Annotated in this window: 55 protein-coding genes, 2 tRNA genes and 1 other RNA gene (2 of these 58 running past the window's edge); 34 read left to right on the top strand and 24 right to left on the bottom strand. The window is 67.7% G+C overall.

Annotated elements, in window-relative coordinates; genetic code table 11:
- The 3 genes from KO481_RS34130 to KO481_RS34140 form a co-directional block, all read left to right on the top strand.
- Nucleotides 1-414: the 3' portion of a sodium:solute symporter family protein gene (locus KO481_RS34130; RefSeq protein WP_215922633.1), read on the top strand. The gene continues 1,329 nt to the left of window position 1, outside the view; the window shows 414 of its 1,743 coding nt (coding positions 1,330-1,743); its start codon lies off the left edge, out of view; the stop codon is at nucleotides 412-414.
- Nucleotides 415-426: 12 nt separating this feature from the next.
- Nucleotides 427-660 carry a hypothetical protein gene (locus KO481_RS34135; protein ID WP_215922634.1) on the top strand — a complete coding sequence of 78 codons (234 nt, stop codon included), beginning with the start codon at nucleotides 427-429 and terminating at the stop codon, nucleotides 658-660.
- Between the two features lie 118 nt (nucleotides 661-778).
- Nucleotides 779-1,594 carry a class I SAM-dependent methyltransferase gene (locus KO481_RS34140; protein ID WP_215922635.1) on the top strand — a complete coding sequence of 272 codons (816 nt, stop codon included), beginning with the start codon at nucleotides 779-781 and terminating at the stop codon, nucleotides 1,592-1,594.
- Between the two features lie 100 nt (nucleotides 1,595-1,694).
- Here KO481_RS34140 and KO481_RS43610 read toward each other — a convergent pair whose 3' ends face one another.
- A complete protein-coding gene (locus KO481_RS43610) occupies nucleotides 1,695-2,795 on the bottom strand; it encodes a hypothetical protein (RefSeq protein ID WP_245401923.1) in 1,101 nt (366 codons plus the stop codon).
- Between the two features lie 122 nt (nucleotides 2,796-2,917).
- Between KO481_RS43610 and KO481_RS34150 the strand changes: the two genes are divergently transcribed.
- Together KO481_RS34150 and KO481_RS34155 are read left to right on the top strand one after the other, a co-directional pair.
- Nucleotides 2,918-3,280, top strand: coding sequence for an ArsR/SmtB family transcription factor (locus tag KO481_RS34150; RefSeq protein WP_215922636.1), 363 nt, complete (start codon nucleotides 2,918-2,920; stop codon nucleotides 3,278-3,280).
- Between the two features lie 141 nt (nucleotides 3,281-3,421).
- Nucleotides 3,422-3,586, top strand: a complete 165-nt coding sequence (locus KO481_RS34155) for a hypothetical protein (RefSeq protein ID WP_215922637.1) — start codon at nucleotides 3,422-3,424, stop codon at nucleotides 3,584-3,586.
- A gap of 148 nt (nucleotides 3,587-3,734) precedes the next feature.
- On the opposite strand, the gene KO481_RS34160 is transcribed toward KO481_RS34155, so the two are convergent.
- A complete protein-coding gene (locus KO481_RS34160; RefSeq protein ID WP_215922638.1) occupies nucleotides 3,735-4,637 on the bottom strand; it encodes a LysR family transcriptional regulator in 903 nt (300 codons plus the stop codon).
- A 109-nt stretch (nucleotides 4,638-4,746) separates the two neighbouring features.
- Here KO481_RS34160 and KO481_RS34165 point away from each other — a divergent pair, with 109 nt between their 5' ends.
- From KO481_RS34165 to KO481_RS34185, 5 genes are all read left to right on the top strand, one after another.
- Entirely contained in the window at nucleotides 4,747-5,949 is a 1,203-nt protein-coding gene (locus tag KO481_RS34165; protein ID WP_215922639.1) for a CaiB/BaiF CoA transferase family protein, read from the top strand.
- The gene (locus tag KO481_RS34170) at nucleotides 5,946-6,731 is read left to right on the top strand and encodes an enoyl-CoA hydratase/isomerase family protein (RefSeq protein ID WP_215922640.1); all 786 of its coding nucleotides are present in this window, start codon (nucleotides 5,946-5,948) and stop codon (nucleotides 6,729-6,731) included. Before KO481_RS34165 ends, KO481_RS34170 begins: the two co-directional genes overlap by 4 nt.
- A gap of 15 nt (nucleotides 6,732-6,746) precedes the next feature.
- Nucleotides 6,747-7,907: an acyl-CoA dehydrogenase family protein gene (locus KO481_RS34175; RefSeq protein ID WP_215922641.1), complete on the top strand. Its 1,161-nt coding sequence runs from the start codon at nucleotides 6,747-6,749 to the stop codon at nucleotides 7,905-7,907.
- Between the two features lie 2 nt (nucleotides 7,908-7,909).
- Entirely contained in the window at nucleotides 7,910-8,971 is a 1,062-nt protein-coding gene (locus tag KO481_RS34180; protein ID WP_215922642.1) for an acyl-CoA dehydrogenase family protein, read from the top strand.
- Nucleotides 8,972-9,258: 287 nt separating this feature from the next.
- Complete coding sequence (locus KO481_RS34185; protein ID WP_215922764.1) at nucleotides 9,259-9,909, top strand: arsenate reductase ArsC; 651 nt, start codon at nucleotides 9,259-9,261, stop codon at nucleotides 9,907-9,909.
- A gap of 88 nt (nucleotides 9,910-9,997) precedes the next feature.
- Here KO481_RS34185 and KO481_RS34190 read toward each other — a convergent pair whose 3' ends face one another.
- The 4 genes from KO481_RS34190 to KO481_RS34205 form a co-directional block, all read right to left on the bottom strand.
- Entirely contained in the window at nucleotides 9,998-11,458 is a 1,461-nt protein-coding gene (locus KO481_RS34190) for a PepSY-associated TM helix domain-containing protein (RefSeq protein ID WP_308166878.1), read from the bottom strand.
- 405 nt (nucleotides 11,459-11,863) lie between these two features.
- The gene (locus tag KO481_RS34195) at nucleotides 11,864-12,301 is read right to left on the bottom strand and encodes a hypothetical protein (RefSeq protein WP_245401924.1); all 438 of its coding nucleotides are present in this window, start codon (nucleotides 12,299-12,301) and stop codon (nucleotides 11,864-11,866) included.
- Nucleotides 12,302-12,593: 292 nt separating this feature from the next.
- Nucleotides 12,594-14,252, bottom strand: coding sequence for an acyl-CoA synthetase (locus tag KO481_RS34200; RefSeq protein ID WP_215922643.1), 1,659 nt, complete (start codon nucleotides 14,250-14,252; stop codon nucleotides 12,594-12,596).
- A 202-nt stretch (nucleotides 14,253-14,454) separates the two neighbouring features.
- Entirely contained in the window at nucleotides 14,455-16,107 is a 1,653-nt protein-coding gene (locus tag KO481_RS34205) for an acyl-CoA synthetase (RefSeq protein WP_215922644.1), read from the bottom strand.
- A gap of 164 nt (nucleotides 16,108-16,271) precedes the next feature.
- Between KO481_RS34205 and KO481_RS34210 the strand changes: the two genes are divergently transcribed.
- The 3 genes from KO481_RS34210 (at nucleotide 16,272) to KO481_RS34220 (ending at nucleotide 19,044) form a co-directional block, all read left to right on the top strand.
- The gene (locus tag KO481_RS34210; RefSeq protein WP_308166879.1) at nucleotides 16,272-16,952 is read left to right on the top strand and encodes a RodZ family helix-turn-helix domain-containing protein; all 681 of its coding nucleotides are present in this window, start codon (nucleotides 16,272-16,274) and stop codon (nucleotides 16,950-16,952) included.
- Between the two features lie 302 nt (nucleotides 16,953-17,254).
- Nucleotides 17,255-18,115, top strand: coding sequence for a chorismate transformation FkbO/Hyg5 family protein (locus tag KO481_RS34215; RefSeq protein ID WP_215922645.1), 861 nt, complete (start codon nucleotides 17,255-17,257; stop codon nucleotides 18,113-18,115).
- On the top strand, nucleotides 18,112-19,044 hold the full coding sequence (locus KO481_RS34220) for an AMP-binding protein (RefSeq protein ID WP_215922646.1): 933 nt from the start codon (nucleotides 18,112-18,114) through the stop codon (nucleotides 19,042-19,044). Before KO481_RS34215 ends, KO481_RS34220 begins: the two co-directional genes overlap by 4 nt.
- 28 nt (nucleotides 19,045-19,072) lie before the next feature.
- Here KO481_RS34220 and KO481_RS34225 read toward each other — a convergent pair.
- From KO481_RS34225 to KO481_RS34240, 4 genes are all read right to left on the bottom strand, one after another.
- Nucleotides 19,073-19,143, bottom strand: a tRNA-OTHER gene (locus tag KO481_RS34225).
- An 81-nt stretch (nucleotides 19,144-19,224) separates the two neighbouring features.
- Nucleotides 19,225-19,297 (bottom strand) — tRNA-OTHER (locus KO481_RS34230).
- A 47-nt stretch (nucleotides 19,298-19,344) separates the two neighbouring features.
- Nucleotides 19,345-20,568: an acyl-CoA dehydrogenase family protein gene (locus tag KO481_RS34235; protein WP_215922647.1), complete on the bottom strand. Its 1,224-nt coding sequence runs from the start codon at nucleotides 20,566-20,568 to the stop codon at nucleotides 19,345-19,347.
- A gap of 69 nt (nucleotides 20,569-20,637) precedes the next feature.
- Nucleotides 20,638-22,023 carry an acyl-CoA dehydrogenase family protein gene (locus KO481_RS34240; RefSeq protein ID WP_215922648.1) on the bottom strand — a complete coding sequence of 462 codons (1,386 nt, stop codon included), beginning with the start codon at nucleotides 22,021-22,023 and terminating at the stop codon, nucleotides 20,638-20,640.
- 731 nt (nucleotides 22,024-22,754) lie between these two features.
- Between KO481_RS34240 and KO481_RS34245 the strand changes: the two genes are divergently transcribed.
- Entirely contained in the window at nucleotides 22,755-24,077 is a 1,323-nt protein-coding gene (locus tag KO481_RS34245; RefSeq protein ID WP_215922649.1) for an alpha/beta fold hydrolase, read from the top strand.
- 15 nt (nucleotides 24,078-24,092) lie between these two features.
- On the opposite strand, the gene KO481_RS34250 is transcribed toward KO481_RS34245, so the two are convergent.
- The 3 genes from KO481_RS34250 to KO481_RS34260 all read right to left on the bottom strand — a co-directional run bounded on the left by KO481_RS34250 (nucleotide 24,093) and on the right by KO481_RS34260 (nucleotide 27,367).
- The gene (locus KO481_RS34250) at nucleotides 24,093-25,523 is read right to left on the bottom strand and encodes a glycosyltransferase family 39 protein (RefSeq protein ID WP_215922650.1); all 1,431 of its coding nucleotides are present in this window, start codon (nucleotides 25,521-25,523) and stop codon (nucleotides 24,093-24,095) included.
- 98 nt (nucleotides 25,524-25,621) lie between these two features.
- Nucleotides 25,622-26,488, bottom strand: a complete 867-nt coding sequence (gene hisN, locus KO481_RS34255) for a histidinol-phosphatase (RefSeq protein WP_215922651.1) — start codon at nucleotides 26,486-26,488, stop codon at nucleotides 25,622-25,624.
- Nucleotides 26,489-26,557: 69 nt separating this feature from the next.
- Nucleotides 26,558-27,367 (bottom strand): SDR family oxidoreductase, encoded by an 810-nt coding sequence (locus tag KO481_RS34260; RefSeq protein ID WP_215922652.1) that lies wholly within the window; start codon nucleotides 27,365-27,367, stop codon nucleotides 26,558-26,560.
- A 342-nt stretch (nucleotides 27,368-27,709) separates the two neighbouring features.
- Here KO481_RS34260 and prfB point away from each other — a divergent pair, with 342 nt between their 5' ends.
- The 11 genes from prfB to KO481_RS34315 all read left to right on the top strand — a co-directional run bounded on the left by prfB (nucleotide 27,710) and on the right by KO481_RS34315 (nucleotide 38,849).
- The gene (gene prfB, locus KO481_RS34265; protein ID WP_215922653.1) at nucleotides 27,710-28,825 is read left to right on the top strand and encodes a peptide chain release factor 2; all 1,116 of its coding nucleotides are present in this window, start codon (nucleotides 27,710-27,712) and stop codon (nucleotides 28,823-28,825) included.
- A gap of 134 nt (nucleotides 28,826-28,959) precedes the next feature.
- Nucleotides 28,960-29,817 (top strand): mechanosensitive ion channel family protein, encoded by an 858-nt coding sequence (locus KO481_RS34270; RefSeq protein ID WP_215922654.1) that lies wholly within the window; start codon nucleotides 28,960-28,962, stop codon nucleotides 29,815-29,817.
- Nucleotides 29,804-29,962: an Rv3103c transmembrane domain-containing protein gene (locus KO481_RS34275; RefSeq protein WP_215922655.1), complete on the top strand. Its 159-nt coding sequence runs from the start codon at nucleotides 29,804-29,806 to the stop codon at nucleotides 29,960-29,962. The genes KO481_RS34270 and KO481_RS34275 overlap by 14 nt, the downstream gene beginning before the upstream one ends.
- A 72-nt stretch (nucleotides 29,963-30,034) precedes the next feature.
- Nucleotides 30,035-30,724 carry a cell division ATP-binding protein FtsE gene (gene ftsE, locus KO481_RS34280; protein WP_215922656.1) on the top strand — a complete coding sequence of 230 codons (690 nt, stop codon included), beginning with the start codon at nucleotides 30,035-30,037 and terminating at the stop codon, nucleotides 30,722-30,724.
- Nucleotides 30,724-31,629 carry a permease-like cell division protein FtsX gene (gene ftsX, locus KO481_RS34285; protein ID WP_215922657.1) on the top strand — a complete coding sequence of 302 codons (906 nt, stop codon included), beginning with the start codon at nucleotides 30,724-30,726 and terminating at the stop codon, nucleotides 31,627-31,629. Before ftsE ends, ftsX begins: the two co-directional genes overlap by 1 nt.
- A 341-nt stretch (nucleotides 31,630-31,970) precedes the next feature.
- Complete coding sequence (locus tag KO481_RS34290) at nucleotides 31,971-34,322, top strand: arylsulfatase (RefSeq protein ID WP_215922658.1); 2,352 nt, start codon at nucleotides 31,971-31,973, stop codon at nucleotides 34,320-34,322.
- Between the two features lie 48 nt (nucleotides 34,323-34,370).
- On the top strand, nucleotides 34,371-35,276 hold the full coding sequence (locus tag KO481_RS34295; protein ID WP_215922768.1) for a formylglycine-generating enzyme family protein: 906 nt from the start codon (nucleotides 34,371-34,373) through the stop codon (nucleotides 35,274-35,276).
- Nucleotides 35,277-35,436: 160 nt separating this feature from the next.
- Nucleotides 35,437-35,610 (top strand): hypothetical protein, encoded by a 174-nt coding sequence (locus tag KO481_RS34300; protein WP_215922659.1) that lies wholly within the window; start codon nucleotides 35,437-35,439, stop codon nucleotides 35,608-35,610.
- A gap of 149 nt (nucleotides 35,611-35,759) precedes the next feature.
- Nucleotides 35,760-37,964 (top strand): DNA helicase RecQ, encoded by a 2,205-nt coding sequence (gene recQ / locus KO481_RS34305; RefSeq protein WP_215922660.1) that lies wholly within the window; start codon nucleotides 35,760-35,762, stop codon nucleotides 37,962-37,964.
- A 351-nt stretch (nucleotides 37,965-38,315) separates the two neighbouring features.
- On the top strand, nucleotides 38,316-38,537 hold the full coding sequence (locus KO481_RS34310; RefSeq protein WP_215922661.1) for a WLR motif membrane protein: 222 nt from the start codon (nucleotides 38,316-38,318) through the stop codon (nucleotides 38,535-38,537).
- Between the two features lie 63 nt (nucleotides 38,538-38,600).
- Nucleotides 38,601-38,849, top strand: coding sequence for a WLR motif membrane protein (locus KO481_RS34315; RefSeq protein ID WP_215922662.1), 249 nt, complete (start codon nucleotides 38,601-38,603; stop codon nucleotides 38,847-38,849).
- Nucleotides 38,850-38,858: 9 nt separating this feature from the next.
- Here the strand turns inward: KO481_RS34315 and KO481_RS34320 are convergent, their stop codons facing one another.
- Nucleotides 38,859-40,571: a 3-ketosteroid-delta-1-dehydrogenase gene (locus KO481_RS34320; RefSeq protein ID WP_215922663.1), complete on the bottom strand. Its 1,713-nt coding sequence runs from the start codon at nucleotides 40,569-40,571 to the stop codon at nucleotides 38,859-38,861.
- 214 nt (nucleotides 40,572-40,785) lie between these two features.
- A complete protein-coding gene (locus KO481_RS34325; protein ID WP_215922664.1) occupies nucleotides 40,786-41,214 on the bottom strand; it encodes a MarR family winged helix-turn-helix transcriptional regulator in 429 nt (142 codons plus the stop codon).
- Nucleotides 41,215-41,301: 87 nt separating this feature from the next.
- Between KO481_RS34325 and KO481_RS34330 the strand changes: the two genes are divergently transcribed.
- Entirely contained in the window at nucleotides 41,302-41,943 is a 642-nt protein-coding gene (locus KO481_RS34330) for an MBL fold metallo-hydrolase (RefSeq protein ID WP_215922665.1), read from the top strand.
- Nucleotides 41,944-42,083: 140 nt separating this feature from the next.
- Here KO481_RS34330 and KO481_RS34335 read toward each other — a convergent pair whose 3' ends face one another.
- From KO481_RS34335 to KO481_RS34355, 5 genes are all read right to left on the bottom strand, one after another.
- Complete coding sequence (locus KO481_RS34335) at nucleotides 42,084-42,653, bottom strand: SMI1/KNR4 family protein (protein ID WP_215922666.1); 570 nt, start codon at nucleotides 42,651-42,653, stop codon at nucleotides 42,084-42,086.
- Between the two features lie 282 nt (nucleotides 42,654-42,935).
- The gene (locus tag KO481_RS34340; protein WP_308166880.1) at nucleotides 42,936-44,018 is read right to left on the bottom strand and encodes an NADH:flavin oxidoreductase/NADH oxidase; all 1,083 of its coding nucleotides are present in this window, start codon (nucleotides 44,016-44,018) and stop codon (nucleotides 42,936-42,938) included.
- A 25-nt stretch (nucleotides 44,019-44,043) separates the two neighbouring features.
- Nucleotides 44,044-45,279, bottom strand: a complete 1,236-nt coding sequence (locus KO481_RS34345; RefSeq protein ID WP_215922668.1) for an MFS transporter — start codon at nucleotides 45,277-45,279, stop codon at nucleotides 44,044-44,046.
- A gap of 66 nt (nucleotides 45,280-45,345) precedes the next feature.
- Nucleotides 45,346-45,765, bottom strand: coding sequence for a Rid family hydrolase (locus KO481_RS34350; RefSeq protein ID WP_215922669.1), 420 nt, complete (start codon nucleotides 45,763-45,765; stop codon nucleotides 45,346-45,348).
- Nucleotides 45,766-45,803: 38 nt separating this feature from the next.
- Nucleotides 45,804-46,490, bottom strand: coding sequence for an HD domain-containing protein (locus KO481_RS34355; RefSeq protein ID WP_215922670.1), 687 nt, complete (start codon nucleotides 46,488-46,490; stop codon nucleotides 45,804-45,806).
- Between the two features lie 71 nt (nucleotides 46,491-46,561).
- Between KO481_RS34355 and KO481_RS34360 the strand changes: the two genes are divergently transcribed.
- The 4 genes from KO481_RS34360 (at nucleotide 46,562) to KO481_RS34375 (ending at nucleotide 50,418) form a co-directional block, all read left to right on the top strand.
- Nucleotides 46,562-47,494 carry a GlxA family transcriptional regulator gene (locus KO481_RS34360; protein WP_215922671.1) on the top strand — a complete coding sequence of 311 codons (933 nt, stop codon included), beginning with the start codon at nucleotides 46,562-46,564 and terminating at the stop codon, nucleotides 47,492-47,494.
- Nucleotides 47,495-47,814: 320 nt separating this feature from the next.
- Entirely contained in the window at nucleotides 47,815-48,636 is an 822-nt protein-coding gene (locus KO481_RS34365; RefSeq protein WP_215922672.1) for a class I SAM-dependent methyltransferase, read from the top strand.
- Nucleotides 48,637-49,084: 448 nt separating this feature from the next.
- Entirely contained in the window at nucleotides 49,085-49,558 is a 474-nt protein-coding gene (smpB, locus tag KO481_RS34370; protein WP_215922673.1) for an SsrA-binding protein SmpB, read from the top strand.
- Nucleotides 49,555-50,418 (top strand): EamA family transporter, encoded by an 864-nt coding sequence (locus KO481_RS34375; RefSeq protein WP_215922674.1) that lies wholly within the window; start codon nucleotides 49,555-49,557, stop codon nucleotides 50,416-50,418. The genes smpB and KO481_RS34375 overlap by 4 nt, the downstream gene beginning before the upstream one ends.
- 61 nt (nucleotides 50,419-50,479) lie before the next feature.
- Here the strand turns inward: KO481_RS34375 and KO481_RS34380 are convergent, their stop codons facing one another.
- Together KO481_RS34380 and KO481_RS34385 are read right to left on the bottom strand one after the other, a co-directional pair.
- A complete protein-coding gene (locus tag KO481_RS34380; RefSeq protein ID WP_245401926.1) occupies nucleotides 50,480-50,980 on the bottom strand; it encodes a MarR family transcriptional regulator in 501 nt (166 codons plus the stop codon).
- 137 nt (nucleotides 50,981-51,117) lie between these two features.
- Complete coding sequence (locus KO481_RS34385; RefSeq protein WP_215922675.1) at nucleotides 51,118-51,561, bottom strand: nitroreductase/quinone reductase family protein; 444 nt, start codon at nucleotides 51,559-51,561, stop codon at nucleotides 51,118-51,120.
- A gap of 161 nt (nucleotides 51,562-51,722) precedes the next feature.
- Here KO481_RS34385 and ssrA point away from each other — a divergent pair.
- The 3 genes from ssrA (at nucleotide 51,723) to KO481_RS34400 (ending at nucleotide 54,171) form a co-directional block, all read left to right on the top strand.
- Nucleotides 51,723-52,092, top strand: a transfer-messenger RNA (tmRNA) gene (gene ssrA / locus KO481_RS34390).
- A 330-nt stretch (nucleotides 52,093-52,422) separates the two neighbouring features.
- The gene (locus KO481_RS34395) at nucleotides 52,423-53,676 is read left to right on the top strand and encodes an AAA family ATPase (RefSeq protein WP_308166881.1); all 1,254 of its coding nucleotides are present in this window, start codon (nucleotides 52,423-52,425) and stop codon (nucleotides 53,674-53,676) included.
- Nucleotides 53,677-53,739: 63 nt separating this feature from the next.
- Nucleotides 53,740-54,171, top strand: coding sequence for a hypothetical protein (locus KO481_RS34400; RefSeq protein WP_215922677.1), 432 nt, complete (start codon nucleotides 53,740-53,742; stop codon nucleotides 54,169-54,171).
- 226 nt (nucleotides 54,172-54,397) lie between these two features.
- On the opposite strand, the gene KO481_RS34405 is transcribed toward KO481_RS34400, so the two are convergent.
- A complete protein-coding gene (locus KO481_RS34405) occupies nucleotides 54,398-55,294 on the bottom strand; it encodes a TIGR03560 family F420-dependent LLM class oxidoreductase (RefSeq protein ID WP_215922678.1) in 897 nt (298 codons plus the stop codon).
- Between the two features lie 140 nt (nucleotides 55,295-55,434).
- Between KO481_RS34405 and KO481_RS34410 the strand changes: the two genes are divergently transcribed.
- Complete coding sequence (locus tag KO481_RS34410) at nucleotides 55,435-55,635, top strand: hypothetical protein (RefSeq protein ID WP_215922679.1); 201 nt, start codon at nucleotides 55,435-55,437, stop codon at nucleotides 55,633-55,635.
- Here KO481_RS34410 and KO481_RS34415 read toward each other — a convergent pair.
- A protein-coding gene (locus tag KO481_RS34415; protein WP_215922680.1) for a helix-turn-helix transcriptional regulator crosses the window boundary here: on the bottom strand, nucleotides 55,600-56,085 show its 3' portion. It continues 468 nt past the right edge of the window; the window shows 486 of its 954 coding nt (coding positions 469-954); its start codon lies off the right edge, out of view; it ends in the stop codon at nucleotides 55,600-55,602. The two genes, KO481_RS34410 and KO481_RS34415, sit on opposite strands and share 36 nt — an antisense overlap.

The raw sequence follows: 56,085 nt of genomic DNA on the forward strand, positions 1-56,085 counted from the left end.
CTGCAGACGCTGTTCTCGTTCTTCAACGCGCCGCTGTTCGCCACGTTCATCCTGGGCATGTTCTGGAAGCGGATGTCCGCCACGGCCGGTTGGGTCGGCCTGGTCTTCGGCACGCTGTCGGCGGTCTTCATCTTCATTCTCAGCAAGATCGACGTGATCAACCTGTCCGGTCAGGGCTCGAGCTTCCTGGCCGCCGGTGTGGCATTCGTGGTGGACATCGTGTTGAGCATCATCGTCAGCCTGGTGACCGCGCCCAAACCCGCCGCCGAGCTGGTCGGCCTGGTCTACTCGGAGACGCCCAAGGAACAGCTCACCGACGCCGGCGCCGGCTCTCTGCCCTGGTACCAGCGCCCGGTGCTGCTCGCCGGAATCGCGCTGGCCCTGGTCATCGTGCTGAACATCGTCATCGGATAAGGAAGTGATGTAATGCTTTTCGACATCCGCACTATTGTCGGGGCGCTCATGGGGCTGTACGGAATCGTGCTGATCATCGTCGGGGCGATGAAGCACAGCGCGGCGGATCTGGCCCGCAGCGGTGGGTGGAACGTCAACCTGTGGTCGGGAGTCGCGATGGCGGTTCTCGGGGTGGGGTTCCTGGTGTGGGTTCGGTTGCGGCCCACCCAGATTCCGCCGTCCCAGCCGATCGATTCGGCCGAGTAGACCGCGCCCTCTCGTAGATCCGCACCCGCTCCGGCCGTCCGGAGCGGGTGCGGCTATGTCGGGGGCCGGTGTGCCGGTCGCCGTCGTGGTGGCCGATCCCTGAGTACTGTCTGGAGACGTGAACGACACCGGACTCGTCGGAGTGCAGAAGACCCTCAGCCCCGTCCTGCGGGCCAAGGCGCTGGACAACCGGTTACCGGACCCGATCCTCGGTGACACCTGGGCCGAGCAGGCGATGCGCCGCCTCGACCCGGGGTACGACCGCCGCAGATTCGGCACCAGTCAGCTGGGCCTGGCCGCCGTGGTGCGCGCCAAGGTCCACGACGACTGGGCCCGGAGCTTCCTGGCCGAACACCCCGACGCGGTGGTGCTGCACCTGGGCTGCGGGCTCGACGCTCGGGTGTTCCGGATCGACCCGCCCGCCACCGTCGACTGGTTCGACCTCGACTACCCCGACATAGTCGAACTGCGGCAACAGTTTCTGCCGTCCCGCGAGCACTACACCCTCATCGGCTCCAGCGTCACCGACCTGACCTGGCTGGACCGCATTCCCCGCGGCCGTCCGGTGCTGATGGTCGCCGAGGGACTGGTGCCCTACCTGACCGAGGCCGACCTTCGGCGGCTGCTGACCGGCATCGTCGAGGCCTTCCCCAGCGGGGGGATCCAGTTCGACACGGTCGCGGTCTGGGCGTGGCGCACCTCGAAATGGGATCCGACGTTGCGCCGATACGGCACCCAGTTCCATTGCGGCTTCGACGATCCGGCCGCGCTGGCCCAGTGGCACCCGCGCCTCGAGTTCGTCGACGAGGCCCCGATGAACGACTCGCCGCTGTTGATGGCCAAGGCGCCCGCGAACACGCGCCGTATCTTCCGCCTGCTGAATCTGCTGCCGGGTATGGCACGGTCCACCCGCATCGTGCGGTTCCGCTTCTGATTCCCCGAGGGCCGACACCGCGAATGCGGTCACTGCGCGATGCGATTGCGGCATCGAGGAATCCGCGCCAGGTGCGGGGCGGAGACCGCGTCGACGTCCGTCAGATGATGCCGAATGCGACGAGTATGCCGATGATCAGCAGGACGCCGGCCGTTATCAGGTTGGCGCCCTTGTCGATCCACGCGCCGCGCAGCTGGTAACCGGCCAGGGTGCCGAGCATCGTCAGACCGACGATGGTGCCGATAGTGACCAGGGAGAACACGAGCAGCGTGCCGAGGGCGGCGGCGAGACCCGCGGCGCTGGCGGCCAGGAAGACCGGAAGGATCGTCAGGTCGGGGGAGGCGGCGGCGCCGAAGGGGACCGCGAACGCCAGGAATCGTGCTGTGCGACTGCGGTTGTCGGCGTATTCCGGGGCGTTGGCGATGGCGTCGTTCGCGTGGGAATGCGTGTGGGCACCGGCTCCGGTGCGCCCGGCGTCATGGCCGTGATCGTGGTCGTGGGTATGCCGCGCAGGGGTACTCGTCGCGACTGCGAGCGTGGCCGCCGCGTGCTCCGGCGTGTGGTCGTGGGCGCCATCGTGGCTGTGCCCGTGGGTGTGGACCTGTTCGCCATCGTCGTCGTGCCCATGGTTGTGGGTGTGCCCGTGGTCATGTGAGTGGTCGTGGGTGTGCCCGCCGGCGTGAGCGTGTTCATGATCGTGCGAATGCTGGAGTGCGGTGCTCGTGGCGACCGTAAGCGGTTCAGCCGCAGCCCGAGTCGCGTGGTCGTGAGCCTTCTCGTTGTCGTGGCCATGTCCGTGATGGTGATTGTGCGAATGGCCTCGGCCATGTGCGTGCCCGTGCCCGTGTCCGTGGCTGTGCCCCCCGTTTTCGTCGTGGCTGTGGCCATGACCGCGGCCCAGCAGTTCCAGCACAAGGAAGATCGCTCCGGTGGCCAGCAGTACCCCGCCGACGATCAGGTTCTCGTGGCGCTCGACGGTGGAGCGGAATTGCAGGCCGACGCCGATGATGATCGCGCCCAGCAGCAGCGAGAAGCCGACGTGCGCCAGGCCCGCGAGTCCGGACAGTCGCAGCACCCGGCGCAGCGGATAGCGCTGGGTGCGGGCGATGACCGACAGCGGGACCCAGTGGTCGGGCAGGACGGCATGACCGAAGCCGACGCCGGCCGCGGCGGCGAGCAGAGCGGGTGCGGTGAAACTCATGTTCGGAAATATACTCTCATCTTCACTGATGTGAAGATGAGAACATGAATGGTTGACACACCGGGTTGTGAACCGCCGGGTGTCACACTGGGTGGGCGACTGCGACAGAAGGACGGCGATCGATGACCATCAGCAGGGCAACCGAACGAACCACCTCGGCTGGACATGCCGAGCGGTTGACCGAGGCGCAGGTGGGCGAGGCCGTGCAGATGCTGTCGATGCTCGCCGAGCCCACCCGGCTGCGCCTGCTGTGGGCCCTGCGCGAGGAGGAACTCGGCGTCACCGCGCTGGCCGAGGCCGCCGGCTGCAGCCCCACCGCCGCCAGCCAGCACCTGTCTAAACTGCGCCTGGTCGGCCTCGTGCAGCAGCGCGCCGACGGTCGGGCGCGCCTGTATCGGCTCTCGGGTGGCCACGTCCTGCGGCTGCTCTCCGAGGCCCTGGCTCAGGCCGAGCACACCGTCTCGAACCTGCCGCAGCACGGCTGACCTCCCGCTCGAGCGGCGGAACAGGTCACGCGGGGTCAGTCCGCGAACATCTGCGCGGCCATGCGCCGCGAGTTCTCGACGGCGCCGAAACCGCGCGTGAGCATGACCGCCTGGTAGTCGCCCACGGCCTCGGTCGGCGTCTTGTCGCCCCGGGCGGCGCCGGGCACCCCGCTGCCCGAACAGTTGCGCCGCTATGCGCTGGAGGCGTTGCATAATCCGGACGGGATCCGCCTGCTGGCCTCGAACGGGCTCGAATACGTCCGGGATCCGGCCGCGCCGACCGAATTGTCCTCGGGCGCCGGATAATTCGCCGACTGATGGCCGCGGCCATGGCGCCGACCACGCTGCCGCAGGTCATCGAGGGCGCGTGCGGCGCCGGCGCGGCCGGGCCGGGGATCCGAGGTCGCGGCACCCGTCGAGGCCCGGGACTGACTCGCGATCCGGCGGGGCTGATCTACCTGCCGGGGCGGCGGCGCTCGATGAGGTCCAGCACCCGCCGCACGGCCTCGTCGGGTGTATCGGCGAGATGTATTGCGGCAATGCGCGTTTCGAGGTAGGGCGAGCTGTCTCGGAGGGGGACGAAGCGGATGGCCGGCATGGGCTGCTCGGCGAGCTGTTCGGGGACCAGGCTGATGCAGCTGCCCGAGGCCACGTAACTGATCAGGCCCTGGAGGTCGTCGGCGTGGCCGCGGATGCGGGGCGCGAAACCGGCCTCCTGGCAGGCGAGCGCGAGTTGTTCGGACAGGGCGGGCAGGGTCTGCGCGCCGACGCCGACGAAGCTCTCCCCGGACAGCTCGCGCAGGTGGACCGACTCGCGATGCGCGAGGCGATGCCCGCGCGGCAGCGCCGCGATCAGGCGCTCGGTGACGGCGTGGTGGACCGCGAGCCCGTCGGGATTGCGCAGCGGCGTCCGGACGAACGCCAGGTCCAGAATCCGGGTGCGCACCAGGTCGGCGAGGGTGATCGAGGAGTCCTGCCGCAGATGCAGCCACAGGCCGGGGAGCTCCTCGGCGATCCAACCGAGCACGGTGGGCAGGTATCGATAGCCCAGGCTGTTGATGAATCCGACCCGCAGCTCGCCCTCCAGCCCGGCCGCGATGCGCCGGGCCCGCTCGGTGGCCGCGGCATGCAGGTCGAGCATCTGCTGGGCGTCGCGGGCGAAGGCCTGTCCGGCGGGCGTGAGCCGGATGCCGCGCCCGGTCCGGTCCAGCAGGGTGACGCCGAGCCCCCGCTCGAGCCGCGCGATCGCCTGGCTGAGCGGCGGCTGGCTCATCGACAGCCGGTCCGCGGCCCGGCCGAAATGCTTCTCCTGGGCCAGCACCACGAACTGCTCCAACATGCGCTGCGTGAAGTCCACCGCCGGATTATATGGCAGAGCATATATAAACCCGGACCAAATAATATTGGACGATATCGTGTGTCGGCGGTTTCCTGGAATGGACATACTCGGTTCAAGGAGATGCGCAATGCGACAACAGAATTCGGCCGGACCGCTGGCCGGGGTCCGGGTCATCGAGCTGGGCAGCGTGATCATGGCCCCGTACGCCGCCCAGCAGCTCGGCGACCTGGGGGCGGACGTCATCAAGGTGGAGCCGCCGCAGGGGGATATGACGCGCGAATATCACCCGCAGCGCCATCCGGGGATGGGCGCCTTCGCGCTGAACCTCAACCGCAACAAGCGAAGTGCCGCCATCGATCTGAAGGCTCCGCACGGCCGCGACGCGCTCCTGGCCCTGCTGCGCACCGCGGATGTGCTGATCACCAATGTCCGGCCCCAGGCCCTCGCGCGGCTGCGGCTGAGCTATGCCGATGTCGCCCAGCACAATCCGGATCTCATCTACGCCAGCGCACAGGGATTCCGCGCCGATTCCGCGTGGGGCACGCACGCCGCCTACGACGACATCATCCAGGGCGTCACCGGATTGGTGTCGCTGAACCAGCAGGTGACGGGCCGGCCCTACTTCCTGCCGACCGTCCTGGTGGACAAGGTGTGCGGGCTGCAGATCGCGCAGGCGGTGCTCGCGGCCCTGCATCACCGTGCCCGGGGCGGGTCCGGTCAGCACATCGAGGTGCCGATGGCCGATACGATGCTCGCGTTCAATCTGGTGGAGCATCTGTTCGGGGCGACCCTTCAGGACGAGGGCGAGCCCGGAACATTCGGCTACACAAGGATTCTCACGCCCCAGCGGACCGCGCAGCGCACCGCCGATGGGTGGATGTGCATCCTGCCGGCGACCGACGCGCACTGGAGCGCGTTCTTCGGCTTCGCCGGGCGGGGTGAGCTCGCCGCCGATCCGAGGTTCCGGACCGTGGTCGACCGGGCGGAGCACGTCGACGAACTCACCACGCTCGCAGCGGAACTGACCCCGCTGCACACCACCGCCGAATGGCAGGAATTCTGCGATTCGGTGAGCATTCCGGCCGGACCCGTCCTGGACCTGGAGGCGGCCACGGCCACCGAGTACGCCCGCGCGGGCGGGCTGCTGGTGCAGGCCGAACACCCCACCGAGGGCGCCTACCGGGTGATCGGCCAGCCGGTCCGGTATTCGGCCACTCCGCCGCCGCAGGTCCGGCACTGCCCGACCATCGGGCAGCACACTGAACAGGTCCTGCGCGAGGTCGGATTCGATCCCGCGCTACTACACCAGGAATCGAGGGCCACAGCATGACCGCACACCAGCCGCTGACGGTCGAGTGGCGCGACAACGGCGTCGTCGTGGTGACATTCACCAATCCCGCCAAGCGCAATCCGATGTCCGCCGAGCTCACCGCGCACTGGTCCGAGGCCATGCGCGAGCTACGCGGCGCCGCCGAGCTACGCGCGGTGGTCGTCACCGGGGCGGGACCGGCCTTCTGCTCCGGCGCGGACCTGGGCGAGCTCGGCGGTACCGCGGACGCCGACCTGATGGGCGCCCGCGCCCACCTGTCGGAGTTCTATCGCACCTGGCTCAGCATCCGAAACCTGCCGGTGCCCACCATCGCCGCGGTCAACGGGCATGCGATCGGCGCGGGCCTGGCCCTGGCGCTGGCCTGCGATCTGCGCTACGTCGTGCCCACGGCCCGCCTCGGCGTCCCGTTCGTGCAGCTGGGCCTGCACGCCGGAATGGCCACCACCGCACTGCTTCCCGAGGCCGTGGGCATGCAGCGGGCCCGCGAGCTGCTGTTCACCGGCCGGGTGATCAGCGGCGCGGAGGCGGTTGAGCTCGGCATCGCGCTGCCCGCGGGCGAATCGGTGCTGGACACCGCGCTGGACACCGCCGCGCAGATCGCCGGTGCGGCGCCGATCGCGGTGCGCCTGACCAAGACCGCGCTGGCGGCCGGGCAGCCGAGCGTCGAGCAGGCCCTGGCCTGGGAGGCGCTGGCCCAGCCCGTTACCACCCAGACCGCCGATTTCACCGAGGGCATCACCGCGCGCCGGGAGCACCGCCGGCCGCACTTCCTCGGCCGATGAAGGAGTGAGATGCACATGACGTCAACAGCATTCGACTTTCCCGCGGTCGAACTGCCCGCCTCCGCGCAGACCCTGCGCGCGCAGGTGCGGGAGTTCCTGTCCGCCGAACGCGCCCGCGGCACCGTGCTGGGCCGCGCCGACTCCTGGTTCACCGGTTGGGATCCCGCGTTCACCCGGCGCCTGGCCGAGCGCGGCTGGATCGGTATGGCGCTGCCGAAGCAGTACGGCGGGCACGAGCGCGGCGCCCTGGACAGGTACGTCGTGATCGAGGAGCTGCTGTCCGCCGGCGCGCCGGTCGGGGCGCACTGGGTTGCGGATCGTCAAGCGGGACCGTCGATTTTGCGTCACGGCACCGAGGAACAGCGCCGGTTCTACCTGCCCGCGATCAGCGAGGGCCGCTGCTTCTTCTCGATCGGCATGAGTGAGGAGCACGCCGGATCCGATCTGGCGGCGGTGCGGACCCGGGCCGAGCGCATTCCCGGAGGCTGGCGCCTGACCGGGACCAAGCGCTGGACCGGCGGAGCGCACGTCAACGATTACGCAATCGTGCTGGCGCGCACGGATTCCGATGCCGCGGACCGGCACGCCGGGCTGAGTCAGTTCATCGTCGATCTGCGTGCGCCGGGTGTGCGCATCGAACCGATCCGGCTGCTGTCCGGCGAGCACACCTTCAATTTCTTTCATCTCCAGGACGTCGAGGTCGGCGAGAACGCGCTGCTGGGCAGGGAGGGCGAGGGCTGGCAGCAGGTCACCGGGGAGCTGGCGTGGGAGCGCAGCGGACCCGAGCGCTTCCTGTCCACGGTGGCCTTGCTGATCTCCGCGCTGGGGTGCCTTGCGGATACGGCGGTAACCGCCGAGCAGCAGGCCGGGGTGGGCCGCCTCGTCGGCCGGCTGTCCGCGCTGCGGCAGATGTCGCTCGGGGTGGCCGCGGCGTTGCAGGCCGGGCGGTCGCCCGATGTGCAGGCCGCGCTGGTCAAGGATCTGGGCACCCGGTTCGAGGGCGATCTGGTGAACGCGGTGCGCACGATCGTGCCCGCCGTGCCGGATCCCGGCGCCACGCCCGGAACCTATCCCGAGCTGCTGGCCTTCGCCATCATGCACAGCCCCGCCTACACCCTGCGCGGGGGCACCAACGAGATCCTGCGCGGCATCATCACCCGCGGTATGGAGGACTGATCATGACCGACACCGTGACGCTCACCGAGTTGGCCACCGAGGACATCGTGGCAAATCCAGTCGATTCCGCACCGCGGGTCTGGAAGGCGTTGGCGGGCAAGCTTCCCCCGCTCGACGCCACGACCACCGCCCTGGCCGATTTCGTGCGCGAGGCCGGTCGCTCGGCGGTGCCCGGGCCGATTGCCGAGACGCTGCTGGTCGCCAGGCCCTTGCTCGCAACGGGATTCGTCGTCCCGGACGGGCCGCTGACGTACGCGGCCGGGGGGCTGCGCGTGCGCTACGCCCATCCGGACGCCGACAGCCGCGTCGGCCCCTTCGGCGCGGCCGGCACCGATCGCACGCTGCGGGTGAGCGGGGTGCTGGCGCGTGTTCCGTGGGCGCGCACCGCCGCCGAGGTGGTTGTGCTCACCCGGGCGCCGCTGGGGCCGGTGCTGCTGCGCCTGGATCCGGCCCGTGCGGTGCTGCAGCCCGGGGTCAATATCGCGGGCGAGCCGCGAGATACGCTCGTGCTCAACGATATCGAGATCCCCTCGGATCGCGTGCGACCGATCGACGCGGAGGTCCTGGCCGAGGCGCGCACGCGCGCGGCGCTGGCCCGGGCAGCGCTGATGGCGGGCGCGGCCCAGCGCTGCGTTGAACTCACCGTGCGGCACACCACCACCCGGCACCAGTTCGGCCGCGCCCTGCGCGACTTTCAGGCCGTGAAGCAGGAGGAGGCCAAGCTCATCGAGGAGACCGCGCTGGTGAGCGCGGCCGTCGCGGCGGCGGCCACCGCGCTCGACAACGACGGTGCGGCAGCGCAATTCGCGGCCGCCGTCGCCAAGGCACAGGCCTCCGAATCCGCGGCCGAGATCACCCGCATCGGGCACCAGCTGCACGGCGCGATCGGATTCACCGAACTCACGCCGCTGCGGCTGGCCACCATGCGGCTGTGGTCGTGGCGGGACGAGGACGGCGACGAGACCGAGTGGGCCCGGTATCTGGGCGAGCGTGCGCTGCGTGCGGGCGCGGACGGGTTCTGGTCGCTGATCACCACGCCGGGCGGCGGGGTTACGCTGTCGTGACAGGGGAACCGTCGGGCGGATCGTAATCGGTTGCGTGATATGTCATTCGGTGCGGCGTAGTCGATGTGTCCGGATTGACCCGTTCGATCCGAGATCCGGGAAAAGTTCTCTGCGCTAAGGTCTTTCGAACATCGCAGCGTATCGCGGGTTTCGCGCCCGGTACGCTGCGGTGTCGTCTCCGAGTCCGATGAGATTTCATCTCTAGTTCGGTTGCCGTGAAGGGGCGGTAGTGCAACGCTGCCTATGTGTCCACGCCCGAGCGGACGAACCGGGCCGGGTATGCAGAGATCACCCCGGCATACCGACTCCTCGACATCGTGCACGGCACGGCGCTGGCCCGTGCCGAGCGCCGGCTGTGCCGTGAGTTCACGATCCTGTTCGACGCCAATACGATTCACGAGTTTCTCCACGACGCCTATCGGGAGATCGGCGGCCGCTCATCGGTGCAGCTCTACCTCCCGGTGCTGGCCGAGCGCTTCGCCAGGCAGCGATTACACGCGCGGGCCAAGGTCGAGGGCCGGATCGAGCACGGGATACCGGTGGTGCTGTTCCTGTGCACGTTCAATGCCGGGCGCTCGCAGATGGCGCTGGGATACTTCGAGCACTACGCCCAGGATCGGGCCATGGCGTGGTCGGGCGGCTCGGAGCCGAGCGGTTCGCTGAATCCGGCCGCGGTGGCCGTCATGGCGGAGGTCGGCATCGACATCTCCCACGAGTTTCCCAAGGCCTGGACCGACGAGATCATCCGTGCCGCCGACGTCATCATCACCATGGGCTGCGGCGATGTGTGCCCGATCGCGCCGGGAATCCGGTACGAGGACTGGATCGTGGAGGATCCGGCCGGGCTGACGGTGGAGGAGGTGCGGCCGATCCGCGAGGATATCCGCCGCCGCGTGATCGACCTGCTGATCAGCATGGACGTGCGGTCGCCCGCCTAGGCCACGCAACCGGCAACCGCGGAGCGACCGGCCGCGGCGGCGGGATCCGCGCCCGGCGTCGGCCGCGGATCCCACCGGACGCGGCGGGTCAGGCCGCGGCGCGGCGGCGGGCGAATCCGAGCGCGACGTCCACCGCGAGGAAGCCCAGCAGGCTGACCCCGAGCACCGGTGCGAACCAACCGACCAGTACCGTGACGGCGGTGAGCAGCGCGAGTGCGGGCATCGGGAGACGGCGCAGCGTGCCGCGGCGCGGGGCGGCTCCCACCGCGAATCGGCCGGCGCGGCTGGGGCGGCGGCGCCACCACATCAGATAGCCGCGGCCGATGACGGTGACCAGCGCGAGCATCGTCACCAGCAGCAGCACCTGGTTGGCGAGGCCGAACATCATGCCCATGTGCAGCTGGATGCCCCAGTTGGCGAGCTTCGCCATCAGCGGCCAGTCCGCGAAACGTACGGTGTCGACGACGCCGCCGGTGCGGCCGTCGATCGCGATCGAGTCCTGGGCGAGCTGACCGGAGATGCGACGCTGCTTGACGGCGTAGGCGGTGTCGTCCGTGGCCGGGACGGTGATCTCGACCGCGCCGTCGACCGCGTGCGCGCGTGCGACGGCGAATACTCGGTCCACCTCCGCCGCACGCGTCCGCGGATCCGGATTACCGTGCCGCGGGGCGTTCGAGCCCGGCGCGGGCATGTCCATCCCGGGCATTGCCGAACCCGCCTGTCGCGCAGCGGATGCCGTCAGTGCGGTGTGTGCCGTCGGTGTGGTCCAGCTCAGTGCCGCGCGCACCGTGTCCACGTGCGCCCCGGCATAGGTCGACCACGTCATGCCGGTGGCCGAGAGGAACAGCAGTGGCAGCAGGAGCCACATCCCTACGGTCGCATGCCAATTCATCGTCCGGAGTCGGCCCGTACGGTGACGATCCGGCCAGAGCAGGCGGCGCGCGATGCCAGGAGCACGCCGGGCGCGGCTGACCCACACCGCGACCCCGGCCAGCGCGACGACCCACAGCCATGACGCGGCAGCCTCGCTGTAGAGCCGCCCCGCCTGGCCCAGATGCAGGTTCCGGTGCAACTGATCGATCCAGGTTCGCAACGGCAGCGACCCTGAACTGCCGTACACCACAGTGGTTCCCACCGGACGCGCGGTCACAGGATCCACGAATACCGCGCGCTGCTCGGACTCGCCCAGCGACGGATCAGTGAACAGCACCCGGGTGGTGTCGCCCGCGCGCTGGGCCGGATCGACCGCCGCCAGTGCGAGTTTCGGCTCGGTGGCCACCCCGGCGGCCACCTGATCCGACAGCGGTCGCACCGTCCCGGTCGAATTCACATGCAACAGACTGTGATTCACGACCTGCTCCAGCGTCGGCGCGATGGCATACAGCGCGCCGGTGAGAGCGGCGATCAGAATGAACGGTGCGACGAACACCCCGGCATAGAAGTGCAGTCGCATCGCCAACGCGAACAGGCCGTTTCGCGTCTCGGATCTGTCGGGTGCGGGTGGCGGTGCGGGCTCGGTGGCGGTTTCGGATTGTTCGGTAGTGCTCACGATCGGTATCCCTTGCGATGGTCGGCACCCGTGGGATTGCGCCGCGGTGTGGGTGAATCCTGTTCGCGCGGCTGCGTCCGCCCCTCATGTGCGGACGCAGTCGCGCGCCGACCGGCCTGCGGCGATCCGACCACGGCTCAGCGCCGTAGGCTTCGGTCCGCCCGGTCCCACCTGGATGGGCTTACGGATCGCCCGGCTCCACCGGGCATCGATATGTACCGGGGGAACAAGCCCGTCGATGATGCGCCGCAGCGCTTCACATCCGGCGAGTGTCGCGATACACCGGATAGCTCCGGCAATACAGGATTCACCCGTCGGCACCGTGACCGACGACCGTCCGGCAGAACGGTCACGACCTGCGCACATGCACGAAAGACCTTCGTGCACACGGGTGTAAAGGTGAATTCAGACTCCGGCAGGGGCGGGCGGGCCGCGGGTATGGCAGGGATCGGCGGCGAGAATACGCTGAATGACGCTGTCGCGGTGCGTGATACGCAACGACGGCGGGCCGGGAATCGCAGGCGCCCGCAAGAGTAGCGGTAGCATCCGCGCCATGGCCGCGGCCAGAATCCCGTACGCGGCCTCGGCGCCCCGAATGACAACGGCGGCGGCGAGAGCGGCAACCGTATGCGCGGCCAGCATCGCCGGAGTCCACATCGAGGCGTGACCGGGCATCGCGGCCATGTCGACCGACATGACGGCGTGGCCGAGCAGTTGCCCGCCGATGAGAGCGGAGATCAGACCGACCCTCGTCGTACGCAGGGGCCCCACGCCGGTTACCAGCGCTCCCACCACCGCGCAGGCAGCCACCAGCAGTAGCAGGGTGTGGGATCGCAGTGGCATATTGCCCGCCGCCCAACCGTGCGCCGCGATCGCCAGCGCCCCGGATACCGATCCCGTCGATGCGCCACGCAGCTGTGCGGTTGCGGTAGCCCTCGAATCGGCAGTCCGAGGCGACCTCGCGGCGCCTCGTGATCCGGACGCGCGCTGTGTCCCGGCGAAGCCGGCTGCGCCCGCCCTGCGGCACGGTCGTGCCGACGCGCTCACGCGGGGCGCGTTGCCGGGGACGATGATCACCCGCCGATGATAACCGAGCGGATGCCACGAATTTTCGAGCGTGGCATCCGCTCGGGACTCACTCGGTGGGGACGTCCATCTCCACCAGTGGTTTACGCAACAACTTCCCGGTGGCGTTGCGCGGCAGCTTGTCGAGGAAGATCACCTCGCGCGGCACCTTGTACCGGGCCAGGTTGGCCTTGACGTAGTCCTTGATCTCCTGCACGTCGCGCGCCGAGTCGGGACCGGGAACGACGATGGCGCGCAGGCGCTTTCCGAATTCGCGATCGGCCACGCCGACCACCGCGGCCTCGAGCACGTCCGCGCGCTGGGCGATCAGATGCTCGACCTCCTGGGGAAAGACGTTCTCGCCGCCGGAGACGATCATGTCGTCGTCGCGGCCGTCGATGAACAGCAGGCCGTGCTCGTCGAAGTGGCCGACATCACCGCTGGACATCATGCCGTCCACGGTTTCCTTGGTGCGGCCGTCGGTGTAGCCCTTGAACGAATGCGCGCTCTCGATGAAGATCGTGCCGGTCACGTTCGGCCGGGTGATCCGCGTGCGGTTCCCGTCGTACAGGGCCAGCCGGATGCCGACCGGCGGCCGACCCGCGGTGTTGGGTGCGATGCGCAGGTCCTGCGGCGTGGCCACGGTGATCAGCGCGCATTCGGTGGAGCCGTACACGTTGTAGAGCACGTCGCCGAAGTAGTCGAGGCTGCGGGTGACGACGTCCGGCGGGATCGCCGAGCCCGCCGCGAAAATCATCTCGAGCGACGACATGTCGTACTTGGCAAGGGTTTCCGCGGGCAGATCCAGCATGCGCTGCAGCATCGTGGGCACCACGACGAGCGAGCGCGCCCCGTATCGGGCGATATTGGCCAGCGTGGCCTCGGGATCGAAACGCCGCTGCTGGAAGATCATCCGGTTGCCCAGCGCCAGTCCGAGGGTGAACTGTGAGAGTCCGGTGGCGTGGAACACCGGCGCGGCGACCACCATGGAACCGTTGCGCGGCAATGGAATCCGATCCAGGAACTGCGCGGAGATGAACGGGCTCACCTTCTCCCGCGGCGCCCCCTTCGGCGTTCCGGTGGTTCCGCTGGTGAGAATGACCGTGCCGCCGGGCTTTTCGGGCGCGGGCACGGCGGCGGGCGACTGCCCCGCCATCAGCGAATCCAGCGTCGGAATCGCCGGGTCCACGCCGTCCTTCTCGTCCACCCAGGTCAGGATGCGGGGGATCTCGGCCGGGATCGCGCTCATCAGCTCGACGAATTCGCTGTCGTGCAGGATCGCCTTGGCGCCCTCCCGCGCGGCCACGTCGGCCAGCTGTGGTTTGGCGAAGCCGGTGTTCATCAGCACTGCGCGCACGCCGAGCTTGCCGGTCGCGGCCAGGCTCAGCACCATGCCGCGATGGTCGCGGGCCAGCACCGCGATCACGTCGCCCTGGCCCAGTCCGCGGGCGGCCAGGCCGCGGGCGAGCCGGTTGGACTGCTCGTTGATCTCGCCGAACGTCATCTCACCGCGCTCGTCGAGGATGGCGGCGGAGTCGGCGCTGGTCTTGGCCGCGTGCATGATCACACCGGCGAACGGGCCGTATTTGCCCACGTTGAGCGCCGAGCTCAGGGCATGGTCCGGGCGCAGCGGATTGAACAGTCCGCGCTTGACCATCGCGTTGACGCTCAGGGCGAGGTCCTGTGCCTTGCGGACCGCAGTGCTGGCCGACGGAAGGGCAGCTGACATGGGTTACAACCTTCCGCGATCGCCTGACCAGGGCCGGGCGGATCGCAACATCGAGATCCAGTGCGGGTGCTAACACTAGCAAGCATGCCTACTCGGAAGTAGCCCGAGTCTCTGTAACCGACGGTACCTGCAAGATTGCCGGGCCCACTCTGTGATCTTGTACCACCTCAGCGCATATCGGGCCTGTGATTGTGCACGATGTCTACTCGGGGAGCTTGTATTCCATCAGTTCGCGGCGCAGTAGCTTGCCGGTCGCGTTGCGGGGCAGGTCGTCGAGGAAGATCACCTCGCGTGGCACCTTGTAGCGGGCCAGATTGCCCTTGACGTACGCCTTGATCTCCTCGGCGTCGGGATTGGCGCCCGGCTCGGCGACGATGAACGCCCGCAGCCGCTTGCCGTATTCCACGTCGTCCACCCCGACGACCGCCGCGTCGAAGATGTCGGGCCGGGCGAGCAGCAGATTCTCCACCTCCAGCGGGAAGACGTTCTCCCCGCCGGAGACGATCATGTCGTCGTCGCGGCCGTCGATGAACAGCAGGCCGTGCTCGTCGAAATGCCCGACGTCGCCGGAGGACATGTAGCCGTCGATGATCTGCTTGTGCCGCCCGTCGGTATAGCCCTCGAAGGGCGCGCCGGACCGGATGAAGATGCGGCCGGTGACATTCCGGTCGTGGATGCGGCGGCCCTCGTCGTCGAACAGTACGACCTCGCAGGTCACCGGGGCCCGGCCCGCGGTGCCGGGTGCCAGCGCCAGATCCTGCGGCTGGGCCACCGTCGCGACCGCGCATTCGGTCGATCCGTAGAGGTTGTAGAGGGTGTGGCCGAAGGCCTCGGTGGCGCGGACGGTGAGCTCGGGCGACAGCGCTGAACCGGCGAGCACGATCGACTTCAGCGAGCTCAGATCGTATTGCGCGCGGATCGCCGGATCCAGTTCGACCATGCGGTGCAGCATCGTCGGCACTGCCACCAGCAACTGCACCCGGTGCTCGGCGATCTTGCGGAGGGTGTCCTCGGCGTTGAACCGGCGCGTCGTGATGACGGTATTGCCCAGCGCGACGGCGATCAGCCAGGTGGCCTGGCCCGTGCTGTGGAAGATCGGCGAGACGATCATCATCGTGCCCTGGCGCGGGAACGGGATCCGGTCGGCGACCTGCACGGTCGCCATCGGCGATATCCGGCCGCGCGGGGCGCCCTTGGGTAGGCCCGTGGTGCCGCTGGTCAGGATCACGAATCCGCCGACCCGCTCGGGCAACGGCAGCTCGGTGACCGGGTTGGTCGCGATCAGCTCCTCGATTGTCGTTGCGCCCGAGGGCACTTCGTGGCCCTCGTCGACCCAGGTCAGCACCCGGGGCAGGTCGCTCGGCAGGGCGTCGAGCAGCCCGATGAACTCGCTGTCGTGCAGCACCGCGCGGACGTTCTCGCGCTCACAGACCTGGGCGAACTGCGGTTTGGCGAAACCGGTGTTCATCAGGGCCAACCGCGCGCCCGCCTTGCCGGCCGCGGCCATCGCCAGCAGCAGCCCGTGGTGGTCGCGAGCCAGGATGGCGATCACCGTGCCGGGGGTGATGCCCATGTTCTGCAGACCGCGGGCCAGTGCCGTGGACTGCTCGTCGAGTTCGCGATAGGTCAGCGAGACGCGCTCGTCGACCACGGCGACCCTGTCGGGCCAGACCCGCGCCGCGTGCCGGACCGCGGTGGCCTGCGACCCCAGTACCGCGCCCTCCTTGGCCGTGCGCAGCGTCTCCTGCAGATTGCGCGGATCGATCAGCCCGCGCTCGCGCAGCACATTGACCCCGCGAATCGTCTCGACGGTGTGGATTACCTTGCGCTGTACCTGCTCCAGAACCGAGACCACCTCGACCACCTCCACGAGATCAACAGACCGGTGGTCTGGACGGTAGCAGGGAAAATCTGACGCCGGATACGGAAATCCGGCCAATTCGCCGGACGTCGTGCCGCTCGGCGGACCCGCCGGGCGCGGCCGGATTCACCGGGTGCGGCCGCGGGTACTGCCCTAGGGTGATCAACACGCGTATTGCCGCCTTGACCGCTTTGCTGCTGCTGGTTGCGGGATGCTCCACGGCCACGAACCAGCAGCAGCGCCCCGACCCCGCCACCACGCCCGTGCCGTCGTCGTCCGCGATGCCGACGACGGCGGCGGGCAGCGCTCCGGCGCGCGGGGCGAGCTATGCCGACGTGCTCGCCTGGGTGCAGGCGGGGCGCGCGGCCGATGCCGAGCAATTCCGCACCGCCAAGGCGCCGGACGGCACCGCCACCACGCTGCACAAGGATGTCGCGTTCAACAGCCCGACCGGAAAGATCAAGTGCATCACCGACTTCGACGACTCCGTGCCTGGGTTGTCCTGCCTGGTCGAGCTGAAGAATCCGCCGAGCAAGCCCGCGGGCAACGACGAGGGCGAATTCATCGCGGGCTGGATCTATTACACGGGCACGCAGGCCACCGTCGGCTCGCTGCACGGTGACCCGGGGCCGTTCGTGCGCGGCTACGGCAATCAGCTTGCGTACGGATCCCGGGTCAGCGCAGGCGATTACATCTGCCGCATGGACACCGCCGGGCTGTTCTGCGTGAACCGATCGACGCGATCGGCTGTCGCACTGAGCGATGCGGGTGTCGTGCCCTTCGGCTGTCTCCGAAGGCAGACGCCCACACAGGATATCGGGGAGCTTTACGGATGCTGACGCCGCGGAAGCATGTTACATCGAATGGTGTCATGTTACGCTGACCGGCGTCATATCGCGAGGATCTTCCCCGCCGATCAGCCACCGGCATCCGATCCTGCGCGGTGGTTCGACCTGCGCGAAATATAGGAAGTCTCATGCGTAACCGGCAGTTCGGTGGCAGTGTGCGAGGTCTGTGGTCCGATCTGGTTCCGGGAGTGGTGTATTCGGAATCGGCGAGCGCGGAACCCGGAAATATCTTGGGGCGCATCAGTTTTGCAACCGGACCGGCTGCCCCCGATATGGTCGATGGTGCGCCGCACATGACCGCACATGTCGCGACCTGGATCGACCATGTGGCCGAAGAGATTTGGCGAACCACGCTACCGGTGCGCAGCGGTGTGGTCGGTGACGCGGTCTTCGCCGAGGACGGCGAGTATCTCTTCTACGCCGCACGCCTGGGGCCGGAGCCGGTGTATCGGGCGCCGGTGCGCGAGCTGTACGAATCCGCGCTGCGGTTCGCCTGGGAACACGGCTACACCGACCTGGTCCGGATGTGGAACTTCGTCGGCGGCATCGGCGGCGCCAATGCGCAGGGCATCGGGATCTATCCGGACTTCTGTGCCGGGCGGGCCGAGGCGCTCGCCGTGTGGGGGGAGCAGTTCCCGGGCGTGCCCGCCGCGGACGGGATCGGCACGCTCACTGCGGGAGTCGATCTCTGCTATCTCGCCACCAAACCGGGCCGGACCATTCAGGTGGATACTCCACCACAACCACCGGCCCGCGAAAACCGTTGGCGCCGTGAGCCGCAGCGGCGCAGCAGCGCGCGCGCCACCTACCTCAGGGAGCACGGCGCGGGCAGCCTGTTCGTCTCGGGTACCGCCGGCCTGGTCGGCGAGAACGCCGTGCACGCGGACGACATCGCGCGCCAGACCGTGCAGACCCTGCGCGACATCGATACGCTCGTCGGTGACTACAACCTGAGCCGGTACGGGCTGGACGGCGACGGGTACGCCCTGCGGAACATGGATCAGGTCAAGGTCTATGTGCGCGACAGCAGGCACGTTCCCGTTGTCCGCGACATCTGTTCGCTGGTGTTTCCGGCCGATTCCGAGGTCGTGTACTTCAATGTCGATGTCTCCCGGGCGGATCTACTGGTGGAGATCGAAGGGGTATGCCGGTGATCGGCGTACCCGCCGATGCGCCCGCCGCACCGTCGGAACCCGCGGGCACCGGCAACCTGGCCGGATGGCTGGAGGATCTGGCGCGCGGTTCCGGCTGGCTCGAGCGGACCGCATATATCCAAGGTGCACACCGCTTCACGTACGGTGAGCTCTACGATCAGGTCTGCCGGAGAGCGGAAGCGCTACGGAGGCTGGGTGTTTCGCGTGGGTCCCGGGTGCTGCTGGCGCTGCCCGACGGAATCGACTTCGTGACGACATTTCTCGCCGTTCTGCGCATCGGTGGGGTGGCGATTCCGGTCGACGAACAGGACTCCGACGGCGAACTGCGCGATGCCGAGCGGGCCGCCGAGGCAACGCTGGTGGTCGCCGGAGTCGCGGTTCGCGAGGCGTTCGAGGGCCACACCGTGACGTTGCGGGATCTGGGGGATCCGGGTGAGCGAATCGACGGGGACGCGGGCCCGGAACCGATGGCGGCGGACGACCCGGCCTTCGCGGTGGTAACGGCCGGCGCCGCCGGGTCGCGGCGACTGCGTTTCCATTCACACGGCGCCGCGGCGCGGGTCGATCGGGCGACCGAGGACATCCTGGCGGTGAGCGAGGGGGAGGTCTGCTACAGCGCCGCGCCCATGCATCTCGAGTACGGCCTGGGCAATGCGGTGCTGCTGCCGCTGCGGCGCGGCGCCGCGGCGGTGCTCACGCCGCAGCGCCCGGACGAGGGGCTCGCCCTGTCGATCGTGCTCCTGCATCGGGTCGGCGTGTTCTGTGCCGAGCCGGTTTTCTACGCCCGCATGCTGACCCACCCCCATGCCGGTCGGCTGAGCCGGCTGCGCCTGGCGCTGGTCGTCGGCGAGAAGCTGCCGCTGTCGCTGGCCGAGCGGCTGCGCCGCATGCTCGGGCGGCGCCTGGTGGACCTGTTCGAGATCGGCTGACCGACCGACGCTTCCGAGACGTTGTGGGCCGTGAAGGCAGGAATCGAACCCGCGTCCTCCCACTCGATCTGGGAGCTCTACCAGCTGAGCTACTCCACGGCAGAAAAACTATATCTCGTGTCGCACAACGGTTTTCCAGGTTTCGCCGATCCCCTCGGAGTCGGCCGCGGAACTACGGGGCCGAGGAGGCAGGAATCGAACCCGCGGCCGCCCAATTGAATCGTGGGTGCTCTACCGGCTGAGCTACTCCCCGGCCGCGGATACGATATCCTACCTCGCCCAATGCCTTCCGTGCGTGGACTACTTCAGCTTGTCGCTGGTCAGCCCCAGCACCCGGCGGGCGACGATGAGCTGCTGGATCTGCTGGGTGCCCTCGAAGATGTCCAGGATTTTGGAGTCGCGGCCCCACTTCTCCAGCAGGGTGCGCTGGGAGTAGCCCACCGCACCGGCCAGCTCGACCGCCTTCAGCGTCACGTCGGTGCCCATGCGGCCCGCCTTGGCCTTGGACATCGACGCCTCGAGGGAGTTGGGCTTCTTGTTGTCGGCCATCCAGCCCGCACGCAGCGACAGCAGGTAGGCGGCCTCCCAATCGGCCTCCAGGCGAAGGAATTCCGCGGCGGCGGCGGACTGGTTGTTGGCCGGGACGTCGTAGGAGATCTCCACACCGGCCTCGACGAGGATGGTGCGCAGCTCCTCGAGGGCGGCGCGGCCGACGCCGACGGCCATCGCGGCGACCAGCGGGCGGGTGTTGTCGAAGGTCTGCATGACCCCGGCAAAGCCCTTCTCCACGTTGACCTCGGGGCTGCCAAGGATGTTGTCCTTGGGAATCCGGCAGTCCTCGAGCCGCAGCTCGGCGGTGTCGGAGGCCTTGATGCCGAGCTTGTGCTCGAGCCGGGTGACGGTGAGGCCCTTGGCATCCCGCGGCACCACGAACGACTTGATGGCCGCGCGGCCCTTGCTCTTGTCGACCGTGGCCCACACCACGATGTGGGTAGCGCGCGAGCCCGCGGTGACGAAGATCTTGGTGCCGTTGAGCACCCACTCGTCGCCGTCCAGGACCGCGGTGGTGGTGACCGCGGCCGAATCGGAGCCGAAGGACGGCTCGGTGATGGCCATCGCGGCCCACACCTTGCCGAACCGCTCGAGCTGCTCGTCGGTGGCCACCGCCGCGATCGCGGCGTTGCCGAGGCCCTGGTAGGGGATCGAGAGCATCAGGCCCACGTCGCCCCAGGAGGTCTCGAGGGCATTCAGCAGCGCGGACATGTTGCCGCCGTTGGAATTTCCGAGGAGCTCGGTCGCGTGGACGTCGCCCTCGGCCTTGCGGCCGCCGGTGGCCCCGGAGATGTCCTGGGTGCCGGAATCGGCCAGGCCCTCCACCATGGCGGCCATGGTGTCCAGCTCGACCGGGTAGTCGTGTTCGGCGAGATCGTATTTGCGCGAGGCCGGGCGGAAGATCTCCGCGGCGACCTGGTGGGCCTGGTTCGCGCTGGCCCGCAGCTTCTTGGGAAGTTCGAGATTGATCATGGCATTGGCTCCGTCAAAGGTCTTGGGGCATCGAGGTCTTGGGTCTTCGGGAGTGGGGCGGGCCCCACGTCAGACCAGCACCACACCCTCGGCGACTCCGATGGCCCGCAGGTCGCGGTACCAGCGTTCGACCGGGTGTTCCTTGGTGAAGCCGTGGCCGCCGAGCAGCTGCACGCCGTCCAGGCCGATCTGCATGCCCTTGTCGGTGGCCAGCTTCTTGGCCAGCGCGGCCTCGCGGGCGAACGACAGGCCCTGCTCGGCGCGCGAGGCACCGCGCAGCGTCACCAGCCGCGTGCCGTCGAGCTCGATCGCCATATTGGCGACCATGAACGCGACCGCCTGCCGGTGCGAGATCGGCTCGCCGAACGCCTCGCGCTCGTTCACGTACGGAATCACGTAGTCCAGCACGGCCTGGCCGGTGCCCACCGCGAGGGAGGCCCAGCCCAGCCGGCCCAGGCGCACCGCGTCGGCGTAATCCTCGGCGCGCTGTGCCGAATCGCCGTCGCCGAGAAGGGCTTCGGTGGGCACGGCGACATTGTCCAGGAGCAGCCGGCCCAGGCCTGCCGCGCGCAGGCCCATGCTCGGATCGGCCTCGATTACCACGCCGGGGGTGTCGGATTCGACGACGAACAGCGCCGGGCGACCGTCGAGTTCGGCGCCCACGATGAACAATTCGGCGTCGCCCGCGGCCGGGACCAGGCTCTTGACGCCGTTGAGGCGGTAGCCGCTGGGGGAGCGGGTGGCCTTGGTCTGCAGCGCGAACGGGTCGAACAGCGCGCGGGGCTCGCTGATGACGACGCTGGACTGCGGCACGTTCTCGCCGGTGAACGCGCCCAGATACGTCTTCTGCTGCGCGTCGGTGCCCCACTGCGACAGTGCGACCGCGACGCCCGAGGGCGCCAGGATCGGCAGCGCCAGGCCCATGTCGCCGTGCGCCAGCGCCTCGGCCACAAGGGAATTGGTGACCGCGCCGCGCTCGGAGGCCGCACCCTCGAGCTCCTCGGGCACGTTGATCAGCGTGATGCCCAGCTCGGCGGCGCGCTCGAGCAGATCGCGCGGGGCCTTGGCGGTGCCGTCGGCGTCGTGCGCGGCCGGGCGCAGGATCTCCGCGGCGAAATCGCGCACCGTCTCGACGATCATCTGCTGCTCGTCGGAGGGGGTGAGATCGAAGTAGTCCTTGCGGCGAGACTCGTTGGACGGCAGGCGCTGGGGCTTGCCGCCGCCGGAAACCTTGGCGAACGCGCGAGTCGCGGCGCCCAGGGTGCGGAAACCGGTCTTGGTGCTCTCGTACGTGATGCGGTCGATGGGGCCCCGCAGGTTGTACTTCTCGGCCAGTTCCGAGCCCGTGATGGTCGACATGACCCGCATGGCCGCGCCCATCCAGTCGCGCTTGACCGGGTTCAGGCCGACGGCCGAATCCGGACGTCGCCTCGTTGCGGTGTCTCGAGTGCTCATAGTCACCAGTCTTCTCGGTGGGGTGGGGGTGATCGGGTCGTTCCCAGCATCTTACTTTCGAGTAAGTCTATCTTACTCCAGAGTAAGAATGTCGTCGAGCCGCAGTTGATTCGTCGCGATCTGCGACGGAGGGGGAGGAACGCAGCGGCGAGCCTGGGTCCGCCCGAACTGGCGGTGCGCCCTGGGGTGGCTGCATATCTGTCGGTGGCGGGGCGGTGCGGCCCCGGCGACAGCGCGATGTGCGGCACGGGGAAGGGGGGCGCGCGGCGGTCGGCTACCCGCTGCCCGACGGCGATGATCTTTCGCCACAGCACCGCGGCAGCGAACTTCGGGCCGGACGAACCGCTCGGAGGCAAGGTCGTTTACCCATGGATAGGCGTACCTCCGCATTCGCTCCGGCCATGCGCGGTTTTGGACGGTTTCGCCGACGGCGCCCATCAGGTGGGTGAACATCTCGACCGGTACGCCCGCGCAGCGAAGCACGGCCCGGCGGAATTCGCGGCGATCCGATACGGTTTTCGGAGAATGGGCTGCGCGGAGGGCGAATTCGGTTGCTGGTGAGACTTATCCGATGGGTGGCATGGGCCGCGGTGCTCGTCGTTGCGGCGGGGATCCCTGGGGCGGCACGGGATTCGGCGCCCGATCCGCAATGGTTCGCTCATCAACGGCCGCAATGGAAATCGTGCGGTATCGACGATATGGACAGTGCCGGTGGGCAATGCGCCCGCATCATGGTTCCACTCGACTACGCACACCCCCTCGGCAACGCCGTGCCCGTGGCGATTTCGCGGGTTCCGGCGACCGATCCGGCGCACCGGCGCGGCGTGTTGTTCGCGAATCCCGGCGGCCCGGGCGCGAGCGGGCTGGACACGATGGATCTGCTCGGCGATGTGCTGAGCCCGGATGTGCGGGCGCACTACGACCTGATCGGATTCGATCCGCGCGGCGTCGGCGCGTCCGTGCATGCGGGCAGCTGCGGCTGGCCGGTCGGCGAAATGGTGCGGTCGGCCGGATCGACCCTCGAGGGCTTCCTGCAGGATTCGGGGGTCGCGGGGCGCATGGCGGTCGGCTGCCTGCGCGACGATGCCTCCCGGACGCGGCAATTCACCACCCGCAATACGGCCCGGGACATGGATGTCGTGCGAATGGTGCTGGGGGAGCCGCGAATCAGCTACTACGGCGTTTCGTACGGCACCTACCTGGGTGAGGTGTACGCACAGATGTTTCCCACCCACAGCGATCACCTGGTGCTCGACAGCGTCATCGATCCGGACCGGTACTGGGAAGGGACGGTGGAAGATTGGGGCCCGGCCGACGAGGCGGCCCTGGACGACTGGGCGCGATGGGCCGCGACCCAGGACGGCACATACCATTTCGGCGCGACCCCGGCCGCCGTCCGGGCGACGATTCAGAAATTGCTGGCCGACGCCGCCGGTCACTCGATCATCATCGACGAGCTCGAGCTCGACGATCACTGGCTGCCGTTCATCCTGCACAACGAGCTCGACAACGTCCATCTGAACCGGACGCTGGCCGGCATCGTCCGCGAAATCGCAGACGACGCAACGGGTCCACCCGTCCACGCCCGCTCACAACAGCTGAAGGCGATGCTCACCGCACTGCGAGACGGCGAGGATTCCGTGTTGGCCGAGATCACCTGCGGCGACGCGTCCGCGCCGCGGGACCCTGCCTGGTACTGGGAGAAGATCCAGGCGTCCCGTTCGACCCAGCCCGTCTTCGGCGCGCTCGCGGAAAATATTCAACCGTGCGCGTTCTGGCCCGAGCCCGTGGAACCCAAGACGCGCGTGCGCAATTCGGTACCAGCGCTGATCCTGGGGGCCACGGGCGATCCGCGCACGCCGTACGAATACGCGACGCGGCTGCACCGGGACATGTCCGCCTCGCGCCTGGTCACCCTGCAGGACGTCCGCATCCACATGACGTTCCGGCCCGATCTCAGCACCTGCGTCGATGATGCGATCAACAGCTATCTGTCCGGGGGCGGCCTGCCCGACCGGGATATGGTGTGTCGCGCCGACAAAGCGCCGCAATAGATTTCGCGGCGCATCTCAACCCAGGTGCTCGAGATGCGGCCAGAGGAACGACCACGAATAGCCCGGAGCGCACACGAACAGGGGGGCGTGCTGTTCGTGGTTGTGCAGGCCCAGGCCGTTGTCCAGCCGCCCCGCCGGGGTGAGGGTGCTGCATATCCGGTGTAGCTGCGCCACGTTGGTGATGCCGACGGTGAGCACCGGAGCCGAGCCCGGGGGCGGTCCCCACCACCAGTACGAATTGTGGCCGCTGTACGGGGTGGGCAGGTGGTAAGGGCCGCCGAAGCGCTCGATGGCGGCCGCCTCGCCGTAGTTGTCGGTGAGCAGCTGGGCCTGCGGGGCGAATCGTGCCCGGGCGGCGGCGATCTGGCGGACATAGGTGGGCCAGCCGATGGTCTCGACCGCATCGGAATTGATCGCCAGCAGTATGCCGTTGCGCTGCACGGTAGTCGGCACGACGGGCAGGAACAGCACCGCCGAGACCGCGGCGTTCAGCGCGAGCGCGGCCGCCACCGCCGCCCACCAGCGCCGGTGTTCGCCCAGCCAGCGCGCGACCGGAACCGCACCGGCCGCCAACAGGATCGGATACATGCTGCCCAGGTAGTAGGCTTTGGCGGTGGTGACCAGATACACCACGACGAGCAGCGCGTAACTCACCGCGAAAGCCCGGTAGCGGCGTTCGCGCCACAGCCGCCACAGCCCGAATCCCCACAGCGGCACCGACAACGGCCCCATCAGCCCGAACTGCAGCGCCGCGAACTGGGGCCTGGTATTCGAGGTGCCCGAGGAGCCGCCCGCGATCGCCCGGCCCATCGTCAGCTGTGGCCACCCGTTGTGCGCTTGCCACCACAGATTCGGCAGCCAGATCGCCACCGCGATCGCGACGGCCGCGGCAAAGTACCAGGTGGCGAACGCCTTTCGCGGCCCGGTCAGCAGCAGTCCGGCCACCAGCGTGACCACCGGAAAGATCAGCAGCGTCTTGTTCTGCAGCCCGAGGCCGACCAGCGCCCCGACCGCGAGCCACCAGCGATAGTCCGCCCGCTCGCGCACCAGGCGCATGACCACCAGCGTGACGAGCGCGAAGAACGCGAGATCGAACACCTCCGTGTTGAGTGTGTGCCCGGCCCCCATGAGCAGCGCCGCCGAGGCCGTCGTCCCTGCCGCCAGCGCCCGCGCCCCGCGCCCGCCGCCCATCTCGCGCGCCATCAGTCCCGCGCACACGACGACCACCGTCGCCGCGATGATCGCCGGAATCCGCAGCAGCACCAGCGAATCCGGATCGATGGCCGCCATCGCCCGCGCCAGCATCGGCGTCAGCGGCGGCTGGTCCGGATACCCCCAACTCGGGTGCCGCCCCGCCGCCAGGAAATACATCTCGTCCCGGTGATACCCGTACCGATCCGCGAACGCGCCCAGCGTCACCGCGAAAACACCGGCAATCCACCACATCCCACCACCCTTGCATTCCAACCCCGCCTGGCCCAGGGGTTTACGAGGATGCACGCACCGGCGGTCCTGACAACGCGGTGAACATGGGGACTCCGGCGTTACCCCCGCAGGCGGGACAGGACCTGCTCGTGGATCAGGCCATTGGTCGCCACGGCACTGCCGGAGTGCGGGCCGGGGGTGCCGTCCAGGGCGGTGAACGCGCCGCCGGCCTCGCGGACCAGGATGTCCAGCGGGGCCAGGTCCCAGAGCGAGACCTCCGGTTCGGTGGCGATGTCGACCGCGCCCTCGGCCAGCAGGCAGTAGCTGAAGAAGTCGCCGTATCCGCGGGTGCGCCACACCTCGTCGGTGAGCCCGATCAGCTGATCGCGCAGCCCCAGATCGCGCCAGCCGGACAGGCTGGAGATCGCCAGGCTGGCCGAGGCGAGATCGGGCACGGCGGACACCGAAATCGCCTGCGGCTCGGCCGCTTCCACGCTCATCCAGGCACCGGAACCGGCTCCGGCCCACCAGCGCCGGGCCAGCGCGGGCGCGCTGACCACGCCGACGACCGGAACGCCGTCCTGCAGCAGTGCGATCAGCGTCGCCCAGATCGGCACCCCGCGAACAAAGTTCTTGGTGCCGTCGATCGGGTCGATCACCCACTGCCGGCCGGCGAATTCGGGGTGGCCGCCGAACTCCTCGCCCAGCACCGCATCCTCCGGGCAGTACCGCCCCAGCGTCGCGCGCAGCGCCTTCTCGACCGCCAGGTCCGCATCGGAGACCGGTGTCAGGTCCGGCTTGCTGTCGACCTTCAGATCCAGCGCGCCGAAGCGGGCGCGGGTGATCGCGTCGGCCTCGGCGGCCAGGCGCAGGGCCAGATCGAGATCGGTCGCGAGATCCGGGGCCGGATCGTCGGGGCGCACGGCGGGATCCGGATCTGCGGGCGGGCGAAGGTCGGAATTCCACTCGTCGGAGGGGTCGGTCATTGATGTGACAATACCGCCGCCGGAATCCGGACCGATCGGGCGATGCCGGCCCGGCCGCCGTGCGCCATGTCAGCTCTGCGGAATGCTCCAGACCGCGGGCCAGTCCGTGCCGCGCAGCGCCGCGTCCATGCCCCCGTCGCAGAAGATCACCGACCCGACGATGAACGACGCGCGCTCGGACAGCAGGAAGGCCACCAGGTCGGCGACCTCCTCGGGCCGCCCGGCCCGGCCCACCGGGGTGGCGGCCACGAACTGCTTCATCGCCTCCCCGACGCGCGGGTCGTCCTGGCCCTCCCGGGTCATCGGGGTGTCGATCACGCCCGGGGCGATCGCGTTGAGGCGGATGCCCTCGCGGATGTACTCGGCCGATTTCGTGCGTGCGTACCAGGCCAGGGCGGCCTTGGTCGCCGGGTAGGCGTGCACGGAGGCCAGCTCGCCGAGCGAGTGCGCCAGCTCGCGGGCGGCGTCCTCCTGTCCGGCCAGGCACGCCTGCGCCAGCTCGACCGGCCAATTCGGCTGGACCGTCGTTGAATTCGACGCCACCAGGATCACCGCGGCCGACTCGGACGCGCGCAGCAGCGGCCGCACCCCCTCGAGCACGGCGATCGCGCCGAAGTAGTTGACCGAGACGACCAGCTCACCCGGGCGGCCCTGCGCCGGGGCCACGCCGGCGAACGGCAGGAACCCATCGAGCACGCCCTCGCTCAGGCGGGTGATCTCCGCGACGGCGTGCGCTCGCCCCTGCGCGGTGCTCAGATCGGCGGTGACCTCGGCATTGCGCAGGTCGACCCCGATCACCCGGTGCCCGGCCTTGCTCAGCTGCTCGGCGACCGCCGCGCCGATCCCCGACGCGCTGCCCGTCACTGCGATGACACTCACGACTTCGCCTCGCTGGCGCTCGGCTCCGTCGTGCGTGTCGCACGCAGGCTCATTTTCGCCTCGCTGGCGCTCGGCTCCGTCGTGCGTGTCGCACGCAGGCTCATTGGTTCACTCCGCTTCGCTCCGCTCACTGATCCTCCTCGTTCCCGACGAACCAAGCCCACATCATCGAAGACCCGACCGGGCCGCATACGGGAGCGACTCACTGAGTGAGACAGGATTGCCCACGGTGACTGCGTCCGCCGACCGCGCGCCGCGCTCGCCCGTCCGCGCCGGACCGACCTGCGGGCCGGTGGGCCTGGTATTTCATGGCCCGACCGCGGCCCGGTAGATTGGGTTCTCGTGCATCCTGATGTGACCGCTGATCTCGCCGAACTCGACACGACGCTCAAGACCGTGGAGTCGGTGCTCGATGTCGAGGAGCTGCGCCGCCGCATCGATGAGCTCGAGCATCAGGCCGCCGATCCGGACCTGTGGAACGACCAGGAGCATGCACAGCAGGTCACCAGCGAGCTCTCGCATGCCCAGGGCGAACTGCGCCGGGTCACCGATCTGCGCCAGCGCCTGGACGATCTGCCGGTGCTGTACGAGCTCGCCGAGGACGAGGAGGGCGATACCCGCACGGCCGCGATCGCCGACGCGGACGCCGAGCGCGCGGCCCTGCACGCCGATGTGGAGGCGATGGAGGTGCGCACGCTGCTCTCGGGCGAGTACGACAAGCGCGAGGCGCTGGTCAACATTCGTTCCGGGGCGGGCGGCGTGGACGCCGCGGACTGGGCGCAGATGCTGATGCGCATGTACGTGCGCTGGGCCGAGCGGCACAAGTACGGCGTGGAGATCTACGACACCTCCTACGCCGAGGAGGCGGGCATCAAGAGCGCCACCTTCGCGGTCAAGACGCCGTACGCCTACGGCACGCTGTCGGTGGAGATGGGCACGCACCGGCTGGTGCGGATCAGCCCGTTCGACAACCAGGGCCGCCGCCAGACCTCCTTCGCCGAGGTCGAGGTGCTGCCCGTGGTCGAGACCACCGACCACATCGACGTGCCCGAGGGCGATATCCGGGTGGACGTGTACCGCTCCTCGGGTCCCGGTGGCCAGAGCGTCAACACCACCGACTCGGCGGTCCGCATCACCCACATTCCCACCGGCATCGTCGTCACCTGCCAGAACGAGAAATCGCAGCTGCAGAACAAGATCTCGGCGATGCGCGTGCTACAGGCCAAGCTGCTCGAGCGCAAGCGGCAGGAGGAGCGCGCGCAGATGGATGCGCTCAAGACCACCGAGGGCGCGTCCTGGGGCAACCAGATGCGCTCGTACGTGCTGCACCCCTATCAGATGGTCAAGGACCTGCGCACCAACTACGAGGTGAACAATCCGACCGCGGTCCTCGACGGCGATATCGACGCGTTCATCGAGGAGGGCATCCGCTGGCGGATGCGCCAGGACAGCGAATAGGTGCCGATAATCACTCGATCTCCGGTGTTCGTCATGTCGCCAATCACGGCACAATCACGACGTTTCGGGCTGCGCGAACTCCGTAGTAGCCTGTTGGACGTGTGTTCGGGTGGCAGCATGAGAGATTCGGGTAGATGACGATGATTCTGGCCGAGTCGACGGGTGCGCAATTCACGGACTGGGCCCGCGGCAGCGGTCTCGAGATCGTGTTGCTGATCATCGGGATGATGCTGTTCAGCCGTTTCGCGACGTTCGTTCGTGATCGGATCACCCGCAAGATCGACGCCTCGTTCACCAGCAGCGATTCGCTGGTGCGCTCCGAGGCGGCCAAGCATCGGCACGCGCTGGCGCAGGTCGTCACCTGGGTGATCCTGTCCCTGGTGTACTTCCTGGTCGCGCTGGAAGTGTTGAAGCGCTTGGGCTTTCAGCTCAGCGGGCTGGTGGCCCCGGCCGCGGTGCTGGGCGCCGCGCTGGGTTTCGGCGCACAGCGCATCGTGCAGGATCTGCTGGCGGGCTTCTTCCTGATCACCGAGCGGCAGTACGGATTCGGCGATGTGGTGAGCATCGCGATCACCGGCCAGTCGGTGCCCGCCGAGGGCACCGTGGAGGACGTCACACTGCGCATCACCACGCTGCGCAGCGCCGACGGCGAGGTGATCCACGTGGCCAACGGCGGCATCGTGAAGGTCACCAATCTGTCCAAGGACTGGGCGCGCGCGGCCATCGACGTGCCGGTCCCGGTCACCGCGGATATCAACAAGGTCAACGAGATCCTGCGCGACGTGGGTGCCAAGGCCTTCGCCGATCGCAAGCTCAAGGCACTGCTCTTGGACGAGCCGACGGTGATGGGCCTCGAGGACCTCACCATGGATCAGATGAACATCAGGATGGTTGCCCGCACGCTGCCAGGCAAGCAGTTCGAGGTCGGACGCGAGCTGCGAGTGCGGGTGGCGGCGGCGCTGCGCCTGGAGGGCATGAGTGAAACTGCGTAAATCGACCACGATCCTGATCTCGGTCTGGGTGGCGACCTTCGTTTTGTACGTATTCGTCAAGCCCGCTACGCCGGATCACAGCGGCTTCTCGCCGATTGCCAATACCATTCCGAAATCAATGATTTCGTCCACATCCGCCAAGTGACGCCTATGTGACACGGAATTCACAGGTGTGCGGGCGCGGGTGCCCTCGCTTTGCTGGTTACACTGGCTCCCCGTGATCACCCTGCGGAACGTCACCAAGTCATACAAGACCTCGACGCGTCCGGCGCTGGACAATGTTTCGGTCGAGGTCGCAAAGGGCGAGTTCCTGTTCATCATCGGGCCGTCCGGTTCGGGCAAGTCGACGTTCATGCGGCTGCTGCTCAAGGAGGAGCGCCCCACCGACGGAGAGATCCACGTCGCGGACTTCCGGGTGGACCGCCTGGCCGGGCGCAAGGTGCCCAAGCTGCGCCAGCGCATCGGCTGCGTGTTCCAGGACTTCCGGCTGCTGCAGCAGAAGACCGTCGAGCAGAACGTGGCCTTCGCCCTCGAGGTGATCGGCAAGAACCGCAAGTTCATCACCCGCGCGGTGCCCGAGGCGCTGGACCTGGTCGGCCTGTCCGGCAAGGCCGATCGGCTGCCCAGCGAGTTGTCCGGCGGTGAGCAGCAGCGGGTCGCGATCGCGCGGGCCTTCGTGAACCGGCCCCTGGTGCTGCTGGCCGACGAGCCCACCGGCAACCTCGACCCCGATACCAGTCAGGACATCATGACCCTGCTCGAACGCATCAACCGCACCGGCACCACGGTGCTCATGGCCACGCACGACAACCACATCGTCGACACGATGCGCCGGCGCGTGGTGGAGCTGGATCGCGGCCGCCTGGTGCGCGACGAGGCGATCGGCGTGTACGGGGTGGGCCGGTAATGCGCGCGAGCTTCCTGTTCGGCGAGGTCTTCAACGGCCTGCGCCGCAACGTCACCATGACCATCGCGATGATCCTGACCACCGCCGTCTCGCTGACCATGCTCGGCGGCGGTCTGCTGGCGGTGCGGATGGCCGACAAGACCGAGCAGTACTTCCTGGACCGGCTCGAGGTGCGGCTGTATCTGGACGACGCGATCTCCGCGAACGACGTGGACTGTTCGCAGGATCCGTGCAAGACCCTGCTGGCGGATCTGAAGCAGGCCCAGGGCGTGGTGTCCGTGCAGTACCTGAGCCGCGCCGACGCGATTCGCGAGGCCAAGGAGAAGACCTTCAAGGACCAGCCCGAGCTGGCCGCCTACGTCGCGCAGTCGCCGCTGCCCGCCTCGCTGCGGGTGAAGATGACCGCCGCCGACCAGTATCCGCACATCCTGCAGGCGTTCCAGGGACGGCCCGGGGTCGGATTCGTGCGCAACGACAAGGACATCGTCGACCGGCTGGTGAGCCTGTTCGACGGGCTGCGCAACGCGGCGTTCGGCCTGGCGGTGCTGCAGGCGTTCGCGGCGATCCTGCTGATCGCGAATATGGTGCAGATCGCGGCGTTCACCCGGCGCGAGGAGGTCGGCATCATGCGGCTGGTCGGCGCGAGCCGCTGGTACACGCAGTTGCCGTTCCTGCTGGAGGCGGTGGTCGCCGCGGTGGCCGGTTCGGTGCTGGCGGTGCTCGGCCTGCTGACCGCCCGCCCGCTGGTGATCGACCGCGCGCTGGGTTCGCTGTTCGAGTCGAAGGTGTTCCCGCGCATCACCAGCGACGACATCACGATTGTGGCCATGACGATCATCCCCGTCGGCATCGTGTTCGCCGCGGTGACCGCCTACGGCACCCTGCGGTATTACGTGCGCGAGTGAGCAGGCCCGGTTCGAGACTCGCGCCGGCCTGTTTTGCTCTACATCACCGACCGCTCCGGACTCTTGTTCGGGCACTTCTTGATCTGAATCCCGCCCCGTCGGTATTCTCAATGGGTATCCAATGTGTTGATCAGCGGGTATCCGGGACGTCTGGTCGCGGAAAGCATCGGCGCTGCACGTTGATTCGAACACTCATGACATCCCAGCCGTATCGCCGGAGCTGGGAGCGCTGGTCCAGGTATCGACTTTGCTCCGATCCTCGTCTGTACGGGTTCCCGGTGTGAGTCCGAGGCCTGGTCCCTCGACGGCGAGCCGACAGCTTTCCTTCCCGGAGGTGGGCGATGGCCGAGCAGTTTGCAGGACATGTCGCACTCGATATCCGTGATTCGGTCGCCGACTGGCGGCCCTTCGCCGAGCCGACCGCGCCGAAGGGCGCGCCGAATGTGCTGTATCTGGTGTGGGACGATATCGGGATCGCTACCTGGGACTGCTATGGCGGTCTGGTCGATATGCCGAATATGAAGCGCATCGCCGATCGTGGCGTGCGGTTCACGCAGTTCCACACCACCGCGCTGTGTTCCCCCACCCGTGCCTCGCTGTTGACCGGGCGCAATGCGACCTCGGTCGGTATGGCGACCATCGAGGAATTCACCGACGGGTTCCCGAACATGTGCGGCCGGATACCGGCCGAGACCGCATTGTGCTCCGAGGTGCTCAGCGAGCGTGGATGGAACACGTACGCGGTCGGAAAATGGCATATGACACCGCTGGAGGAGGAAAATCTGGCGGCGTCGAAGCGGCATTGGCCGCTGGGGCGCGGGTTCGAACGGTTCTACGGATTCCTGGGCGGCGAGGCCGACCAGTGGTATCCGAACCTGGTGTACGACAACCACCCGATTTCCCCGCCGTACGCACCGGAGGACGGGTACCACCTGTCGAAGGATCTGGCCGACAAGACGATCGAGTTTATTCGTGATGCGAAGGTGATCGCGCCCGATAAACCGTGGTTCATGTACCTGTGCCCGGGTTGTGGGCATGCGCCGCACCACGTGGCGCGGGAATGGGCCGACCAGTATCTCGGCCGGTTCGACATGGGCTACGAGAAGTATCGCGAAATCGTCCTCGAGAACCAGAAGCGCATGGGCCTGGTGCCGGAGAACACCGAGCTGTCGCCCATGAATCCGTACGTGAACGTCACCAGTGCCGACGGCAAACCGTGGCCGGTGCTGGACACCGTGCGTGAATGGGAATCGCTGTCAGAGGACGAGAAGCGGCTGTTTCGGCGGCAGGCCGAGGTGTTCGCCGGATTCCTGACTTACACGGACGCGCAGATCGGCCGGCTGCTGGATTATCTCGAGGAAAGCGGCCAGTTGGATAATACGATCATCGTCGCCTTCTCGGACAACGGCGCCAGCGGCGAGGGGGGTCCGAACGGCTCGGCGAACGAGATGAAATTCTTCAACGGCTATATCGACACGATCGACGACGGTTTGGCGAAGATCGACGAGCTGGGCTCGCCCGCCACCTACAACCACTACAGCATCGGGTGGGCGATGGCGTTCAACACACCCTATAAGCTGTACAAGCGGTATGCCTCCCACGAGGGCGGCATCGCGGATCCGTGCCTGATGTCGTGGCCGGCCGGGATTTCGGCCCGCGGTGAGGTGTGCCACCAGTACCTCAATGTCTGCGATATCACCCCGACCGTCTATGAACTGCTCGGCATCGCGCCCCCGGGCATGGTGAAGGCTGTCCCTCAGCGCCCCTTGGAAGGGGTCAGCTTCCGGGCGCTGCTCGATGACCCGGGCGCGGACGCCGGAAAGCACACGCAGTTCTATTCGATGCTGGGTACGCGCGGGATATGGCATCGCGGGTGGTTCGCCGACGCCATTCACGCGGCATGCCCGTCGGGTTGGGGGCATTTCGACACCGACCGCTGGGAGCTGTTCCACCTCGAGCAGGACCGCAGTCAGGTGCACGACCTCGCCGGTACTCACCCCGGCCTGCTGGAACAGATGAAGGTGCTGTGGTTCTCGGAGGCCGGGAAATACAGTGGGATGCCACTGAACGACCTCGACTTCATCTCGATGATGACGCGCTACCGCCCGACATACGCCGCCGATCGGGACAGCGCTGTCTACTATCCAGGAATCGCCGAGGTGGGACCGGGTGCGGCGCTCGAGATCCGGGGACGTTCGTTCGCTCTGCTCGCCGAGACGACAATCGCCAGCCAGGGCGCGCAGGGGGTGCTGTTCGCCCACGGTGGGCGGCTGGGCGGGCATACTCTGTTCGTCAGGGAGGGCCATCTGCACTACATCTACAACTTCCTCGGCGAGGAGGAACAGGCGATTGTTTCCGATCGCGAGATACCGCTCGGCGATCACATCCTCGGGATCCGGTACGAGCGCCGCGGAACTCGGCCCGACAACTTCACGCCCACGGGTGAGGCCATCCTCTACATCGATGAGAGGCCCGTGGGCTCCCTCGATGACATGCGAACCCAACCCATCGTGTTCTCCGGCGTCGGGGAGGGAGTCCGTGTGGGCCGCGACGGCGGTCAGTCCGTGACCGCGCAGTACCGGTCACCGTTCCCGTTCACCGGGGGAATCGTGCACCAGGTCATCGAGGATGTGAGCGGAAAGCCGTACCAGGATCTGGAAATGGCGGCGGCGGCGGCCTTTTCGCGCGATTGAGGGGACGATCCCGTGGCGACCGCGATCCGCGACAATATCCGGCATGGCATGGTCCGGATACCGGGCGGCGACTTCGCCATGGGATCGGAGGACTTCTTTCCCGAGGAGCAGCCGGTGCACCAGGTGCGGGTCGATTCGTTCTGGATCGACCCGCACCCGGTGACCAACGTCGCCTTCCGGCGATTCGTGAAGGAGTCCGGATACGTCACCGTCGCCGAACGTTGTCCCGCGGCCGAGGACTACCCGGGTGCGGAGCCGGAGAACCTGATTCCGGGCGCGTTGGTATTCCGGCCCACCAAGGCAGCAGTGCCGCTGGACAATTGGCGTCGGTGGTGGCGGTATGTGCCCGGAGCCTGCTGGCGTCACCCGCGTGGACCGGACAGCACTCTGGACGGGCTCGACCGTCATCCGGTCACCCAGGTTGCCTACGAGGATGCTGCGGCGTATGCGGCATGGGCCGGTAGGCGGCTACCGACCGAGGCCGAATGGGAGTACGCGGCCCGTGGTGGACTGGATGCGGCCACCTACGCGTGGGGTGACGATTTCGAACCCACCGGACGGCGTTTGGCCAATGTCTGGGTCGGCGCATTCCCTTGGCAATTCCATCCGGGTCGAGGGCAGGCGTCCGAACCCGGCACGACGGCGGTCGGCGCCTATGCTCCCAATGGCTACGGTCTTTACGACATGACCGGAAATGTGTGGGAGTGGACCGCCGACTATTTCCGTCCCGGGCACCGGACGCGGACATGCTGTGCCCCAAGCAATCCGAGCGCGGATATCTGTGAATCCGCGGTTGCGCAACGGTTTCCGCGCCGTGTCGTCAAGGGCGGCTCGTATCTGTGCGCGGCCAACTATTGCCTGCGTTATCGGCCTGCTGCCCGGCAGCCTCAGACCGAGGACACCGCCACCTGCCACCTCGGTTTCCGCTGCGTTGTTCGCGATATATCCGCCTGAACGGTGGATGGTGTACGCGCTTCGGAACATGTTCGGTATCGATGTAATGAGCCTTTTTGGGAGCCGGTCAGGGTACTAAAGCCCATTGTCTCGGCTCGCGTTCGAGAGGAGAGTAGACAGTTGGTCGGGTTTCGCGCTCGCTCAGCAAAGGATGGTTGAAATGTCTACTAAAGTTTCCTCCGCGCTTGCCGCGCTCGCAATTGTCATTTCCGTACTGGCCCTGGCTCCGGCCGCTTCGGCCGCTCCGGCCGTACCGACAGCATCACCCGTGGGGTCGGCGTTTTTCTGCTTCAATATTCCGTTGGGAGCATTCAGTTTCAGCATCTGTATCTGACGTCGGAGCGCACTTTCCGGACGCGGGGTGGCCTCGCGTTGGGGAGGTTCCGTGATCCGGAGGTGTGGTGACGCGGGTGCGTTCGATGAGTCGGAGTGCGGGTGTCGAGTGGGGGTGGCGGCGTCGGCCGGGCTCCGTAGGATGTCGGGGTGACCTCCGAGACGCTCGAAACGCCCAGCGCCCAATCCGGTGTGGAACCCGATGCGGCGCAACAGGTTTTGCGACGGGTCTTCGGATATGAGAGTTTCCGGGGGCAGCAGCACGACATCGTGAGCCAGGTCATCGGGGGCGGTGATGCGCTGGTGCTAATGCCGACCGGTGGCGGAAAGTCGCTGTGCTACCAAATTCCGGCGCTGGTGCGGCCCGGGGTCGGAATCGTCGTCTCCCCGCTGATCGCGCTCATGCAGGATCAAGTCGACGCACTGAACGCGGTGGGGGTGCGCGCGGCCTTCCTCAACTCCACCCAGTTCCCCGACGAGCGGCGCACCGTGGAGGCCCAGCTGCTGGCCGGCGAGCTCGACCTGCTCTATCTGGCGCCCGAGCGGCTTCGCCTGGAGTCGACCATGCAGCTGCTCGACCGGGCGAAGATCGCGCTGTTCGCCATCGACGAGGCGCACTGCGTCTCGCAGTGGGGGCACGACTTCCGGCCGGAGTACCTGGGGCTGTCGGTGCTGCACGAGCGCTGGCCCACGGTGCCGCGCATCGCGCTGACGGCCACGGCCACCGAGAAGACCGCGGCGGAGATCGCCGAACGCCTCGACCTCGGCGCCGCACGGCATTTCGTCTCCAGCTTCGACCGTCCCAACATCCAGTACCGGATCGAGCCGAAGAACCGCGGCGAGCAGCAGCTGCTCGGTTTCATCAGCACCGAGCACGCCGGAGACGCGGGTATCGTCTACTGCCTCTCGCGTAATTCGGTGGAGAAGACCGCGGAATTCCTCAGCCGCAACGGTGTCGAGGCGGTGCCGTATCACGCCGGGCTCGACGCGCGTACCCGCGCGACCAATCAGTCGCGGTTCCTGCGGGAGGACGGCTTGGTCGTCGTCGCGACCATCGCGTTCGGCATGGGCATCGACAAGCCCGATGTGCGCTTCGTCGCCCATCTCGACCTGCCGAAGTCGGTGGAGGGCTACTACCAGGAGACCGGTCGCGCGGGTCGCGACGGCGCGGCCTCCACCGCGTGGATGGTCTACGGCCTGAACGACGTTGTGCAGCAACGCAAAATGATCGACTCGTCCGAGGGCGACGCCGCCCACCGCCGCCAGCTGCAGCTGCATCTGGACGCGATGCTCGCGCTGTGCGAGACGGTGCAGTGCCGCCGCACCCAGCTGCTGGCCTACTTCGGTCAGCAGGGGCAGCCCTGCGGTAACTGCGACACCTGCCTGAATCCGCCCGAATCGTGGGACGGCACGGTGGCCGCACAGAAGGCGCTCTCGACGGTGCTGCGCCTCAAGCGCGAGCGCGGGCAGAGCTTCGGGGCCGGGCACATCGTCGACATCCTGATCGGCAAGTCGAATCCGAAGGTGGTGCAGCACAAGCACACCGAACTCAAGGTCTTCGGGGTGGGCGCCGAGCTGCGCGACGTGGAGTGGCGCGGAGTGATCCGCCAGCTGCTGGCCCAGGGGCTACTGGCGGTGCACGGCGATTACGGCGTGCTGACCCTCACCGAGGCCAGCGAGGAAGTCCTGTTCAAGGGCCGCACGGTGGCGCTGCGCCGCGAGCCCGAGCGCACCACGGCGGCAAAGGCACCGCGCGCCAAGGCATCTCGCCCGGTGGCGGCCGATCTGGCTCCGGCCGACGCGGGCTTGTTCGAGCGCCTGCGCGCCTGGCGCGCGACGACCGCCAAGGAACAGGGCGTGCCCGCGTACGTCGTCTTCCACGACGCGACCCTGCGCGAGATCGCCTCCCGCAAGCCCTCAACCCTGAGCGAGCTCGGCGGCATCAGCGGTATCGGCGAGAACAAGCTCACCAAATACGGTGCGGGCGTGCTGGATACGCTCGCTGGGGAGCAGGGTGAGTCCGCCGCCGAGGGGAGTCGTGCGCGTACCGGCTCATCGGACGGCGACAGCCCGCGTGCGGCTGATCCCGTCTCGCCGCTCCCCGTCCGGGACGAACCACGCGCGGATGCGGCGCGGCAGTCCGGCGTCACAGGGCAGCGCCCGACCTCGAATCCGCGCGCCGCCGCCTCGCGCGACGCAGGTTCACCCTCGCGCGGTGCCCCAGCCTCGCGCGGTGCGGCCCCGGCGCGGCGGCAATCGAGCCCGGCGCGCACGCCCGCCGCCGAGCCGCACCCGTGGAACGACGAGCCTCCGCCGGATTGGGACTTCGAACCCCCGCCGGACAATATGTACTGACCGTCAGCATGCCGCGAGCACGCATCGTGAAGCAGGGGCGTCCACGTCGCCGGGTGCTTCAGTCGCGGGGGATTGGACTCGACGGGCGAGCGAAGTCAGCGGTGCCGTCACCTGCCGGTGCCGCATCGGCGCCAGGGGAGATGACGTCGACGGTGTTTCGACCGGTGGTGCCACATCAGCGCCGGGGGAGATGAAGTTCGAACCGTGTTTTGACCCGCGGTGCCGCATCAGCACTGGAGGAAGCAGTGGATGGTGCCCTAACGGCCGGTACCGCATCGGCGCGGTAGGGGAATCTGTGTGGCTCGTCGCGAATCCGTTTATCGGGACCGGGTTCGTGGGTAACGTTCTGGCATGACGCTCGGTAACGACGATGTGATCGGCGTGCAGGGTGCCGTCGAGGTGCCGCCCCTGGCCGTGGCGGAGGTCACGGAGGCGCATCCGGGCAGGCACCTCCGCAATTCCCGGCTGTGGCCGCGGCGGGAGACGCTGGGGCGCCCGCGCACGTCGACGCTGGCGTTGTCGGGCGCGTGGATAGCGGTGCTGGCCCTGTATCTCGAGGTGCGCCCCGGCTGATCCGGCACGACTCCCGGCCCCATCATGCCTCCGAATGCACGCCGGATTGGTTAACGTTCGATCATGGTGCATCACAACCATCACCACGATGACGATGCCGGTGGTCAGTCCGGGGGACCGGACCAGGGTGATGCGCCGGACGTCGACACCGAGCCGCCTCACGCCCGCGTCCGGGAGGGAGGCGTCGAGGCCGGATGGTTGCGCCCGCGCGCCTACCGGGCGCTCGGACGCCCCCGTATCTCGACGATCGTGCTGCTGGTCCTGTGGATCGCGGTCCTGGTGCTCTATCTCGAGATGCATCACCCGGGGTGAACCCCGAGGTCAGGCCGGAACGGCCACCCGCGCGGCGTGTTCGGCGATGATCCGGCCGAAGACCAGGCCCTGGCCGATCGTTGCGCCCGCGCCCGGATACGTCGCTCCGAAGACGTTCGCCGCGTTGTTCCCCAGGGCGTACAGCCCGTCGATCACGCTGTCGTCCTCGCGCTGCACCCGGCCGTGCCGATCCGCGCGCAGGCCACCGCAGGTGCCCAGGTCGGACAGGACCACGCGCACCGCGTACAGCGGTCCCGACACCGGTCGCAGGTTCGGATTCGGCGTCACCGTCGGGTCACCGTAGTAACGGTCGTACGCGCTCGCACCGCGGGCGAAGTCGTGATCCACACCGCTGCCGGCGTTTTCGTTGAACCGTGCGACCGTCTGGACGAAGGCGTCCTCGGGCAGTCCGGCCGAGCGCGCCAGCTCCGCGGGCGTCGAGCCCTTATGTGCGATGCCCGCGTCGAACCAGGCCCGCGGGAGGGCCATGCGCGGATACAGCGCGCCGGCGAAGACGTAGCTGTTGCGGTAGCGCTGGTCGAATACCAGCCACATCGTGCCGACCGGATCTCCCGCGCGTTCGCGCGCCTGCAACTGCTGGCCGAAGGACATGTAGTCGGTGGCCTCGTTGATGAACCGGTTGCCGCCCGCATCGACGATGAAGGAGCCGGGCAGTGACCGCTCGGCGAGCAGCACCTGCGGTGCACGCCCCGGCAGCGGCGCGACGGCGGGGAACCACCACGACTGATCCATCAGGGCCACATCCGCACCGAGCTGCTGCCCCGCCTTGATCCCGTCGCCGGTGTTGCCCTCGCTGCCCAGGCTCCACCCCGCCTCGATCTGCCGGGTCTGCAGCGCGTGCCGCATGGCGATGTCGTGGTCGAATCCGCCGGTGGCCAGCACGACGCCGCGACGCGCGGTCACCTCGACGGTGCGTCCGTCCTGTTCCAGCACCGCCCCGGTGACCCGGTCGGCGTCCCCGACGAGCCGCACCAGTGAGGTCCGCGTCCAGACGGGAATTCCGGCGCGCACCACGCCGGCGAAGAGCCCTGCGGCCAGCGCCTGGCCACCGGCCATGTACTCGCGACCGAACAGCTGGCCGCCGATGCCCTGAATCGCGCGCTTGAGAATCGTGCGGATTCCGCGACCGGGCTTGCGCGCCACCAGGTTCATCCACTTGTAGTCCGCGCCGGTCACCGGCATCGGCACCGGCGCGGCCATCAGTCCGGGCCGCAGCCGCGGCCGTTCGGCGCCCAGGACGGCGGCGTCGAACGGACGGCACTCACAGGTCCGCCCGACCGCCGACCCGCCCGGCAGCTCGGGGTGGTAGTCCGAATAGCCACGGGCCCAGAGGAACTTCATCGGCGTGGTGCGCTGCAACATCTCGACCGTGCCCGGGCCGTATTCGAGGAACGCGCGCCACCGCTCGGCGTCGGTCGAATCACCGACCGCCGCCTCGACATAAGTGGCCGCCTGCTCCGGCGAGTCCGGGGAGCCGGACCGGGCCAGCAGCGGGCTCGCGGGAATCCAGAACGCCCCACCCGAGCGCGCCGTCGACCCGCCGACATAGTCGGTCTTCTCGACGATCAGCACGTCGAGCCCGTGTTCCTTGGCGGCCAGTGCCGCCGACATTCCGGTCCCCGATCCGATCACGAGCAGATCGACGGTCGTGCTCCGCGCGACCGGCCCCGCTGCCGGCCCTGTCGTAGATGTGAGTGTCATGCTCGCCAGTCTTCTGGAGCCGCGCGCCCAACGCCGACTCCAGTTCCGCTGGTCGGATGCGGATCTGCGCACCGGAAGATTTCGTTCGAATACTGCGGTTCGGCCGAGCATCCGGGAATTCGGGCGGCACGTGCCAGGCTCAGCAGCGGATATCAGTGCGCCAGGATGGCTGTGAGGTGGCGCTACGCCAGTCTCGAGCATGGCGCTGGCCTGATCACCGTCGCGGTCCGTTCATGTGGGTGGTGAGGCGGGTCAGTAACGGTACGCAGTCCCGCAGCTGCTGCTGCTCGTCCGGGGTGAGCGCGGCGTGAATGGCGCTGTCGAGTGAGGTGGCGCGCTGGATACGTTCGCGCCGCAGGCGGGCACGGCCGGCATCGGTGATGTACAGCAGGTGCTTGCGGCCGTCGTCGGGGTAGGGGCCGGTACGCACCAAGCCGCTGCCGAGCAGTTCCTTGACGGACTTGGCGGCCGACTGATGCGTCACGTTACGCCGGTACGCCAGCTCGGCGGTGGTGTGCGGGCCGTCGCGGTCGAGGTAGCCGAGGATGGCGGCTTCTCCGGGAGGCGTGGTGTCGATGACCCGCACGGCGCGGACCAGAGCACCGATCGCGTGCCGCAGATCGTCGGCGAGTGCGTCGTTCACCACTCCACCCTATCCCCATAGTTCAACTCGGTTGTACAATCGAGTTGTACATATTGGTTGTATTGTTTGGAAACCCTGAGGAGCCTCATGCAGCTCACCAAGTTCGGTCATGCCTGCGTCCGTGTCGAAACCGACGGCCACCGCCTGGTGATCGACCCGGGTGGCCTCACCGATCCGCAGGCGGTGGAAGGCGCCGACGCGGTCCTGGTCACCCACGAACATTTCGATCACTTCTCCGAAGAGACGCTTCGCAAAGCCGCACAACAGAATCCGGCCCTGCGGATCTGGACCAACACCTCCGTAGCCCGCAAGCTGGACGGCCTCGGTGCGCGAGTCACCGCCGTCGGCGAGGGCGAGATATTCACCGCGGCCGGCTTCGAGGTGAAGGTGTACGGCACCTGGCACGCGATCATCCACCCCGACGTCCCACGTGTCGGCAACATCGGGTTCCTGATCGACGACGCCCTGTTCCATCCCGGCGACGCCCTCACCGTCCCGGACGTCGCTGTCGATACCCTGCTGCTGCCCGTACACGGGCCCTGGTCCACCACCGGACAGCTGATCGACTACGTGCGGGAGGTGGCCCCACGCCAGGCCCTCGCCGTCCACGACGGCGCACTGAACGACATCGGCTCCGCGATGGTCGCCGGCTTCCTGGGCGACAACGGCCCCGGCATCGGCGCCCCGTACCGTCGCATACCCTCCGGCGCGGTCGCGACCATCCCGTAATGCCGCTGGGCGGGCGCCGGGCAGGGCCGGGATGCCATCAAAGACTGGCGGGAGTGGTCGCGGATGCGTGGGTCCGCTGACTATCGGATCGCATTCCCGGCTCCGCGGCGGCTAAACAGACCGCCGCGGTCGGTCCGGTGTCAGCCGAAATTCTCCACCGCGAGCGACACCAGCGCGGCGAAGTCGGCGTTGTCCTCGAGCTCGCCGCCCTCGCCCGGCCACCACTCGTACGCGGTCCACTCGCCGTCCTCCCGGGCGCTGTCCGCGTGCAGCAGCCAATTGCCTCCGCTGCCGCCGTCGTCGATGGAGATCAGCAGGCACCGCCTCATGACCGCGAGCTGGTCGGCGAAGTGGTCCAGGTCCGCCCAGGCCTCCAGCAGTTCGGGATCGACGTCGGCCATCCAGCCGATCTCCTCGACCCCGAGCAGATCGAGATGGCCGATGGTGCTCCAGCCGTTGCTGGTCAGCAGAAAGTTCCGGTACGACGGTGGCAGCCGGACCCCGAGCCGCTGCTCGGCCGCCGCGATCGCCTCCTCGCTCGCCGGCTCGAAACCCAGCCATCCGGCCTCCCGCTGGGCGGGGCTCAGCAGGTACTGTGCACGGTCCTCCAGCTCCGCCTCGCGGAGATAGTCCGAGTCCAGGAACTGCGCGCTGTAGTCGCCGAGAAACGCGCGCCACTCGGCAGGGGACGATGAGGCCGTCAGGGCCATGCCGGAAGTCCTTCTGTCAGGCGATGTTTCGCTGACATCCTCGCATGGCCCCCGGCCACCCGCAGGACGTGGGCGTCAGGCCGGAACCGCTGCCCGCTACCAGCCGAGCCCGCGACGCCGCTCCCGGTTCCGCTGTTCAGGACGCTCGTGATCGGTTCTGTCGTCGCCCAGGTGTACCGTCCGCCGGTATGGGTATGTGGCGTTTCTATCGCCGGCGTCCGCATCGGTGCCTGCTGCGCGGTTCTGGTCACAGTCGTGAGATCGTCGAGATCGAGTCCTGACTCACGACCGGTACGCGCCCCGCAGGTACTGCACGGGATAGGGTGCGTCCTGCACCGCCACTCCCAGTTCGTGGGCCGCGCGCACAGGCCAGGCCGGCTCACGCAGTGCCGCTCGGCCGAGGAAAACTGCGTCGGCGGCACCCTCGGCCAGGATCTCCTCAGCCTGCCGCGGTTCAGTGATCAAGCCGACCGCCGCAGTGCGCACTCCTGTTTTGGTCCGTACAGTGCGTGCGAACGGCACCTGGTAGCCAGGGCTCAGGGGGATCCGCTGCCGGGGATCGTTGCCCGCGGAACTCAGGTCGACGAGGTCCACTCCACGCTCGGCCAGCAAGGCCGACAGCTCGATCGTCTCCTCGAGCGTCCACCCCCCGTCGACCCAGTCGGTCGCGGACAGCCTGACGAACAAAGGCGTGCGGTCGGGTATGGCCGTCCGGACCGCGTCGACCACCTCGATGAGGAAACGCACCCGGTTCCGAAACGAGTCGCCGTAGGAGTCCGTCCGCCGGTTGGACAACGGGGAGAGGAACTCATGGAGCAGGTACCCGTGTGCCGAATGCACTTCAACGACGCCGAAACCCGCTGCCACCGCACGAGAAGCGGCATCAGCGAAGGCACGGACGGTTGCGTTGATGTCGGCGGTTGTCATGGCGATCGGGGTGGTCAGTTCCTGGTACGGCAACGGGGACGGCGCGAGCGGTGACCACCCGCCCGCGTCCGGGCGCACCGAAATCCCGCCTCGCCAAGGTTGAGTGGTCGCGGCCTTGCGTCCCGCATGTGCCAGTTGGATAGCCGGGACGGCTCCCTGCGATTTGACGAAACCGGTAATGCCTTCCCACGCGGCCGCTTGGTCTTCGTTCCACATCCCCGTGTCCTGGAGTGTGATACGTCCTTCCGGCGTGACCGCGGTGGCCTCGGTCATCACGAGCCCGAATCCGCCCGTGGCCCGGGCACCCAGGTGCACGAGATGCCAGGCGGTGGGTACGCCGTCCTGAGCGTCGACCGAATATTGGCACATGGGAGCGAGCCAGACGCGGTTGCGCGCCGACACTCCACGTAGGGTGATCGGCTCGAAAATACTTGTCACGGCGAATCTCGTCATCCTTGGGTGGTTAGGGGTTCGTGCAAGGTGCGCAGCGGATGTCCTGGTGGTGCGCGGCGCTGGTCAGGCCCACGGGGCGTCTCGTACCGCTGATGCGCAGGAGGGTGATCAGTGTCGCGCCCGCGAACGCGATCACGAACAACGAGTAGTCCCGGGTCGTGGCCGGCAGGCCACCGCCGTGCACGACGAGGATCCCGGCGACGATGACGGGCAGGCTCATGCCCAGGTAGCAGAGCACGTAGATCGAGGAGAGAACGCCTGAGCGCTCGTGTTCCGCGACCAGTGGCACGACGGTGCGCATCCCGCCCTGGGATCCCGCACCGAAACCGATCCCGGAGACGAAGGTGCCGGCGAAAAATCCTGTGACCGAAGACGCCTCGACAGCCAGCAAGGTCCCCAGCGAGCCGAGTACAAGTAGCGCGGTCCCTACGAACATCACAGTCCTGGGTGGTGTGCGCGCGAATGCGACGGTGGTGACGGACGAGACCACGGTCAGCACGAACAGCCCGAGACCGCCGATCACCACGGAGCCCGAGCCCGACAACTGCCGAGCCAGTGCCGGGGCGAGTGAGCCGTAGAAGCCACCGAGTGACCACACCGCGAACAACACCGGTGCCACTGCGAGGAGAGCACGACGCAGGTGCGGGGGCACCGCGAGTTCGGGTACGAGAGCGGCACGCAGTCCGGGCCTGCGGCCGGTGGTTTCCGGCAGCAGCGCCACGCCGAGGGCCTGCACGGCGAAGACCCCGATGAACACGACGTAGACGAGCCGGGTGGGTGCCGGCAGATACTGGACGATCAAGCCGGAGAACAAGGCGCCGATTCCGGACCCCAGCCCCGGGGCGGCGGCGTTGGCGCGTGTGCCGCGTTCGCGGTCGATGTCCAGCATCGCCGCGCCGAGCGTGCCCAACGCGCCACCGGTTGCGACTCCCTGCAGGATCCGCCCGGCGAACAGGGCTGCGATGTCGCCGGCTGCGCTGAACACGATCATGGCGGTGATCTGCAACGCCAGCGCGCCCAGCAGCACCGGCTTGCGACCGAGGTGGTCGGATGCCTTGCCGAGCAGGAGCAGTGCGGCCAGGACGGCGATCGCGTACGTGCCGAACACGGCAGTAGTTGTTATCGGGGAGAAATGCCATTGCTCGGCGTACGTGGCGTAGAGCGGCGTCGGTGCGCTGGAGGAGGCCAGGAACGAGACGATGATCGAGGCCGGCAACAGGAGGCCTGGGCGCCGGGCAGTCTTCATGATGAATTCCCAATAGGTGGTAACCCGTTCCTGGGCCCGGGAGCCGGGCCCAGGAACGGTGGTCTGTCAGGATGCGTCGGGATAGGCGGCGGTAGCGCGGATTTCGACGAGCAGCCCGCGGCTGGCCAGTCCGCTGACGCCGATCAGTGACCAGGTCGGGTAGGGAGGGTTGATCAGCCGCGCCTTGGCCTTGGAGAAGCCGGGCAGGTGCTGGTGGATGTCGACGTGGTAGCTGGTCACATCGACGAGCGCGGAGAGGTCGAGGCCTTCGAGCCGGAGGATTTCCTCGATGCGCCGGATGGCGATCTCGGTTTGTTCCTCGATGTCGTCGGGGATGGTGCCATCGGCGCGGCGGCCGATCGTGCCGGCAATGAACAGATGCCCGTGCGAGCGAACCGCGGCGGAGTAGCCGAAGTTCGCGAAAGCGCTGACAGTTTTTCCGAAGACTTCGGAGTCCTGGGGGATCTCGACGGTGTGGATGGCCATTTTCAGTGTTTCCCTTTCGTTGTGATCGAATCGTGGGTTCAGTTGCCCCAGCGGGACGAACGGCAGGAGTGCTCCATCCGGGTGCGGCCGAAGGCCTCGCGTTCACGGAGGAACTCGCCGGGGATCGTGTAGCGGGGCGCGTTCTTCGGGTTTTTCGCGGCTTGCGCGATGATCGCGTCGGTGAGCGAACGGATCATGTCCAGCCGCGGGTACACGGCGTGCACGGCATCGGCTTGCTCGTCGGTGAGCGCGTCGATGTGGTCGGTTACCACCGGGCCGCCGAAGTCGAGGCCGACGCCTCCGCGGACGAGCACGCACAGTGTGCCGCGGCGCTCCGCGATGCCAGGCGAGGTGTGCAACGCGATCGCCTGCCACACCTGATCGGCGTCCGATGTGGACACCCCGCGTTCGACGAGGAATTCGGCGGCGCGATCGGCGCCTTCGATCTCGAACCGCTGGCTGTGCGGGCCGTCCGGCGCCACACCGAGGTCGTGCATCGCGCACGCGGAGAACAACAGGTCGTCGTCGTAGTCGCTGCCCGCGGACAGGCCGAGGCGGCCGGCCATCAGCCGGGCGAACAGGTAACTGCGGACGCTGTGGTTGAACACCGACGGCGTCTCCACCGAGCGGATCAGATCCACCACGGCCTCGGCGAGCGGTGTACCGGGCAGCGTGATCAGGTCGGCCGACCCCGCGGTGGTCGCCTCATGGGTAGCTTCGGTCATGTCCCCAGCGTGCCTGAAACCATCCTGACCTCGTGATAGGCAAAATTGCCCTACTTCGTTAGGATGTTGCCATGACGGCTCATCGGATCGCGATCCTGGCCCTGGACGGGGTCATGCCCCTTGATCTGGCGATCCCCGCGCAGATCTTCTCCACCCGTCCGGAGACCCCGTACGAGATGACCGTGTGCACCGCCGCCTCGAGGGTGCACACCACCGGGGGCTTCACGGTGCTCACCGAGGGAGACCTGGAGCAGGTGCGCGCCGCCGACACCGTGATCGTGCCGGGGTCCGAGCCACCTCGCCGACCACCGGAACCCGTACTCGCCGCACTGGCCGAGGCGCACGAGCGGGGCAAGCGGATGGTGTCGATCTGCACGGGCGCCTTCGCGCTGGCCGCGGCCGGCGTGCTGGACGGTCTGCACGCCACCACCCACTGGCAGTACATCGATGACTTCGAACGCGATTTCCCCGCTGTGTCGGTGGATCGCGACGTGCTCTATGTCGACGAGGGAGACGTCCTCACCTCGGCCGGAGTGTGCTGCGGCATCGACCTGTGTCTGCACATCGTGCGCCGCGACCTCGGCGCGGTAGTAGCCAACCGGATCGCCCGCGGCCTGGTCGCCGCCCCGCACCGCGAAGGCGGACAAGCTCAGTACGTGCCGGCCCCCGTCGCGGTAGCCGGCGACGCGTCGCTGTCCGACACTCGCGAATGGGCTCTGCAACGCCTCGGCGAGCCGGTCACACTACGCCAACTCGCCCGGCACGCAGGCCTCTCACAGCGCACACTCATGCGCCGGTTCACCGAGGAGACCGGCACGACCCCATTGCAGTGGTTGCTCCACGCCCGTCTTGGCCGGGCACGAGAACTACTGGAGACCACCGATCACCCAGTGGACCGCGTCGCACATGACTGCGGGCTCGGCACAGCCGCCAACCTGCGACTGCACTTCCGGCGCGTACTGGACACCACCCCCACCGCCTACCGGCGCACCTTCAGGAGCTGAAGCCGGCACGCCAGACGCACGTTCGCCACAGGCGTCGTGGTCGATGATCTGCACTTTCTGTGATGGAACCACCGCAGCGGGGTCGAGATCAGCAACCACTTCAAATACATCGCAACCACCAACTCTGAGCCACCCTTTCCTCGACGCCCGCAACCGGAACCAGCCGAATCCTGATCCAGGCAAACCCCATGCCACGCTCTGCGGGCGCTCACCTTGAATCAGACTGATCAAGTCGAGTGTTCGAGCGGCTCAGCAGATTCGAGTCCGCACTCGGCAAAATTCAGTGGCAGCCGCCCCGGCCCGGCCGCCACGATGGCTACATGACGCCGCAACCAGGCACCGCCATCGAGACGTTCATCGACGCTAACCGGCAGAACTGGAACGACCGAACTCAACTGCACGCGCAGTCGGCGTTCTACGATCTCGACGGCTTCCTCGCCGGCGCCAACAGCATCGGAGAGCACGAACAAGCCGAAGTCGGGCCGGTGCACGGAAAGAGACTGCTGCACATGCAATGCCACTTCGGCATGGACACCCTCAGCTTGGCACGACTGGGCGCAACGGTGACCGGCGTCGACATCGCCGACGAAGCCATCACCCTCGCGCAATCGCTTGCCCGCCAACTGGATCTGCCAGCCCGGTTCCTACGCGCCAACATCTACGACCTGCCAGAGGTTCTCGACGAATCCTTCGACATCGTCTACGCGACCTACGGAGTGCTGTGCTGGATCCCCGACATCACCCAATGGGCCCAGATCGCAGCACGACACCTCGACTCCGGCGGCGTGTTCTACCTCGCAGACGGACATCCACTCACCGGCATTCTCCGCGACGACCGGCCCGACCTCGACACCGGAATCAGCTACTTCCACCGCCGGGAACCGTTCCGATTCGAACAGCACGGCTCCTACACCGGAGACACCGACACCTTGAACCACCCCGTCTGCTACGAATGGCAGCACTCCCTCGGCGAGATCATCACCGCAGTCCTCGCCGCCGGGCTGCGCATCGACTTCGTGCACGAATTCAACTGGGCGACATACCAGCGGCTACCACAGATGCGGCAGGCATCCGACGGCCGCTGGCACCTACCAGGAGACCCTCTCCCGCTTACCTTCTCGATCCGGGCAACCAAACCCTGAACCGAGGGCGGGCCACCGTGTCACGGATGTCCGTGCGAGCTCGGCGTGATGATTCGGCCCCAAGAACATGACAGGGCGGACGGACAGCTCACGATTCGGGGGTCCGTCTGGCAGAGAGCTCGAGAAGCCCATCGGCGCGTGTGGCGGGCACGGAAGATCTCGCAACACCGCGTTGTTGATCTGGCGGGCGGCCACCGGCGGGTGGGTCCGTAAGCTGGATTGGATGTTGTGGTGCCCATCATGGCGCGCACGGGGTTAAACAGCTTGCTGCCGACCAGGGCAGACGTGTTAGAAGGGTGTACATGAACGAAATCGGTCGTGGGGCGACGGGACCGGGCATCGGGACCGGGCTGGGCGACGTCCCCGGTACGGGACCGGTACGGGACCATGCCCGCCAGATGGGGATTGCCAGTGCCTCTGACCAGGCGTCTATCGCTGGCGGTGAAGCATGAAGGAGAAGGGGCGCAAGGTTATCGCCACCAATCGGCGTGCGCGGCACAACTATGCGATCCTCGACACCTACGAGGCCGGGGTGGCGCTGGTGGGTACCGAGGTGAAGAGCCTGCGTGAGGGCAAGGCCTCCCTGGTCGACGCGTACGCCACCATCGACGACGGCGAGGTGTGGCTGCGCGGGCTGCACATCCCCGAGTACGGGCACGGTACCTGGACCAACCATTCGCCGCGCCGCACCCGCAAGCTGCTGCTGCACCGCCGCGAGATCGACAAGCTCACCGGCAAGATCAAGGAGAGCAGCCAGACGCTGGTGCCGCTGTCGATGTACTTCGCCGACGGCAAGGTCAAGGTCGAGCTCGCGCTGGCCAAGGGCAAGCAGGATTACGACAAGCGTCAGGATCTGGCCCGGCGCACCGCGGAGCGCGAGGTGACACGCGAACTCGGCCGGCGGGTGAAGGGCATGAAGTGACCGGGGTTCTGCTGGCACTGCTGGCGGCTCTCGGTTACGGGGTGAGCGATTTCGTCGGAGGGGTCGCCGCGCGCCGCGTGTCGGCGTTGCGAGTGGTGATCGTGTCCTATCCGCTGTCGGTGGTGATTCTGCTGATCGTCGCGCCGGTGGTCGGCGGGCACGTCGACGCGGCGTCGATGGCGTGGGGCGCGGCCTCGGGGGTGGCCAGCGGACTGGCGGTGTGGTGGTTCTACGCGGCGCTGGCCGCGGGGCCGATGGCCGTCGTCTCGCCACTGACCGCGGTGCTGGTGGCCGGAATTCCGGTGCTGGTCGGGCTCGCGACGGGCGAGCGTTCGAGTCCGCCGGCCTATGTCGGCATCGTGTGTGCGCTGGTCGCGGTGGTGCTGGTCAGCAGGGAGTCGCCCGATGCGGTGACCGAGGAGATCACCGGCGGGCGGAAGCTGCGTTTCGACCGCCGGGTCGCGCTGCTGACGGTGGGCTCGGGCGTGGCCTTCGCCTTCACCTTCGTGGCCCTGCACAAGACCGCCGCCCCCGACGGACTGTGGCCGCTGGTGCTCTCACGTGTCGCGGCGACCGCGGTGGTCTGGGTGGCCGCGCTGGTCACCGGGCATTTCGAGGCGCCGCGCGGCGAGCCGCTGCGGCTGGCGTGCTACGTCAGCGTCCTGGACGTGATCGCGAACGTGTCGATGCTGTACGCCTTCCATGGCTCGCTGCTGTCGCTGGTCAGCGTGATCGGCTCGCTCTACCCCGCGGCGACGGTGCTGCTGGCGATGCTGCTGCTGGGCGAGCGGGTCGGCCCGCTGCAGAAGATCGGGATGGCGATGGCCCTCGGCTCGGTCGCGTTGATCGCGACCGCGTGAATTGTTCCCTCGGGTAAATCGTTCCCCTGTGTTAATTGTTCCACTGAACGGTTTTCGCTGATCAGTCCGCCGCCAGCTCCTGTGCGGACTCGTCGCCCGCGGTGGCGGTGCGGCGCAGGAAGTCGGCGATGATCTCGAGTTCGGCTTCCGAATAGTCCTCGCACACCACCTCCATGCGGTGGTTCATGCCCGAGAAGAGTTCGAACAGCGCGGCGTTGCGCTCGCGCACCGAGCGCAGCGTGACCGCGCGGCGATCGGCGGAGTCCGGGTCGCGCTCGCGCACGACCCAGCCGCCTTTCTGCAGTCGATCCAGGATTCCGGTCAGGGTGGCGGGATGAATTCCGGCGCGGCGGGCCAGCGCGGTGGGCGCGATCGGGCCGTACCGGTTGATCAGATGCAGGCACGTCCAGTCGATATCGCGCAGCTCGACCCGGCCGCCAAAGCGTCGATTGAGCAGCGAGAGCTGAATGCTCACCTCGCCCAGGGCATCCCGGACCGCCACGGTCAGCTGCCGGCGGCGGCGCGTCGCGGCTTGATCGGGGGGCGGAGAGGGGGTGGTCATGCCCGCGCCTCGCCCGGCTCCGGAGTGACCGCCCATGGCACTGTGCCGACGGTTCGGTCGCTGCGCTCCCTCATGTGCCCGCATCCTCTCGAATCGTATGAAACTCATACGGTATCGCGAGGCGGCCCGGCGCCTGCTCAGGCGGGCTCGACCCGGAAGACCGCGATCCTGCTCGCGGCGGCCGCGACGCCGTCCGGGGTGGCGGTCTCGGCCAGGCCGGTGGTGACGAACCGGTTCCCGACGCTGGCCGGACTCGCGGCAACCAGCGCGTGCAGGACCGGCCGCCGCTCGTCCACCGGCAATTCGACCAGGCGCGCGGTCGAGGATTTGCGCCCGCGCGTGAGGGTGACGGTGTCGGCGGCGCGCACATTGGCGACCCAGGCAGCCTTGGGGAAGGCCTGGAATATGTATCTGCCGCCGTCGATCTCGTTCACCGCGATCGGGAAGGTGAGCACCCGGCCGGTGCGCCTGCCGGTGACGGTCAGCAACTGCATCGGCCCGAAGGCGATGCCGAGCCGCTGCAGCCCGGCGATCAGCTTGTTGGCGGTGTTGGTCATGCGGCGGTATTTGTTCGCGTCCATACGACCGATGCTACTCCATAAGATATGAAACTCATATAGTATGAGATACGCATCTTGTGTCACGCGGACGCGAAAGGCGTTGGGGGGTCGGAATGATCAACTCGCGCGGAGTGTTACTATGAACAGCCCGGTCACCAGCCGGGCAACTGGATTGAAAGTACGGGGCTGAACGGTTTCGACTGCGTACGTCGATTCAGGGGAAGCGTGTCGGTGCAGGCAAGAGACCACCGTAAGCGTCGCTGCAACCCTATAAGCGCCGATTCCAATCAGCGCGACTACGCTCTCGCTGCCTAAGCAGTAGAGCGTGTCTGTCAGCCCGGGTTCGCCTTCGGCCCGGTCACTGGCATCAGCTAGAGGGCTTACCGTCCGCCTCGGTCGCGGAGGTGGACGGGACATCGAACAGCGACTGGGATCGTCATCTCGGCAGGTTCGCATGACCGGGAGATCCGAGCAGAGGCGAGGCGAACTGCACACGGAGAAGCCCTGGAGAAGCGGCGGAGGACCCGGGTTCGATTCCCGGCAGCTCCACTGAGAAGGCCCGGTCCATCAGGACCGGGCCTTCGTCGTGTCCGGGGCTGTGGTCGCCGGTGTCGCTTACGTTTTGTGGGGGTACAGTTATATTAACTGCACCCCTACAAACCGGGAGGTTGTGTGCGGAAGCCGGCGGACGTGTTCGATCGGGACTACGAGTGGTCGGCGTTGCAGCGGTTCGTGGCCGATGAGCAGCCCGGTGCGACGCTCGGGGTCGTCTCGGGGCGGCGTCGGCAGGGAAAGACGTTCCTGTTGGAGGCCGTCTGCGAGGCGGCTGGCGGGTTCTACTTCGGGGCAACGGAGGCGACCGATCCCGAGTCGTTGCGGCGGGTGAGTGCCGCGCTGACCGACCATCTGCGCCCTGCAAGCCCGTTTCATTTCCATGGGTGGGCCGAGGTGATCGACACGTTGCTCAGCCTCGGGAACGATCGGCCGATCCCGGTCGTCATCGACGAATTTCCCTATCTGGCGAAGGCGAATCCGGAGCTTCCATCGATCATCCAGGAGGCGCTGCGACCCATGCGGGAACAGCGAACGCGTTCGCGAACTCGCTTGCTGCTCTGTGGGTCCGCGTTGTCATTCATGGGGAGGATCCTGTCCGGAAATGCCCCGTTGCGCGGCCGCGCTGGACTCGAGTTACTCGTTCGGCCGCTCGACTATCGGTTGGCGGCCGAGTTCTGGGGCATCACGGACTCGCGTCTTGCGCTCCAGGTTCATTCGATCGTGGGTGGTACGCCGGCGTATCGCCGGGAGTTTGCGCGTGGCGATACGCCCAGCGGCCCTGACGATTTCGACTCCTGGGTGATACGTACGGTATTGAATCCCGAGACGCCTCTGTTCAGGGAGCCGCGGTATCTTCTGGCTGAGGAGCCCGAATTACGAGACACGGCACTGTATTTGTCGGTTCTGGCCGCCGTGGCGGACGGGAACGCGACTCGCGGCGGCATTGCGGGCTATCTGGAACGTAAGGCCACCGACATCGCGCATCCCCTGACGGTACTCGAGGACGTCGGGCTGTTGCATCGCGATGCGGATGCGTTCCGGGACAACAGATCCACTTACCGCATCTCCGAGCCGCTGGTCCAGTTCCACCACGCGATCATGCGTCCGGTCTGGGACCAGCTGCAGCGCCCGGGTAGCGCCGATCGGGTGTGGCGAGTCAGTCGCCGTCGGTTCGTCAGCAATGTCCTCGGACCACATTTCGAACAGATATGCCGGGATTGGGCGCTGTATCACGCCGATCCGGAATTCTTCGACGACCTGCCCGCCAAGGTTGGGCATGGGGTGGTCCACGACACGAGCACCCGGACGAGTCATGAGATCGATCTCGCCGTGATCGGCGTGGCAGACGGTGGTAAGCCGCCGCTGTTGGCCATCGGCGAGGCGAAGTGGAACGTCACGATGGGTGAGGGGCACCTCGAGCGCCTCCGCACCATTCGAGACATCATCGCCCGCAACGGCCGGTACGACACCAGCCGCACCAAATTGTTGTGTTTCAGCGGTGCGGGATTCAATGCTAAGGCGATGGCGGCGGCGGAGTCGGAACAGGCTTCCCTCGTAGACCTTTCGATACTCTACGGGTGATTGTCCGCGACCTCGAGCCCTCCGGTTCGCTGTATGTGACGGCTATAGATTCGTGAGATCGACGTGAGCCATCAGCAGGCTCGTTGTAAAAGAGCCCCTCGGCCGTGCCCGCATCCGCAGAGTGACTCGGTACTTACACGTCTGATCGGTTGCGAGCTGGCGTCGGTGGTCTTCGTCAGGGACTACGTCCAACTCACCTTCGACGGCCCCGTCCTGTCCTGTTACGTGTGGCCGACGATCAACACCAGCGGCGGAGGCTTGCGCTTCCAGGACGCCGGGTATCGAGATGCACTGTGCGGCTTCATTGGTCAGCCTGTGGTGTCGACGAAAGAAGCTGTCGGCAGTGGCCTGCTGCTCCGGTTCGAGGCGGGCTCGCTGTCGATCCATCCGGCATCCGACGAACTCGAGGGCCCGGAAATCGCGATGCTCAGCGGGTTCTCCGACATGTGGGCCATCTGGCGACCTGGGGAGGACACCTTTGCCGATCTCGATTGAGAACGCACGCACATGCCGCTGAGCGGGCCGATCCGCAGTCGCGCGACAGCAGCCTGCCGCGGGGTGCCTTGCCGCTATCGGGCCCAACTCGTCGAACGGGTGCCGACCGGTTGGACCCGGATCTGCGGCCCGGCCGCCGTCAGGGTGTTCGCGTTGTGGAGCGTTAGGCGATGCCGTCGGCTTGAACCGCTTGCTGTCGACGGCAAGCCCCGGGAGCGACTGGGGGCTATGGGCAGTCGCCGGCGGGGTGTAGGTGCTCGACTTGTCGGGCCAATTCGTTGATGGTGTCGAGGTTCTCGGTCGTCCAGGGGGCGGCGGTTTTCATGACGATGAGGTGGTCGATGCCGAGTTGGTTGAATGCTTCCGCGCGTGTGTACAGGTCGGACAGGGTGTCGGTGGGGTGGATGTGGATGTTGACTGTCTTCTCGATCGCGGCCGAGGGCCGCCCGAGGGTGGCGCAGTGTTCGGCGAGTGTTCGTAGCTTGCGGGTGATTGTCCGGCCGTTGTCGGGTGCGTCGTAGAGGTTGCATGCCTGCGCGTATTGGGCGACCAGTCGCAGCGTTCTGTGTTCGCCGGAGCCCGCGATGAGGATCGGTGGGTGTGGCGTGCTGATTGCGTTGGGTGAGTTGATCGGTCGTTCGGCGTGGAAGTGGTCGCCCGCGAACGCGGTGTCCTGGCCTTCCCACATCCGCAGTGCCAGTTGGAGGGTTTCTTCGAGTCGTTCGAATCGTTCGGTGGTCGACGGCAGGAACAGACCCATCATGGTCGCTTCGGGCTGGTGGTAGCCTGCGCCGATTCCGAGCCATGCTCGGCCGCCGGACAGGACGTCGACTGTTGTGACTGCTTTGAGCAGCAAAGTCGGCGTGCGGAATGTTGCCGCGGTCACCATGGTGCCGAGGCGGACTCGGCCGGTTATGGCGGCGAGGTAGCCGAGGGTGGTGTAAGCCTCCAGCATCTCCTGTGTGGGTTGGGTGCCGGGGGCCAGTTGGAGCAGGTGGTCGCATACCCAAACAGTGTCGATGTGTCCCTCGTCGGCGCGGCGAACCACACGCTCGAGCTCGTCGGCGATGGTCGCGGCCGCACCAGGCCACGAAAAGTTGGTGATACTCACGCTGATTCGCATGCGGGGCTCCATTCGGAAGATGAAAGGCGGCGGCAGGCTGCCACCGTTTCGTGGGTTATTGCCCCCGGCGGCGGACACGATGTTGATTTAGTCATACTGTCTGTATGACTAAATCAGCATCGCCAGATACTGTCAAGGCCATGAGCCCACGCCAGTACAACCTGGGAAAATGCACCGCCCAGGTCGAGCAGAGTCGCCGACAGGTTCTCGATGCCGCCCGGGCGCTGCTGGGTGAGGGCGATAGCTACACCGGATTCACGGTGGATGCGGTCGCCAAGCGCGCGGCGGATCGGCCGGTGCCACTGTCACGCTCGGCCGAAGCGCTCGGCCAGATTCCGTAGGTGCGCAATCAGTTCCGGGGGTTCCCGGATCCGGAAGTCGGCGTCGGTCGCGCCGAGAACCATTGTGGGCCAGTCCAGTGAGTCGGAGGTCATCGAGATTCGGCAGTGCTCGGGATCGATGTCTTCGATGGTGCACCAGTGGCCGACTCGTTCCCGAGCGGTGTCGGCGGGGGTGTCGACGATCGCCTCGACCCGGTACAGGCCGGGCAGGTTATCCATGGCGGAGCGGACGAATTCGCCGGCGTCCTGTGCGGGGAGTTCGCGGGGGAGGAAACGGGAACCGTCACCGGCGAGGTCGGCGACGCGATCGACCCGGAAACTGCGCCAGTCGTGCCGGGTCAGATCGTAGGCGACGAAGTACCAGCGACGCCCCAGCGAGACGAGCCGGTGGGGTTCGACGTGCCGATCGCTGCGGCGGTCGTCGGCGGCCGAATACGTGAAGCGCAGGCG

The sequence above is a fragment of the Nocardia albiluteola genome, from assembly GCF_018860155.1.
In the GTDB taxonomy this organism is placed as follows: Bacteria; Actinomycetota; Actinomycetes; order Mycobacteriales; family Mycobacteriaceae; genus Nocardia; species Nocardia albiluteola.

What these genes read in the sequence shown, in the direction of transcription:
- KO481_RS34405 (WP_215922678.1), bottom strand. Translation starts at nt 55,294, where the DNA reads ATGCGAATCAGCGTGAGTATCACCAACTTTTCGTGGCCTGGTGCGGCC.
- KO481_RS34245 (WP_215922649.1), top strand. Translation starts at nt 22,755, where the DNA reads ATGGTTCCACTCGACTACGCACACCCCCTCGGCAACGCCGTGCCCGTG.
- KO481_RS34360 (WP_215922671.1), top strand. Translation starts at nt 46,562, where the DNA reads ATGACGGCTCATCGGATCGCGATCCTGGCCCTGGACGGGGTCATGCCC.
- KO481_RS34235 (WP_215922647.1), bottom strand. Translation starts at nt 20,568, where the DNA reads ATGATCAATCTCGAACTTCCCAAGAAGCTGCGGGCCAGCGCGAACCAG.
- KO481_RS34180 (WP_215922642.1), top strand. Translation starts at nt 7,910, where the DNA reads ATGACCGACACCGTGACGCTCACCGAGTTGGCCACCGAGGACATCGTG.
- KO481_RS34195 (WP_245401924.1), bottom strand. Translation starts at nt 12,301, where the DNA reads ATGCCACTGCGATCCCACACCCTGCTACTGCTGGTGGCTGCCTGCGCG.
- KO481_RS34215 (WP_215922645.1), top strand. Translation starts at nt 17,255, where the DNA reads ATGACCGCACATGTCGCGACCTGGATCGACCATGTGGCCGAAGAGATT.
- hisN (WP_215922651.1), bottom strand. Translation starts at nt 26,488, where the DNA reads ATGACCGACCCCTCCGACGAGTGGAATTCCGACCTTCGCCCGCCCGCA.
- KO481_RS43610 (WP_245401923.1), bottom strand. Translation starts at nt 2,795, where the DNA reads ATGAGTTTCACCGCACCCGCTCTGCTCGCCGCCGCGGCCGGCGTCGGC.
- KO481_RS34335 (WP_215922666.1), bottom strand. Translation starts at nt 42,653, where the DNA reads ATGGCCCTGACGGCCTCATCGTCCCCTGCCGAGTGGCGCGCGTTTCTC.
- KO481_RS34385 (WP_215922675.1), bottom strand. Translation starts at nt 51,561, where the DNA reads ATGGACGCGAACAAATACCGCCGCATGACCAACACCGCCAACAAGCTG.
- KO481_RS34150 (WP_215922636.1), top strand. Translation starts at nt 2,918, where the DNA reads ATGACCATCAGCAGGGCAACCGAACGAACCACCTCGGCTGGACATGCC.
- KO481_RS34240 (WP_215922648.1), bottom strand. Translation starts at nt 22,023, where the DNA reads ATGAGCACTCGAGACACCGCAACGAGGCGACGTCCGGATTCGGCCGTC.
- KO481_RS34135 (WP_215922634.1), top strand. Translation starts at nt 427, where the DNA reads ATGCTTTTCGACATCCGCACTATTGTCGGGGCGCTCATGGGGCTGTAC.
- KO481_RS34170 (WP_215922640.1), top strand. Translation starts at nt 5,946, where the DNA reads ATGACCGCACACCAGCCGCTGACGGTCGAGTGGCGCGACAACGGCGTC.
- KO481_RS34200 (WP_215922643.1), bottom strand. Translation starts at nt 14,252, where the DNA reads ATGTCAGCTGCCCTTCCGTCGGCCAGCACTGCGGTCCGCAAGGCACAG.
- KO481_RS34410 (WP_215922679.1), top strand. Translation starts at nt 55,435, where the DNA reads ATGAGCCCACGCCAGTACAACCTGGGAAAATGCACCGCCCAGGTCGAG.
- KO481_RS34290 (WP_215922658.1), top strand. Translation starts at nt 31,971, where the DNA reads ATGGCCGAGCAGTTTGCAGGACATGTCGCACTCGATATCCGTGATTCG.
- KO481_RS34350 (WP_215922669.1), bottom strand. Translation starts at nt 45,765, where the DNA reads ATGGCCATCCACACCGTCGAGATCCCCCAGGACTCCGAAGTCTTCGGA.
- KO481_RS34345 (WP_215922668.1), bottom strand. Translation starts at nt 45,279, where the DNA reads ATGAAGACTGCCCGGCGCCCAGGCCTCCTGTTGCCGGCCTCGATCATC.
- KO481_RS34270 (WP_215922654.1), top strand. Translation starts at nt 28,960, where the DNA reads ATGACGATGATTCTGGCCGAGTCGACGGGTGCGCAATTCACGGACTGG.
- KO481_RS34300 (WP_215922659.1), top strand. Translation starts at nt 35,437, where the DNA reads ATGTCTACTAAAGTTTCCTCCGCGCTTGCCGCGCTCGCAATTGTCATT.
- KO481_RS34175 (WP_215922641.1), top strand. Translation starts at nt 6,747, where the DNA reads ATGACGTCAACAGCATTCGACTTTCCCGCGGTCGAACTGCCCGCCTCC.
- KO481_RS34295 (WP_215922768.1), top strand. Translation starts at nt 34,371, where the DNA reads ATGGTCCGGATACCGGGCGGCGACTTCGCCATGGGATCGGAGGACTTC.
- KO481_RS34165 (WP_215922639.1), top strand. Translation starts at nt 4,747, where the DNA reads ATGCGACAACAGAATTCGGCCGGACCGCTGGCCGGGGTCCGGGTCATC.
- ftsX (WP_215922657.1), top strand. Translation starts at nt 30,724, where the DNA reads ATGCGCGCGAGCTTCCTGTTCGGCGAGGTCTTCAACGGCCTGCGCCGC.
- KO481_RS34250 (WP_215922650.1), bottom strand. Translation starts at nt 25,523, where the DNA reads ATGTGGTGGATTGCCGGTGTTTTCGCGGTGACGCTGGGCGCGTTCGCG.
- KO481_RS34355 (WP_215922670.1), bottom strand. Translation starts at nt 46,490, where the DNA reads ATGACCGAAGCTACCCATGAGGCGACCACCGCGGGGTCGGCCGACCTG.
- smpB (WP_215922673.1), top strand. Translation starts at nt 49,085, where the DNA reads ATGAAGGAGAAGGGGCGCAAGGTTATCGCCACCAATCGGCGTGCGCGG.
- KO481_RS34380 (WP_245401926.1), bottom strand. Translation starts at nt 50,980, where the DNA reads ATGACCACCCCCTCTCCGCCCCCCGATCAAGCCGCGACGCGCCGCCGC.
- KO481_RS34320 (WP_215922663.1), bottom strand. Translation starts at nt 40,571, where the DNA reads ATGACACTCACATCTACGACAGGGCCGGCAGCGGGGCCGGTCGCGCGG.
- KO481_RS34310 (WP_215922661.1), top strand. Translation starts at nt 38,316, where the DNA reads ATGACGCTCGGTAACGACGATGTGATCGGCGTGCAGGGTGCCGTCGAG.
- KO481_RS34315 (WP_215922662.1), top strand. Translation starts at nt 38,601, where the DNA reads ATGGTGCATCACAACCATCACCACGATGACGATGCCGGTGGTCAGTCC.
- KO481_RS34330 (WP_215922665.1), top strand. Translation starts at nt 41,302, where the DNA reads ATGCAGCTCACCAAGTTCGGTCATGCCTGCGTCCGTGTCGAAACCGAC.
- KO481_RS34365 (WP_215922672.1), top strand. Translation starts at nt 47,815, where the DNA reads ATGACGCCGCAACCAGGCACCGCCATCGAGACGTTCATCGACGCTAAC.